Origin of the sequence: Aeromonas sp. QDB56 (assembly GCF_027705505.1) — a bacterium.
Lineage (GTDB): Bacteria > Pseudomonadota > Gammaproteobacteria > Enterobacterales > Aeromonadaceae > Aeromonas > Aeromonas caviae.
This window is the reverse complement of the sequence record NZ_JAPDBZ010000004.1, coordinates 1-56,824: the sequence shown is the minus strand read 5'-3', so window position 1 is coordinate 56,824 and position 56,824 is coordinate 1. Positions and strand designations below refer to the sequence as shown.

Annotated in this window: 52 protein-coding genes and 1 other RNA gene (1 of these 53 cut by a window edge); 35 read left to right on the top strand and 18 right to left on the bottom strand. The window is 61.0% G+C overall.

The window, feature by feature from the left end:
- On the bottom strand, positions 1-219 hold the beginning of the coding sequence (locus OKB81_RS01320) for an RsmB/NOP family class I SAM-dependent RNA methyltransferase (protein WP_010673956.1). It extends 993 nt beyond the left edge of the window; 219 of the gene's 1,212 nt are visible here — the first part of the coding sequence; its start codon is at positions 217-219; its stop codon lies off the left edge, out of view.
- 211 nt (positions 220-430) lie between these two features.
- Between OKB81_RS01320 and OKB81_RS01315 the strand changes: the two genes are divergently transcribed.
- From OKB81_RS01315 to OKB81_RS01300, 4 genes are all read left to right on the top strand, one after another.
- Positions 431-2,398 (top strand): reprolysin-like metallopeptidase, encoded by a 1,968-nt coding sequence (locus OKB81_RS01315; RefSeq protein ID WP_104452538.1) that lies wholly within the window; start codon positions 431-433, stop codon positions 2,396-2,398.
- Complete coding sequence (locus OKB81_RS01310) at positions 2,395-2,718, top strand: hypothetical protein (RefSeq protein ID WP_043154507.1); 324 nt, start codon at positions 2,395-2,397, stop codon at positions 2,716-2,718. The genes OKB81_RS01315 and OKB81_RS01310 overlap by 4 nt, the downstream gene beginning before the upstream one ends.
- Positions 2,719-2,875: 157 nt before the next feature.
- Positions 2,876-3,514 carry a pyridoxamine 5'-phosphate oxidase gene (gene pdxH / locus OKB81_RS01305; RefSeq protein WP_039039893.1) on the top strand — a complete coding sequence of 213 codons (639 nt, stop codon included), beginning with the start codon at positions 2,876-2,878 and terminating at the stop codon, positions 3,512-3,514.
- Positions 3,514-4,473 carry a LysR substrate-binding domain-containing protein gene (locus OKB81_RS01300; protein WP_104455544.1) on the top strand — a complete coding sequence of 320 codons (960 nt, stop codon included), beginning with the start codon at positions 3,514-3,516 and terminating at the stop codon, positions 4,471-4,473. The genes pdxH and OKB81_RS01300 overlap by 1 nt, the downstream gene beginning before the upstream one ends.
- Positions 4,474-4,800: 327 nt before the next feature.
- Here OKB81_RS01300 and OKB81_RS01295 read toward each other — a convergent pair whose 3' ends face one another.
- The 3 genes from OKB81_RS01295 to OKB81_RS01285 are packed head-to-tail and all read right to left on the bottom strand — an operon-like array spanning position 4,801 to position 7,246.
- A complete protein-coding gene (locus tag OKB81_RS01295) occupies positions 4,801-5,982 on the bottom strand; it encodes a M20 metallopeptidase family protein (protein ID WP_160838260.1) in 1,182 nt (393 codons plus the stop codon).
- Positions 5,982-6,431, bottom strand: coding sequence for a hypothetical protein (locus OKB81_RS01290; protein WP_042016367.1), 450 nt, complete (start codon positions 6,429-6,431; stop codon positions 5,982-5,984). The genes OKB81_RS01295 and OKB81_RS01290 overlap by 1 nt, the downstream gene beginning before the upstream one ends.
- Positions 6,428-7,246, bottom strand: a complete 819-nt coding sequence (locus tag OKB81_RS01285) for a DUF3100 domain-containing protein (protein ID WP_010673963.1) — start codon at positions 7,244-7,246, stop codon at positions 6,428-6,430. Before OKB81_RS01285 ends, OKB81_RS01290 begins: the two co-directional genes overlap by 4 nt.
- Positions 7,247-7,506: 260 nt before the next feature.
- On the opposite strand from OKB81_RS01285, the gene OKB81_RS01280 reads away from it, so the two are divergent.
- Both OKB81_RS01280 and OKB81_RS01275 read left to right on the top strand, forming a co-directional pair.
- Positions 7,507-8,697 carry a GNAT family N-acetyltransferase gene (locus tag OKB81_RS01280; RefSeq protein ID WP_113979094.1) on the top strand — a complete coding sequence of 397 codons (1,191 nt, stop codon included), beginning with the start codon at positions 7,507-7,509 and terminating at the stop codon, positions 8,695-8,697.
- A gap of 151 nt (positions 8,698-8,848) precedes the next feature.
- Positions 8,849-9,355, top strand: coding sequence for a GNAT family N-acetyltransferase (locus tag OKB81_RS01275; RefSeq protein WP_052815855.1), 507 nt, complete (start codon positions 8,849-8,851; stop codon positions 9,353-9,355).
- A gap of 72 nt (positions 9,356-9,427) precedes the next feature.
- Here the strand turns inward: OKB81_RS01275 and OKB81_RS01270 are convergent, their stop codons facing one another.
- Positions 9,428-9,928, bottom strand: a complete 501-nt coding sequence (locus OKB81_RS01270; RefSeq protein ID WP_010673967.1) for an SRPBCC family protein — start codon at positions 9,926-9,928, stop codon at positions 9,428-9,430.
- A gap of 182 nt (positions 9,929-10,110) precedes the next feature.
- On the opposite strand from OKB81_RS01270, the gene OKB81_RS01265 reads away from it, so the two are divergent.
- The gene (locus OKB81_RS01265; protein ID WP_270665188.1) at positions 10,111-10,551 is read left to right on the top strand and encodes a GNAT family N-acetyltransferase; all 441 of its coding nucleotides are present in this window, start codon (positions 10,111-10,113) and stop codon (positions 10,549-10,551) included.
- 133 nt (positions 10,552-10,684) lie between these two features.
- Here OKB81_RS01265 and eda read toward each other — a convergent pair whose 3' ends face one another.
- Both eda and OKB81_RS01255 read right to left on the bottom strand, forming a co-directional pair.
- Positions 10,685-11,209, bottom strand: coding sequence for a bifunctional 4-hydroxy-2-oxoglutarate aldolase/2-dehydro-3-deoxy-phosphogluconate aldolase (eda, locus tag OKB81_RS01260; RefSeq protein ID WP_234823660.1), 525 nt, complete (start codon positions 11,207-11,209; stop codon positions 10,685-10,687).
- Positions 11,210-11,287: 78 nt separating this feature from the next.
- Positions 11,288-11,599, bottom strand: coding sequence for a PfkB family carbohydrate kinase (locus OKB81_RS01255; protein ID WP_223932457.1), 312 nt, complete (start codon positions 11,597-11,599; stop codon positions 11,288-11,290).
- Here OKB81_RS01255 and OKB81_RS01250 point away from each other — a divergent pair.
- From OKB81_RS01250 to OKB81_RS01145, 22 genes are all read left to right on the top strand, one after another.
- Positions 11,513-11,869 carry an FCD domain-containing protein gene (locus tag OKB81_RS01250; RefSeq protein ID WP_234823661.1) on the top strand — a complete coding sequence of 119 codons (357 nt, stop codon included), beginning with the start codon at positions 11,513-11,515 and terminating at the stop codon, positions 11,867-11,869. The two genes, OKB81_RS01255 and OKB81_RS01250, sit on opposite strands and share 87 nt — an antisense overlap.
- Before the next feature lie 63 nt (positions 11,870-11,932).
- Positions 11,933-12,753, top strand: a protein-coding gene (locus OKB81_RS01245) for an IS5 family transposase (RefSeq protein WP_270665191.1) whose coding sequence is annotated in 2 segments (ribosomal slippage) — positions 11,933-12,275 and positions 12,275-12,753 — 822 coding nt in all. Because the reading frame shifts where the segments join, the coding sequence is not laid out codon by codon here.
- Positions 12,754-12,914: 161 nt separating this feature from the next.
- Positions 12,915-15,503 (top strand): portal protein, encoded by a 2,589-nt coding sequence (locus OKB81_RS01240; protein WP_270668502.1) that lies wholly within the window; start codon positions 12,915-12,917, stop codon positions 15,501-15,503.
- Positions 15,504-15,670: 167 nt separating this feature from the next.
- A complete protein-coding gene (locus OKB81_RS01235; protein WP_270665296.1) occupies positions 15,671-16,006 on the top strand; it encodes a Gp49 family protein in 336 nt (111 codons plus the stop codon).
- 131 nt (positions 16,007-16,137) lie between these two features.
- Positions 16,138-17,052: a hypothetical protein gene (locus OKB81_RS01230; RefSeq protein ID WP_113070503.1), complete on the top strand. Its 915-nt coding sequence runs from the start codon at positions 16,138-16,140 to the stop codon at positions 17,050-17,052.
- A 71-nt stretch (positions 17,053-17,123) separates the two neighbouring features.
- Entirely contained in the window at positions 17,124-18,341 is a 1,218-nt protein-coding gene (locus tag OKB81_RS01225; protein WP_270665295.1) for a phage capsid family protein, read from the top strand.
- Positions 18,342-18,409: 68 nt separating this feature from the next.
- Positions 18,410-18,799 carry a hypothetical protein gene (locus tag OKB81_RS01220; protein WP_270665293.1) on the top strand — a complete coding sequence of 130 codons (390 nt, stop codon included), beginning with the start codon at positions 18,410-18,412 and terminating at the stop codon, positions 18,797-18,799.
- Between the two features lie 66 nt (positions 18,800-18,865).
- Positions 18,866-19,303: a hypothetical protein gene (locus OKB81_RS01215; protein WP_270665292.1), complete on the top strand. Its 438-nt coding sequence runs from the start codon at positions 18,866-18,868 to the stop codon at positions 19,301-19,303.
- A 1-nt stretch (position 19,304) separates the two neighbouring features.
- Entirely contained in the window at positions 19,305-19,886 is a 582-nt protein-coding gene (locus OKB81_RS01210) for a hypothetical protein (protein WP_270665487.1), read from the top strand.
- A gap of 12 nt (positions 19,887-19,898) precedes the next feature.
- On the top strand, positions 19,899-20,576 hold the full coding sequence (locus OKB81_RS01205) for a phage adaptor protein (protein ID WP_180911609.1): 678 nt from the start codon (positions 19,899-19,901) through the stop codon (positions 20,574-20,576).
- 9 nt (positions 20,577-20,585) lie between these two features.
- Positions 20,586-22,151: a hypothetical protein gene (locus OKB81_RS01200; protein ID WP_270665417.1), complete on the top strand. Its 1,566-nt coding sequence runs from the start codon at positions 20,586-20,588 to the stop codon at positions 22,149-22,151.
- 60 nt (positions 22,152-22,211) lie between these two features.
- The gene (avd, locus tag OKB81_RS01195) at positions 22,212-22,586 is read left to right on the top strand and encodes a diversity-generating retroelement protein Avd (RefSeq protein WP_270665429.1); all 375 of its coding nucleotides are present in this window, start codon (positions 22,212-22,214) and stop codon (positions 22,584-22,586) included.
- 49 nt (positions 22,587-22,635) lie between these two features.
- On the top strand, positions 22,636-22,851 hold the full coding sequence (locus OKB81_RS01190; protein ID WP_270665430.1) for a hypothetical protein: 216 nt from the start codon (positions 22,636-22,638) through the stop codon (positions 22,849-22,851).
- Between the two features lie 149 nt (positions 22,852-23,000).
- Positions 23,001-24,662, top strand: coding sequence for a hypothetical protein (locus OKB81_RS01185; RefSeq protein WP_270671078.1), 1,662 nt, complete (start codon positions 23,001-23,003; stop codon positions 24,660-24,662).
- Positions 24,662-29,776 carry a phage tail tip fiber protein gene (locus OKB81_RS01180; RefSeq protein ID WP_270671077.1) on the top strand — a complete coding sequence of 1,705 codons (5,115 nt, stop codon included), beginning with the start codon at positions 24,662-24,664 and terminating at the stop codon, positions 29,774-29,776. The genes OKB81_RS01185 and OKB81_RS01180 overlap by 1 nt, the downstream gene beginning before the upstream one ends.
- On the top strand, positions 29,776-30,135 hold the full coding sequence (locus OKB81_RS01175; RefSeq protein WP_270665291.1) for a hypothetical protein: 360 nt from the start codon (positions 29,776-29,778) through the stop codon (positions 30,133-30,135). Before OKB81_RS01180 ends, OKB81_RS01175 begins: the two co-directional genes overlap by 1 nt.
- A gap of 8 nt (positions 30,136-30,143) precedes the next feature.
- Positions 30,144-30,821 carry a hypothetical protein gene (locus OKB81_RS01170; RefSeq protein WP_270668537.1) on the top strand — a complete coding sequence of 226 codons (678 nt, stop codon included), beginning with the start codon at positions 30,144-30,146 and terminating at the stop codon, positions 30,819-30,821.
- Positions 30,822-30,823: 2 nt separating this feature from the next.
- A complete protein-coding gene (locus tag OKB81_RS01165; RefSeq protein ID WP_270665484.1) occupies positions 30,824-31,204 on the top strand; it encodes a hypothetical protein in 381 nt (126 codons plus the stop codon).
- Positions 31,204-31,443 (top strand): hypothetical protein, encoded by a 240-nt coding sequence (locus OKB81_RS01160; protein ID WP_043163199.1) that lies wholly within the window; start codon positions 31,204-31,206, stop codon positions 31,441-31,443. The genes OKB81_RS01165 and OKB81_RS01160 overlap by 1 nt, the downstream gene beginning before the upstream one ends.
- Before the next feature lie 9 nt (positions 31,444-31,452).
- Complete coding sequence (locus tag OKB81_RS01155; protein ID WP_270671076.1) at positions 31,453-32,853, top strand: hypothetical protein; 1,401 nt, start codon at positions 31,453-31,455, stop codon at positions 32,851-32,853.
- Positions 32,854-32,905: 52 nt separating this feature from the next.
- Complete coding sequence (locus OKB81_RS01150; RefSeq protein WP_270805095.1) at positions 32,906-42,076, top strand: methyltransferase; 9,171 nt, start codon at positions 32,906-32,908, stop codon at positions 42,074-42,076.
- 156 nt (positions 42,077-42,232) lie between these two features.
- Positions 42,233-45,433 carry a PLxRFG domain-containing protein gene (locus OKB81_RS01145; RefSeq protein WP_270671074.1) on the top strand — a complete coding sequence of 1,067 codons (3,201 nt, stop codon included), beginning with the start codon at positions 42,233-42,235 and terminating at the stop codon, positions 45,431-45,433.
- Positions 45,434-45,477: 44 nt separating this feature from the next.
- Here OKB81_RS01145 and OKB81_RS01140 read toward each other — a convergent pair whose 3' ends face one another.
- Together OKB81_RS01140 and OKB81_RS01135 are read right to left on the bottom strand one after the other, a co-directional pair.
- Positions 45,478-45,876, bottom strand: a complete 399-nt coding sequence (locus OKB81_RS01140) for a type II toxin-antitoxin system death-on-curing family toxin (protein ID WP_182785848.1) — start codon at positions 45,874-45,876, stop codon at positions 45,478-45,480.
- Positions 45,876-46,055 carry a hypothetical protein gene (locus OKB81_RS01135; RefSeq protein ID WP_033137226.1) on the bottom strand — a complete coding sequence of 60 codons (180 nt, stop codon included), beginning with the start codon at positions 46,053-46,055 and terminating at the stop codon, positions 45,876-45,878. The genes OKB81_RS01140 and OKB81_RS01135 overlap by 1 nt, the downstream gene beginning before the upstream one ends.
- A 511-nt stretch (positions 46,056-46,566) precedes the next feature.
- Here OKB81_RS01135 and OKB81_RS01130 point away from each other — a divergent pair.
- On the top strand, positions 46,567-46,689 hold the full coding sequence (locus OKB81_RS01130) for a hypothetical protein (protein WP_270665076.1): 123 nt from the start codon (positions 46,567-46,569) through the stop codon (positions 46,687-46,689).
- A gap of 208 nt (positions 46,690-46,897) precedes the next feature.
- On the opposite strand, the gene ssrA is transcribed toward OKB81_RS01130, so the two are convergent.
- Together ssrA and smpB are read right to left on the bottom strand one after the other, a co-directional pair.
- Positions 46,898-47,257: a transfer-messenger RNA gene (gene ssrA, locus OKB81_RS01125) on the bottom strand.
- Between the two features lie 122 nt (positions 47,258-47,379).
- Positions 47,380-47,868 carry an SsrA-binding protein SmpB gene (smpB, locus tag OKB81_RS01120; RefSeq protein WP_010673973.1) on the bottom strand — a complete coding sequence of 163 codons (489 nt, stop codon included), beginning with the start codon at positions 47,866-47,868 and terminating at the stop codon, positions 47,380-47,382.
- 248 nt (positions 47,869-48,116) lie between these two features.
- On the opposite strand from smpB, the gene OKB81_RS01115 reads away from it, so the two are divergent.
- Both OKB81_RS01115 and OKB81_RS01110 read left to right on the top strand, forming a co-directional pair.
- Positions 48,117-48,551: an SRPBCC family protein gene (locus OKB81_RS01115; RefSeq protein WP_010673974.1), complete on the top strand. Its 435-nt coding sequence runs from the start codon at positions 48,117-48,119 to the stop codon at positions 48,549-48,551.
- On the top strand, positions 48,544-48,900 hold the full coding sequence (locus OKB81_RS01110; RefSeq protein ID WP_102948158.1) for an RnfH family protein: 357 nt from the start codon (positions 48,544-48,546) through the stop codon (positions 48,898-48,900). The genes OKB81_RS01115 and OKB81_RS01110 overlap by 8 nt, the downstream gene beginning before the upstream one ends.
- Positions 48,901-48,968: 68 nt before the next feature.
- Here OKB81_RS01110 and OKB81_RS01105 read toward each other — a convergent pair whose 3' ends face one another.
- From OKB81_RS01105 to OKB81_RS01095, 3 genes are all read right to left on the bottom strand, one after another.
- The gene (locus OKB81_RS01105; protein ID WP_160838878.1) at positions 48,969-49,604 is read right to left on the bottom strand and encodes an NAD-dependent epimerase/dehydratase family protein; all 636 of its coding nucleotides are present in this window, start codon (positions 49,602-49,604) and stop codon (positions 48,969-48,971) included.
- A gap of 100 nt (positions 49,605-49,704) precedes the next feature.
- Positions 49,705-50,043, bottom strand: coding sequence for an outer membrane protein assembly factor BamE (locus tag OKB81_RS01100; RefSeq protein WP_029314185.1), 339 nt, complete (start codon positions 50,041-50,043; stop codon positions 49,705-49,707).
- Positions 50,044-50,175: 132 nt separating this feature from the next.
- On the bottom strand, positions 50,176-51,273 hold the full coding sequence (locus tag OKB81_RS01095) for an iron-containing alcohol dehydrogenase (RefSeq protein ID WP_160838880.1): 1,098 nt from the start codon (positions 51,271-51,273) through the stop codon (positions 50,176-50,178).
- A gap of 392 nt (positions 51,274-51,665) precedes the next feature.
- On the opposite strand from OKB81_RS01095, the gene udp reads away from it, so the two are divergent.
- A complete protein-coding gene (udp, locus tag OKB81_RS01090) occupies positions 51,666-52,421 on the top strand; it encodes a uridine phosphorylase (RefSeq protein WP_010674037.1) in 756 nt (251 codons plus the stop codon).
- 107 nt (positions 52,422-52,528) lie between these two features.
- On the opposite strand, the gene OKB81_RS01085 is transcribed toward udp, so the two are convergent.
- Positions 52,529-53,260, bottom strand: coding sequence for an RluA family pseudouridine synthase (locus OKB81_RS01085; RefSeq protein ID WP_420359772.1), 732 nt, complete (start codon positions 53,258-53,260; stop codon positions 52,529-52,531).
- A gap of 194 nt (positions 53,261-53,454) precedes the next feature.
- Here OKB81_RS01085 and rihA point away from each other — a divergent pair, with 194 nt between their 5' ends.
- Both rihA and OKB81_RS01075 read left to right on the top strand, forming a co-directional pair.
- A complete protein-coding gene (gene rihA, locus OKB81_RS01080) occupies positions 53,455-54,390 on the top strand; it encodes a pyrimidine-specific ribonucleoside hydrolase RihA (RefSeq protein ID WP_109112420.1) in 936 nt (311 codons plus the stop codon).
- 29 nt (positions 54,391-54,419) lie between these two features.
- Positions 54,420-54,896, top strand: coding sequence for a hypothetical protein (locus OKB81_RS01075; RefSeq protein ID WP_045525252.1), 477 nt, complete (start codon positions 54,420-54,422; stop codon positions 54,894-54,896).
- Between the two features lie 96 nt (positions 54,897-54,992).
- On the opposite strand, the gene OKB81_RS01070 is transcribed toward OKB81_RS01075, so the two are convergent.
- The 3 genes from OKB81_RS01070 to OKB81_RS01060 all read right to left on the bottom strand — a co-directional run.
- Entirely contained in the window at positions 54,993-55,289 is a 297-nt protein-coding gene (locus tag OKB81_RS01070) for a winged helix-turn-helix domain-containing protein (protein WP_039039881.1), read from the bottom strand.
- Entirely contained in the window at positions 55,286-55,816 is a 531-nt protein-coding gene (locus tag OKB81_RS01065; RefSeq protein ID WP_010674042.1) for a DUF1523 family protein, read from the bottom strand. The genes OKB81_RS01070 and OKB81_RS01065 overlap by 4 nt, the downstream gene beginning before the upstream one ends.
- Positions 55,817-55,994: 178 nt before the next feature.
- Positions 55,995-56,824, bottom strand: an 830-nt coding sequence (locus tag OKB81_RS01060) for a methyl-accepting chemotaxis protein (RefSeq protein ID WP_270664369.1), incomplete at its 5' end; no start/stop codon positions are given.

Sequence of the window (56,824 nt, the reverse complement as noted above, 5' to 3'; positions counted from 1 at the left end):
CTGACGGACCTGGATGCCGGTGAGGAAGCAGTAGAGGCTGAGGCGGCGCAGCAGATCGCCGGTGACCAGGGCAATCCTTGCCTGTTCTTGCGGTTTGAGTTCGATGCCGGAGAAGTGACGTGCATAGGCGCGGTCGAGGGTAAGACCCTGACCCAGCACATCGTCAACGATGGCAACGACCAGATCCCCGAAACGGGGCAACAGTGGGGACTTGAGCATGAGATTAACCTTGGCCAAAGAAAGAGTGAACCGGCCCCGTCGAAGAGGGGTTCTGGAACGGACAAATCCGCGCCATGATAGGGGCTAGTCTGCATTGGTGCAACCTTCCCCATTCGGGGAATGTACAGAGGATGTTGCTGGACTAATCGGACCAGCGGGCAAATGATGCCGTGGCAGTTCAGGTGAATCCGTTTAAAAAGGAATTAAAAAGATGCAGTTGATGAAATATTCTCCGCTGGCGGTGCTGGTGGCGGGTCTGATGACGTCCGGCAACCTGATGGCCGGCGAGTGGCATACGGTCACGGCGCGGGCCACCGCCGCCGATGGGTACGAGGTGAGGGCCAGCCAGTATCGCATCGTCACCGTCTCTACCGATTACCTGGCTGCCCTGAAGGGGGGCGAGCGCCGCCTGACCTTGCCTCTGCCGGATGGCAAGGAGGTGACCTTCAGCCTGCAACCCTATGATCTGCTGCCGGCGGATCTAGCCGCCAAATATCCCGATATCCTGGCCTTCAAGGGGCACAACGAAGCTGCGCCTGGCGAGACCGGGCGCTTCGATCTCGGTCCCCAGGGATTCCACGCCATGTTCAGCCATGAAGGGAAGATGGTGTTCGTCGATCCCCTTCGCAATGGGGAAGGCTATGCCGTCTATTACCAGCAGGATGCCCACAGCCGGCTGGAAGAAGAGGCGGACAAGGTGATCGGGGGCGAGGCCAAAAAGCTGGCCCGTCAGGTGCTGGTGGATGGCAACGAGCGCAAGCGCTATGTCATCGCCATCTCGGCGGCGGGGGAGTATACCCAGTATCACGGCGGTACCGTGGAGGCGGGTCTTGGCGCCATCACCACCCTGCTCAACCGGGTCAACGAGGTCTACCAGCGTGATGTGGCGGCCGAATTCCAGCTGGCCAGCGGCAACGACACCATCATCTTCACCGACGTGGCGAACGATCCCTTCAACAATGATGACGGCGATATCGATGCCAACATGCAGGTGCAGGCCGATGCCCTGACCAAGGGGCTGGGGGCCTTCGACATCGGCCATGTGGTCAACACCGGTGGCGGCGGCCTGGCGGGGCTGGGCGTACTCTGCACCCCTGACAAATCGGCGGGGATGACGGGCTCCCCCGAGCCGGTGGGGGATGCCTTCTTCATCGACTACGTGGCCCACGAGATCGGTCACCAGTTCGGGGCAGACCACACCTTCAACGGCACCACAGGCAGTTGTGGCGGCGGCAACCGGGAGGCAAGCCAAGCCTGGGAGCCGGGCAGCGGCAGCTCCATCATGGCCTATGCGGGGATCTGCGGAGACGAAGATCTGCAGCCCCACAGCGAGCCCTATTTCCACAGCAAGTCCATCGAGCAGATGCGGGCCCACATGGCCACGGAGCCAAATTGCGGCACCCCGTTGGCGCTGGTCAACAATGCGCCCCAGGTGGCGGCAGGCAATGACTACGTCATCCCTGCGAACACCCCCTTCGTGCTCAAGGGGGCGGGGGCCGATCTTGACAGCGATCCGCTGAATTACACCTGGGAGCAGATCGATCTGGGGACGGAGTCGAGCAGCCCGGCCACCATGGTGGACGACGGCAGCCGTCCGCTGTTCCGTTTCGTGGCGCCGACCAGCGTGCCGGAGCGCACCCTGCCGAGTCTCACCTCCCTGCTCACCAACACCCTGGCAATAGGGGAGGCCTGGCCTGCCACCAACCGGGACCTGAACTTCCGCCTCACGGCGCGGGACGGCAAGGGCGGTGTCGCCAGCGATGACATGAAGATCCAGGTGGTCAACACCGGCAAGGCCTTTGCCCTGACCAGCCCGGTGGTGACCCCCCTGGGGGCGGGCAAGACGCAGACCATCAGTTGGGAAGTGGCCGGCACCAATGCCGCCCCCATCAACTGCAGCAAGGTGGATCTCTTCATGACCCGGGACGAGGGGGCAAACTGGACTTCCCTTGCCAGCGGCAAACCCAACTCGGGCTCGGCGAGCGTCACCATCCCGGCGGGCCAGGATGGCACTGCCCGTTTGAAGGTGGCGTGCAGCGACAACATCTTCTTCGCCATCAGTCCCCTCAAGCTCTCGGTCACCCAGCGCGGTGAAGAGGGGGGAAGCGGTGGCGGCGGTGCCCTCGGCTTCTGGACCCTGGCCCTAGCGTTGCTGGGCTGGCAGCGGAGGCGGGCATGAGACTGGCCGGGGTGCTGCTGCTCACCCTGCTCGGCGGTTGTCAGGCCGATGCAGACACCCTGGAGCAGGCGGTCAGCGCCAGCCTCGCCAGGCAGGATTACCGGCTGATCGTGCGGGCCGGGCGCGGCGAGGTGGCGCCCGGGATCGCGGCGGATCAGCAGGCGGCGGCCAAGGCCCGCTGCGGCGTGCGCTATCTCGACGGATTCGGGGATGTCATCAAGCCGGATCAGAAGGAGGCCCATGCTAGGCTGAGCGCCTATGCGGCGGACTACAACCGGCGCATGCTGGCCCATTGCCCGCCGATTGACGGCAAGCAGTAGGCTGACGGTCATCGGCATAAAGAGGGAGGCATGAGCCTCCCTCTCTTTTTGCTCCGCCATTTGGCCGCCCCGAGGCTTGTACCCATGGCGCGCTCGTCGCACAATGCCTGCACCCATCGCCGCACGGGCGGCAGAGAAAGAGAGAAGGAAAATCAAGATGATGGATGTGGCTGATCTGCGTCGCGAATACACCAGGGGTGGACTGCACCGGGCCGATCTGCCGGCCGAGCCCCTCACCCTGTTCGAGAAGTGGCTGGCCCAGGCGTGCGAGGCCAAACTGACCGATCCCACCGCCATGGTGGTGGGCACCGTGGATGCTGATGGTCAGCCCTGGCAGCGCACCGTGCTGCTCAAGCACTACGATGCCGAAGGCATGGTGTTCTACACCAACATGGGCAGCCGCAAGGCGCATCAGCTGGAGGGCAACCCCCGTATCAGCCTGCTCTTCCCCTGGCACACCCTGGACAGACAGGTACACGTGACCGGTCGGGTGGAGAAGATGAGCACCTTCGAGGTGATGAAGTATTTCCACAGCCGTCCCAAGGATAGCCAGATCGCCGCCTGGGTCTCCAAACAGTCGACCCGCATCTCGGCCCGTGGCGTGCTGGAGGCCAAGTTCCTCGAACTCAAGCAGAAGTTTGCCAATGGCGAGGTGCCGCTGCCGAGCTTCTGGGGTGGTTTCCGGGTGCGCATCGACACCGTCGAGTTCTGGCAGGGCGGGGAGCATCGTCTGCACGATCGCTTCTATTACACCCGCGAGGGGGACGGCTGGCACATCGAGCGCCTGGCGCCCTGATGAACATCGCCCGGCTCAAGAACTTCACCGAGATAGTGAAGAACAACTTCAACATCTCGGCGACGGCGGAGAAGCTCTATACCTCCCAGCCGACCCTCAGCAAGCAGATGAAGATGCTGGAAGAGGAGCTGGGGCTGGCGCTGTTTACCCGCAAGGGCAAGAACCTGGCGGGCCTGACCCCCATGGGGGAGCAGGTGATGGAGCTGGCCAGGGGAGTGGTGGCCCAGGTGGAGCAGATTGGTCAGCTTTCCCTCGGGGATCAGCTGGCCACCAGCGGGGTGCTGCGCATCGCCACCACCCACACCATGACCCGCTACAAGCTGCCGGCGGTCATTACCGAATTCTCCCGCCGCTACCCCGAGGTGAGCATCCAGCTGCATCAGGGAGCCCCTGCCCAACTGGCGCAGATGGCGCAAAACGGGGATGTGGAGATGGCCATCGCCACCGAGTCCATGCACCTGTTCGACGAGCTGGCGACCGTGCCCTGCTATCGCTGGGGGCGCAGCGTGGTGGTACCCCACGGCCATCCGCTGCTGGACTGCCAGCCGCTGGCCATGGCGGATCTGGCCCGGTATCCCCTCATCACCTATGTGTTCGGTTTCACCGGCCGCTCCAAGATGGACAAGGCGTTCGGACGCCATGGCCTCAGCCCCCGCATCGTGCTGACGGCCACCGACAGCGACATCATCAAGCACTATGTGCGCCTGGGGATGGGAGTCGGGGTGATCGCCACCTCGGCGTTCGACGAAGGGGACAGGGAGAGCCTGGTCTGCCTCAACATCGATCATCTGATCGCCTCGAGCGTGGCCCATGTGTGCCTGCGCAGGCACGCCCACCTGCGGGACTACATGTACGACTTCATCCACCTCTATGCCCCCCATGTGAGCCGGGAGACGGTGCAGCTGGCGCTGCTCAACCAGGGAACGCCCGCCCCGTCTGCGACCCTGCCCTGGCTCTGAAGGCCGTCAGGGGGAGTCAGATGTGCTGCATAGAGGCAAAAAAGAGAGGCAAATGGCCTCTCTTTTTTGTGATAAGTGGTGTCCTGCGCTGCCTTTTCCCGGTGATCCCTCTCTCCCGGCTATCGTGGTCACCATATTGACGGCGCTCCGGGTGCCGAGCCGCAGTTCGCCATCATCCAGCATGGCCTCGGGGTGCGGCAGTCCCCTTGCTGCTTAGGGGGTCGGGTCGCCAGATTGACGAAGGTCTGGGCACCGATCAGCAGGCAGTCATCATCCGGGTAGTAGGGGATTGACGTGGTGCTGGTAGTGGCAGATCCCCCTGGCCCGTCAGTCGACCCTGGTCGCCAGATTGACGAAGATCTGGGCTCCCACCAGCAGGCAGTCGTCGTCCAGGTAATAGGGGTTCGCGTGCAGGTAGTTGCAGATCCCCTTGGCCTGATTGCCGCTGCCGAGGAAGAACATGGCCCCCATGCGGCTTGGCGTGGCGTTGATCATGTAGCTGAAGTCCTCGCTGCCGGTCATGGGCTGGCCCTTTGCGTTGATCCCGTCGCTGGACAACACCTCCGAGACGGCTTGTTGCAGGCGCTCGCAGGCCTGGGGGTGGTTCTCCACTGCCGGGTAGCCGGCATGGACCATGGTGGTCTTGAAGCCGCGCAGCTCGCTCTGGGCGATGATGTCCCTGAAGCTGTTTTTCAGGATCTGGTCGGTTTCGGCGTCCATGGCGCGGATGGTGCCACGGGCCTGCACATGATCGGCGATGGCGTTGGGAATGGTGCCGCCGTTGATCATGCCGCAACCAAAGACCGCCGGGCTGAACGGGCTGGTGCGCTTGGCGACGATGTAGTCCATATCCTCGATGATCCGCACCGCCTCCCGGATGGCATCCAGCCCCTTGTGGGGGGTGGAGCCGTGGGCGGAGATGCCGTGCACATCGAGCGTCCAGGCAGACCCCCAGGAGGACATGACCCCCTGGTTGAACTTGATGGTGCCCGTCTCCATGGCGCCGTCGTTGTGCAGGGCATAGACCTCGTCCACCCCCTTCATGCAACCAAGCTCCACCATCTTTTCGGCACCGGGGACGCGCATGTCCTCTTCCGCCATCTGGAAGATGAAGCGGACGTTGTATCGCAGGCGATCGCGGTTGGCGGCCAGAAACCTGGCGGCGGTCAGAGCGATCGCCATGTGGGAGTCGTGGCCGCAGTTGTGGGCCATCCCCTCATGGGTGGATTTGAACGCCACCTCGCTCATGTCGTGCATCTCCAGGCCATCCATGTCGGCACGAAAGGCAATGGTGGGCAGGGCAGGGTCGACCGCCAGATCCCCGTGAAAACCGGTGAAGCCGGGATACAGGGTGATCCTGTAGCCGAACTCTTCCATCAACCCACGGCAGTAGGCAGAGGTCTTGAACTCGGCCCCGGAGTATTCCGGGATGCGGTGCAGGTGGTGGCGCACTTCGTAGCTGAAGTCGCGCAGGGCCAACAGGTCAGGTTCGATATGGTAGTGGTTCATCAGATGATCCCTTGAATGGAGAAACCGAGCTGGGCAACCAGGGAGGCGCCAAAGAAGCAGCAGGTGGAGACGATCATGAAGATGAGGATCACTTTCCACGACATCTTCTTGAGCTCCTCCAGCTGACCGCCCACCGAGAGGCCGGCGAAGGCCAGGAGCGGCACGCAGCAGGAGAGGAAGGAGATCTTGGCCACGGCATCGATGAAGAGGCCGCGCACCGGCGTCTCCGGCAGGCAGATGAGAATGCCGATGATGGTGGCATAGGCAAAGGCCGGCAGGGAGGAGGGCAGATAGCGCTTGGTCACCAGGGAGGCGAACACCACCAGGGACATGGCGACGAAGCTGTCCCCCATCTGCCACAGCGGCAGGCCCGAGGTCAGGGTCTGGGTGAACATGGCCAGCAGGATCGCCAGGAAGACGAAGCGCATATCCATCACGATGCTTTTCATGCTTTCTCTCCTTTGGCGGTCAGGGCATAGATTTTTTCAGCGAGCGGCAGACCCAGATAGGTGAGGGAGAGCGCCCCCAGGGCCGACGAGAGCAGATTCGAGGCGGCGGCGATGCTGAGCACCTGCTGGGCCATCGCCTCGTCGAGGCCGTTGATGAGGGCACCGGAGGCGGCGCTCAGCATGGAGCCGGATCCCACGCCGGAACCGGCGGCCAGGGCCAGGGGATGCAGCCCCGTGAGGGGGGCAATGCTGCCAAGCACGCTGAACCAGAGGGTGCCGATGACGGAGCCGCACAGGTAGATGGCGAGCACGCCGATGTACTCCTGGGAGCCGGTGCCGAACTTGCCCTGGATCACCGCGACCGAGGGTTCACGGCTGATGGAGGAGCAGGCCCCGATGGCGCGGCGGCCAAAGCCGAATTTCACCGCCAGTGGAATGGCGATGAGGATGGGCAGGAGGTTGCCTATCTCTTGCAGGAAGAGCGGTACGCCGACGCTCAGGATCATCTTGAGGTTGGGGATGATCATCCCCGCATACTGGGTCCCGAGGATCAGCAGGCTGAAACCCACCATCTTGCCGCAGAAGCCCTCTTCTCGCTCGGTGAAGAGCCTCTTCCAGCCGGGAATGCGATCCTTGACGGGCTTGGCGGAGACGATCATGCCGATGATGACGGCAAAGAGCATGGGCAGGATGGGGATGATGGCGATGCCGAGTCTGATCTCCTGCTTCCCGATGAGGGATTGGGCCACGAAGATCAGCAGGGCGGTCGCCAGGGTACTGACTACTACCGTTTTGAGTGGGCTGGTTGGCTGCATAGTGTGTTCTCTTGTTATCCGTTGTCCTTCATGGGCGTCTTTGGTCGCGCCATGATGGGGGCATGATAGGAAGCGAAGAGGGGAAGGAATGTGACCGCCATCAAGTCAGCCATATGGCATTTTTTCATGGGGTATGCCTTTAACCATGGTAAACATATGGTTTAACAACTCATTGGCAGCGGCTTATGCTGCCTCAGACAGGAGTGTGGTGCCGCCCGGGCACCCGGTGCCTGATACGGGGGGCGGATGTGGGGGAAGGAATGGATCTGTTGATCGAGGGGGCGCTCTGGCGCCCCTCCTGGCAAGCGGCGTTGCAGGCCTGGCAGCACCAGGGAAACCGCTGGTGGCTGCTGCTTGGCAAAGGGGAGGCGAGGGAGATGGCACCCTGGTCGGTCAGCCCGCCAGATGGCATTCTCCTTGCCCGCGACCTGCTTGCCGCCTGGCTGGGGGAGGCCGCCTCCCCGCTGATGGCGACACAGCCGGACCGGCAGATCCTGATCGCTGCCTCCGGCTCCCTGCTGACCCTGGCCAGAGAGAGCGGCCTGCTCACCCTGGGGCCCGCGGGGGCGGATCACCGCCTCGGTGCCGATGACGACCTCGGGGTTGCCCTGCAACGCCTGCTTGCCCGCCGCCTGATGACCCCGGTGCTGCGCGAGCCTGGCGGGCAGGACGCGCTGGTGCTGCGCCCCCTGCTGCCCGGCGATGAGAGCGCCATCCTGCGTTATTGTTCGGATGCGGCGCTCGCCCGCTATACCCTCAACGTCCCCCACCCCTATTCGCCGGAGGCGGCGCGGGACTGGCTTGCCCTGAGCGGGCGCAAGGCTGCTCTCGGGCTGGGATGCACCTGGGCCCTGACTCTGCCCCAGGGGCGTGAAGACGAGCCCGCTCCCCTGGTCGGCACCCTCTCCCTGCACTGGCACGGGGAGCTGGCATGGTGGGTCGGCGTGCCCTGGCAGAACAGGGGGCTGGCCACCCGGGCCGCGAGCCTGGTCAGGGCGTTTGCCTTCGAGCAGTGGCACCTGCCTGCCCTCACCGCCCGCCACATGCCGGGCAACCTCGCCTCAGGCCGGGTGATGGAAAAGACTGGCATGCACCATGACGGGCGTCGGCCAGATCCGGCCGATGGCGCCCTCGTGCTCGATCACTGGCGGCTGGATCGCCCGGCGCGCCTGACGGATGCACGCAAAGAGGTGCTGGCCCCCTGGCTGGATGACGAGGAGGTGGTCGTGGCCATACTGCACGGTGAGGGGGTGGCGCTCTTCATGGTGGGGGAGGTGACAAAGGACGAGCAGACACTCAGCGGGCTGACGGTGCGGCGCTATCCCCAGGCCATGCTGGCGCCAGAGGCGCCCGGGGTGCAGGCCCATGGGGGTGGCGCCCTCCTCAAGGAGTGCGGGGATCTGGGCCTCGCCTATCTGCGGCGATTGCGACAGCCTGACGACGGACGCTGATGGCTTGCGCAAGGGCGGTCATCGCGAAGCCTGGTGCGGGTTTGTCAGGCGTTTTCCTGAGTCCGTCCTCCCATTTTCAGACAAAGGCAGTGAAGTGGCGCCCCACTTCTGTGGAATAATGGCCGCCCTGCTGTACGAGGAGTAACGCTGTATGTTGAGAACCGAGCGTCCCGGCGACATGCTGCCAGTCTATGAGCTGGTGAGTGCCGCCTTTGGTCGTCCCGACGAGGCCGAACTGGTCAACCGCCTGCGAGAATGTGGGGCCGCCGTGGTCACCATGGTCGAGGAGGAAGAGTACGAGTTCATGGGGCACCTGATGCTGAGCCCGATCACCATTGAGGGACAGGAAGGGCCCTGGCTGGGACTGGCACCCGTGGCCGTGCATCCCGACTGGCAGGGGCAGGGCATTGGCTCGGATCTGGTGCGGGAAGGGCTGGACACGGCACTGGAGATGGACTGGAAGGCGGTGGTGGTGCTCGGGGATCCTGCCTACTACGCCCGTTTCGGCTTTCGGCCTGCCAGCGACTTCGGCCTGCACTGCATCTACGAGGTGTCGACGGAGTGTTTCATGGCGATGGAGTTGCAACCCGGCGGGCTCGACGGGGTAAGGGGCGAGGTGCTCTATCACCCCCTGTTCGATGAAGAGCCGGTGGAGTGACCGCCTGCCTATCCACGAAAAAGGACCCTGAGCGGGTCCTTTTTCGTGCCATGTCCATCGCTTGAATGGACGTCACTGGGCCAGGGATTTCAGCTGCTGCTTGCCCGGCGGGTTGTTCCAGTCGATGGGACCGTGGGTGAAACGGTACTGAAGCCTTGGCAGACTCAGTTCCAGCCACTCCTCCCGGAAGTAGGCATAACCCTGGTCCCAATCCGGATCCTGCGCCCAGCCGGTCTGCAGGAAGTGGAGCCGGGTGCCCTGGCCCTCCGGCACGAAGCGCAGGCTGACCTGGGTCTTCTGCTGACGAATGTGGGGAAACTGGGGAGGGAAATTCCAGCTGAAGCTGAGCAGATCATGGGGCATGACCGCCATCACCCGGCACCCTTCGCTGCCACGCTCGCCGAGGGGAGCATCGGGTCTGAAATAGATCTCGAACGGTCCGTTGGGTTCCGGGACCATGAGGCACTCCGGCGCCAGAAAACTGCGCAGCCCGCTCTCCGTGGTCCAGGCCCGCCAGACATCGTCAATGTGGGCGGGTACCAGAATACTGCCTTCAATTTGCTTGTTATCCATAAATCAGTGAACCTCAAACCAGTCATGGACGGGACCTCGGCAGTATAGCCCCTGAGGCGATAAAATAGGCAGCCCTGTGTCACACGGTTACGTATTCAAGAGGGTCCACATTGCCGATTTGACAGCACGGCGGGATCCATCGAGAGTGGGAAGCGACAAGCACGCAACGCAAGGATGGTGTCATGATCAGAATGATGACGGAAGCTGACGAGCCCATGCTGGCGCAGCTCTTCCTCAAGGGAAGGCGCCAGGCCTTCCATTGGGTTGATCCCGCCCTGTTCCGGCTCGAGGATTTTGCCGAGCAGACCCGGGGCGAGGAGATCTGGGTGGCGGAGAAAGGGGGCAGCCCGTGCGGATTCGTCTCCATCTGGGGGGCCGAGATCTTCGTGCATCATCTCTACGTGGTGGCGGACTGGCACGGGCAGGGCATGGGGCGGGCCTTGCTTGCCGCCGGCTTGGCCGGATACCCCTCCCCGGCCTCCCTCAAGGTGGCCATGCGCAACACCACGGCGATGGCTTTCTATCATCGCCTGGGCTGGGAGAACACCGAAGAGACGGGTCATTGCGACATCACGGGCCCCTGGCGCAGGCTGGTGTTGACGCCCGATGCCGCAGGGGAATAAGCCGCTGGCAGACTGCGGCAACCGCACCGCACATTGATCTCCAGCCCTGGCAGGGCATAAAAAAGCCACTTCGCGGGAAGTGGCTCTTCAACACATCCGGGGGAGGGCAGACCTTCCCTCGCTCAACCGATGATCACAGGGCCGCCACGGCCTCTCTTACCAGGGCGGCCAGCTCTTCCCACCTGCCCTCGTCGATGAGCTTGGCCAGCACCATCCAGGTGCCGCCGCAGGCGATCACGGCATTCAGCCCCAGATACTCTTTCAGATTGGCCGGCGTCACGCCGCCGGTGGGCATGAAGCGCACCGGATAGACGGCGCCCAGGGCCTTGAGCATGGCGGTGCCGCCTGACTGCTCTGCCGGGAAGAACTTGAGGTGGCGCAGCCCCATCTCCATGGCTTGCTCCACCAGGCTGGGGTTGTTGACCCCGGGGATGATGGTGACGTCCTTGACCAGGCAGTACTGCACCGTGGTCGGGTTGAAGCCGGGGCTGACGATGAAGTCGGCGCCCGCCGCAACGGCCGCATCCACCTGCTCGCGGTTGAGCACGGTGCCGGCCCCGATCAGCAGATCCGGGTAGGCCGCGCGCATCTGGCGGATGGCCTCTGCGGCGGCGGGGGTGCGGAAGGTCACCTCGGCGGCGGGCAGGCCATTTTCCACCAGCACCCGGGCGAGGGGGACGGCCTGGGCAGCATCTTTCAGCGCGATGACGGGGGGGCTTCGAGGCGGGCGATGAGATCAGACATGGTGCGTTTCCTTGAGTGATGGCATGTGGGAGGGGGGAATGATGGCCCCCGGATACTGGATGACGGCCGCCGCCAGGCTGTGGCCTGCCCGGGCGGCGTCGGCGACGTCGGCCCCTTGCAGGCGTGCGGCGAGATAACCGGCGCTGAAGGAGTCGCCCGCCGCCGTGGTGTCGATCACCTGTTCGGGGGACAACCGCAGGGCGGCGATTTCGATCCGCTGCGCTGCCGTGACCACCAGGCAAGGCTCAGAGCCGCGCTTGACGACGATCTCGCCCACCCCGAAGCCCTGGCTCCCTGGCTGCATTGCGAGCGCAACCCCTACTGGCGCAAGCTCCACGAGCATATCGACGACAAGGCCATCTCCAGCTGGTGCGACGATCACGACCAGATCCTCAAGGCCCTGATGCGCAAGGATCCGCAGGCGGCCAAGCTGGCCATGTGGCAGCACCTGGAGAACACCAGGCAGATGCTCTTCCAGGCCACCATCTTCGATGACGAAATGGAGGATGACCGCTACCTCTTCTCCGAAAATCCCGTCGTTCATTTGACCCAGCCTTCCACTGCCAACGGCTAAGCTGTGTTCTTAAAGTGATGAAGATATAATCTCACATCTTCTCAACAGCTTAAGATCCATTCCGTGTCCCGCCGTTATCAGCTGACTGATGCACAATGGGGGCTTATCGAGCCCCAGTTTCCTTCTCGAAGCCTGATCGGGCGCCCTACCCGTGAACCGCGCCAAGTGCTCGATGGCATTCTCTGGATACTCCACACCGGAGCTCCTTGGCGAGACCTTCCAGAACGTTTCGGACCATGGAATTCGGTCTACAACACCTTCCGGCGTTGGCAGGATGCAGGCCGGATTGATGCCATTCTGGAAGCGCTGCAACTCAAGCTCAATGAAGAAGGGCTCATCGATTTCGACCTGTGGTGCCTGGACGGCTCCAATGTCAGAGCATCCAAAGATGCTGCCGGTGCACGTAAAAAAACACCTCAATGAATCAAGCCCTTGGCCGTTCGCGGGGAGGTTTCGGCAGCAAAATTCACTTGGTCACGGACGGTCATGGCTTACCACTGAGCTTCTGCCTGTCACCGGGGCAATCAGCAGAAATCAGCTATGCAACAAGCGCGTTGGCCATGGCGAGGATACCAACGTCATCAGGTCGCTACCGAACACGGCCAGCGCATCTTGCCGCAGACAAGGCCTATAGCAGCAAAGCCTTTCGAGCCGAGCTACGGCGGAGAAGGATAAAAGCGGTCATTCCGCAACGCAGCGACCAGCAACGCCGCCATAAGGGGCGTCCATTGGTACTGGACAAGGTGCATTACCGCAGGCGCAATGTCGTGGAGCGGTGCTTCGGTTGGTTGAAGAAGTTTCGCCGGTTTTCAACGAGATATGAAAAGCTAGGGAAGGTGCGAATAAGTCATATGGCACGAGAGCATTTACTGGTAACCCATTGATATTAAATGACTAAAATTTTCATTTTTTGTTCGTGGGATACTTGTTCGCACTTTCCCCAGCTCATGAGCTACATGATTGCCCAAGAGATGCGTGCCCGGATGCCGGCCCGCATCGTCAAACCTGAATCCTTCCGCAAACCCAAGCACTGGATGGCCAACTGATGATCAACGCCCAACCCAAGGCCCCTGAAAAAGGCGGCCTCGATACCCCGCGCCTGCTCAAACTGATGAGCGATATCAACGGCCAGCCGGACTGGCGAAGCCTTGCCAATCGAGCTTGCGCTTACTACGACAACGACCAACTGCCACCTGCGGTAAAAAAGGCACTCGATGAACGCGGGCAGCCCATCACGATCCACAACCTCATCGCCCCGACTATCGACGGCGTGCTGGGGATGGAGGCCAAGAGCCGCACCGATCTGATGGTGATCGCCGATGACCACGACGACGAGCTGGAGCAGCTGGCGGAGGCCGTCAACGCTGAATATGCCGATATGTGCCGCCTGGGTGGACTGGACCGCGCCCGAGGCGAGGCGTATGGCGGCCAGATAAAGACCGGTGTGGGCTGGGTTGAGGTATGCCGCCGCGATGACCCGTTCGGCCCGCGCTACAAGTTCAGCAACGTCCACCGAGACGAGGTTTATTGGGACTGGCACAGCAGGGAGCCGGACCTAAGCGACTGCCGCTGGTTGATGCGCCGCCGCTGGGTCGATCTGGATGAGGCCAAGACCATGTTCCCGAGCAAGGCACAGGCGCTGCAGTGGGGCGTCAACGACTGGGAGGGGATGGTAAGCCTGACCGCCATCGAGGGGATGGATCCCAACCTAGTCAGTGCCTATGACGAGTGGAGTCAGTTCAGCGGCAAGGAGATAGAGTGGTGCAGCCGGGAGCGGGACCGGGTGCTGCTGCAAGTGGTCTACTACCGCACCTACACCATGCGTCAGGTGCTGAAGCTCGACTCAGGCCGGGCGTTGGAATACGACAAGACCAATCAACTGCATCTCGCTGCTGTGGCCATGGGGCGCGCCAAGCTGGAACGCTGCCCGGTGGCCGTGATCCGGGAATCCTGGTTCGTCGGCCCTCATCATCTGGTTGATCGACCCTGCTCTGCTCCCCACAACATGTACCCGCTGGTGCCGTTCTGGGGGTATCGCAAAGACCGCACCGGCGAACCCTATGGGCTGATTGCTCGAGCCATGCCGGCGCAGGACGAGGTGAACCTGCGGCGTATCAAGCTCACCTTCCTGCTGCAGGCCAAGCGCGTCATCATGGACAAGGACGCCACCAACATGAGCCGGGATCAGGTGCTGGAGCAAGTCGAGCGCCCCGATGGCTATATCGAGCTCAACCCTGACCGAGCCAACAAGACCAGCGTGAGCGATGCCTTCAAGGTAGAGCAGGACTTCAACGTGGCGGCCCAGCAGTTTCAGGTGATGCAGGACTCGGTGAAGCTGATCCAAGACACCATGGGGGTTTATGCCGCCTTCCTGGGCCAGGGCTCCACCGGACAATCTGGTGTGGCCATCAGCAACCTGGTGGAGCAGGGGGCAACCACGCTTTCCGAGATCAACGACAACTACCGGATGGGCTGCCAGCAAGTGGGGCAGTTGGCACTGGCATACCTGCTGGAAGACATGGCCAGCAAGCGCAACTACAAGGTGACAGTGAACCGGGATGACCCCCGCCGCCGCAAGGCCGTGGTGGTCAATGTGGAGCAGGAGGATGGCAAGCTCACCAATGATGTGACCCGGCTGCGGGCCCATATCGCACTGGCGCCGATCCAGCAGACTGCCGCCTACAAGCAACAACTGGCCGAGCGGATGACCCAGGCCATGTCCCAACTTCCGCCAGAGGCTGCAGGTGCCTGCTTTGACCTGCTGGTCGAGCTGATGGATGTACCGCGCAAGGCAGAGTTCGTGGAGCGGATCCGCAATGCCCTGAACATCCCGAAAGACCCGGACGAGATGAGCGACGAGGAACGCGCAGCCGCCGAGCAGCAAGCCCAGCAGGCCCAGATGCAGCAGGAGCTGGCCATGCGCGAGATGCAGGCCAAGCTGGCAGAGTTGGAAGGCAAGGCCGCCAAGTGGCAGGCAGAGGCCCAGCGCATCGCCAAGCTGACCGACTCTATCCGGTTCGAGGATGCCCTCAAGCAGGCCCAGACAGGCAAGACATTGCAGGAGATGGAGCAGTTGGCAGCAGAGAACGACCGACTCAAGCTCGAGTACGCGCAGATGCAGCAGCAAATCGTCCAGCACATCGAGGCACAGCTCGACAGCATCCAGTTGCCAAGTGGTCGCCGAGGCTTCTCTGATGGCGGTGATGTGATTGGACCAGGAACAAAAACGTCAGACAGTATTCCCGCAAATCTTTCGAATGGGGAAGTGGTGATAAACGCAGATGCCGCTGACATTGCTGGGCGTGAAAATCTGGCACAACTTAACAAGAGTGGGCTTGCTCGCCGAAAATCATACGGGAAGCGAGCCGATGGGACAGAAAAGGGGTCTGGATACTTCGGTGAGATTAAGCTGCCAGATGGCAATATTGCTACAGAGTATTCAGTTGGGGTGAATCTTGGGGGGAAGGAACTTGAAATACCAACCCTAGTTCCAACCCTATCCAAGGAAGAGATGTCACTGATGACGAATGACATCATTCCAAACGGCAAACAGGTGCCAAGACAAATCCTCCAGAAGGCTGTTGAACACGCAACAAAGCGGATGTCCATCGGACAGTCTCCGTTCGCCGATTAAATTTGATAGCAAGACTATTTCAGTGAGCGACTAACGCTATCAATGGGTTGTTGATTTATCAAACAGCCAGCGTTAGGATTTACCCATCATGGCCCAGTCTCTCGAGATTGGGCCTTTTTCATTTCCAGACCCGGCCATTGTGCCGGGTTTTTTATTTGGAACGGGCCATGACCGACCAGCAACACCTTGATGCCGAGATGGAACGAGATATTCAGGCGCTCGAACTGACCGCCCCGCGCGTTACCCCTGAACAGATCGATGCGCTGATGCGTGGCGTTCGCTATGAGGTTCAGGTTGTTCCCGGTACCACAACCACGCTGGCTACCGCCATTGCTGCCAACGGCTTCACCCTGGCCATCGGCATGACCACCTGTGCGGACCCGGCCAACTTCAACGCCGAGTTTGGCGCCAAGTACGCCATCAAGGATGCCGAAGCCAAGGCCCGCCAAGAGCTGTGGAAGCTGGAAGGCTGGCGGCTCAAGTGCCATTTAGCGAATCTTTAGCGATAGACGGCAACCCTTGCCCGCGTTGTGCGGGCTTTTTTATGCCCAGCCCCAGCCGGGGAGCGCTTTTACCGAGAGCCTTCCCCCGCTTGGGCAGCGATACCACCCACTGAAAACCCACGAGGACAACCATGGATAAGAACATCGACAACCTGACCGGCACTGAGAGCCTGGACGAACTGGAAGCCATGCTGGAAGCGATCGAGCGTGAGCCCGATGGCGAGCTGGATGATGGCACTGGCACCGAGCAAACGGACGTACAACCCGCGCCGTCGGCGGGCGAGGTGGCAGCCGGTAACGAACAGGGCAGTACCGAGCAGGGCGGTGAAGGGGTCGCGGAGCCTGAGAAGGTGATCCTGGCCAAGAGCGGTCAACACACCATCCCGTATGAAGTGCTGGAGCAGGCACGCAATGAAGCCAAGCAACTGCGTGAGCAGCTCGCTCAGTCGCAGCAGGCCCAAGCCGAACGGGACAAGCTGGCCGCCGTGTTAGAGCAGAACGGCATTGAGCTGGACACCAGCGATCCCGATAGCATCGATGTCGCTGCTATTGAGGAACTGGCCCAGGACTACCCCGACCTTGGCAAGCCGCTGGCGGCCATCGCCCGCAAGTTGCAGAAGTTGGAGCAGCCCGCCCAACCCGCTATCAACCCGGTACAGGCCGCACTGCAGGCGGTACCTGATCTGGTGAGCTGGCGGGAAAAGGACCAGGACCGTTTCGACTTCGCCATCATCGTCGATGAAAAGCTCCAGGCTGATCCCGCGTGGCAAGGCAAGTCGCTGGATGAGCGATTCGCAGAGGCGGCGCGCCGCACCAAGCTGGCCTTTGGTGATGAGGTTATTCCTCCCACCAAGGCACCCGGCAAGGAGGCGGATAAGCCTGCCGATTTCATCCCGTCCAGCCCTTCGGCACTCGGCCAGACCCATCATGCCGCCCCCACTGGAGTGGAGCGCTTTGGCGCCATGTCTCAGACCGAGCTTATCGGCGAGATGGGCGCCATGACGGACGCCCAAATGGAGGCGCTGCTGGAGCAGGCCGGGTACTAACCCACCACCCATTTCAATAAGCCAACCCCGACCACTGTGTCGGGGTTTTTGTTTTCATGTAGGAGAGGACCATGACCCAAGTCACCTCGGCGCAAGCCAACAAGATTTTGCAGGCCGCACTGTTTACGGCGGCCAACCGTTCTCACTCGCTGGTGAACATGCTGACCGAAGAGGCCCCCAAGGGTGCCAAGGTCAACGGCGGCAAACAGACCAGCGCCGGCGCACCAGTGGTGCGCATCACCGACCTGGCCAAGGTTGCGGGCGACACCGTTGATATGCAGCTGTTCCATCAGCTCTCTGGCCGCCCGACCATGGGTGACAAGAAGCTGGATGGGCGCCTCGAGTCCCTGTCCTTCGCTGACTTCGGTCTTAAGGTCAATCAGACCCGTCACGGCGTTGATGCTGGCGGCAAAATGAGCCAGTCCCGCACCAAGCACGACCTGATCAAGACCGCCCGCGTGCTGCTGGGTGATGGCTACTACGGTCGCCTGGTTGATCAGCGCGGCTTTGCCCAGCTGGCAGGTGCCCGAGGCGACTACTCCGCGACCGATATCATTCTGCCGCTGGCGGATGACCCGGAATTTGCCGACATCATGATCAACCCGCTGACTGCGCCAACCTACGAGCGCCACTTCTTCGGTGGTGATGCGACCAGCTTCGAAGGCATCGACGCGGCTGACCGCTTCAATCTGGGTTGCGTGGACAACATGTCGCTGTTCCTGTCCGAGATGGCCAACCCCATCCAGCCGATCCGCATGGTCTCCGACCCGTCCGGTGGCGAGCCGCTTTACGTGCTCTATGTCACCCCGCGCCAGTGGCACGACTTCTACACCTCAACCTCCGGCAAGGACTGGCAGGCGATGCTGTCGGCCTCAATTGAGCGCAGCAAGGGATGGAACCACCCCATCTTCCGCGGTGAAGGTGCGATGTGGCGCGGCATCCTGGTCAAGCCCTACAAGGGCATGCCGATCCGCTTCAACCAGGGCAGCGCCGTCAAGGTGTGCGCAGCCAACTCAGCAACCGGTGCGGAAGTGGACAAGGTTGCTGGTACCACCATCGACCGCGCCGTGCTGCTGGGCGGTCAGGCGCTGGCCAACGCCTTCGGCTCTGGCGAGCAGGGCGGCTCCTTCGGCATGCACGAAGAGAAAACCGACCACGGCAACAGCACAGAGATCTCCATCAGCTGGGTATCCGGCCTGCAGAAGATCCGCTTCAAGCAGCGCAACGGCAACATTCAGGACCATGGCTGCATGGTGTTGGATACCGCCGTCAGCGCCGTCGGCCGCTAAGCCACCCACCCGCGCGAGGGGGTTGATGCCCCCTCCTGTTTAAATCTGACCAGACAAGGAGCCATATCATGGCCAAAACTACCCTGCTCGCCCGAGCGTACCGCTGGTTTGTCGGTTCGTTCGGCAACCTCTCTATCTCTCCGACCCTGGTGGCCAAGCTGGCGGCAGTGCCCTCCGGCGACGTCATTGCCTTTGGTGACAAGGTGGAGCCCAACCTGAAAGTGGTGGGTGTGACGATGTTCAGCACTGCGCTGGGCGCGAGTACCACGCTGACCGTCAAGATTGGCGATACCACCATCATCAACGCCGAGAGTACGGTGGGGACGGTATCCAAGTATTTCCCGGTGGACGATCTGATGACGCTGCCCGACCAGGAGATCACCCTCACCGTCGGCGGCGGCGCTGCGACGGGCACCGTCAAGCTCAAGCTGCATTACGAGGTAGTCGGCAACCTGTAAGGCTGCCGATCACTGTCCGCCCGGCCCTGTGCCGGGCTTTTTCGTTTCTAAATAGGAGTCATCGCCATGAGCGACAAGATTGCCGTGGTTTACATCGGCGACAAGCCGAGCAAGAAAGACACGGTCACCGGCAGCCGCCTGGTCTTCCCGCGCCATACCGCAGTGGATGTGGAGAGTCACATCGCCATGCAACTGCTGGAGTTCCCGAGCGTCTGGATCCGCCATGAGGCACTGGCTGGCGAACTGGAGCGGCAGGAGGTCACTGCCCAGGCTGCTGCCGACGAGCAGGCGCGCCTCGCCGCTGAAGCTGCACGCCTGGCCGAAGAGCAGAGCATGGTGGTCGGTGAGCGTGACCTGGCCAAGATGACCTCTGCCCAACTGGCCACCTTGGTGGAGGGGGAAGACCTGGATATCGAGCCGCAGGGCCCGCAGGAGAAAGTGCCCGATTACCGGGTGCGCGTGCGTGACGCCCTGAAGGCCAAGCTGGCAGAGCAGGGGGAATAGCATGCAGATGGTGTCGCGTGAGCAGTTCCTGCCCACTGTCAGGCTGCACATCACCGGCCCGCTCGAAGTCATGCTGGGTGAGGCCGTCACAGAGGCGGCCATCACGTTCTGCCGGGAGTCGGCCTTGCTGACCCTTGACCGACTACTGCCAAGCGCGTCAGCCGGCAGCCTGGTGGAGGTCTGCAACATCAGCGGGATGACATCGTGCAATGTGCTGCACCTGACCGGAGAAGGGGGCGCGCCATTTGTCAGCGGGCAAGACTTCTTCGCCATGTCGGCCAATGAGCTGAGCATCCTGACTGATCTCAGCGATGCGCGGATCTGGTATGTGGCTGCCCCGGTCAAGAACGCCACCGAGCTCCCAGCCCAGCTCTACCACGATCACGCCGATGCCATTGCCCATGGCGTCGCAGCCTTGCTCTATGCCCAGCCAGACCGCCCTTGGTCTGACCCTAAGCGGGCAGGATACCACCGGACTGAGTTTGTCGAAGGTTGGCGTCGCGCTGGCCGGTTCCGCAAAGAGCACAGCGCCCCGACCCAAGTCGAATTCCACAACCCGCCCCGCAAACACACTTTTTTCTAAAGGACTCCACACATGGCAACCGTTACCGTTGACTCGATCTTGAAGCGGGTAAATACCCTGCTCAACGATCGCACCTGGGTTCGTTGGCCCAAGCAGGAGCTGCTGGACTACTACAACGATGCTGCCAAAGCGATCGTGTTGATGCGTCCTGACGCCCACACCAAGAACGTGCAGTTCAACTGCGCAGCCGGCACCAAGCAGAGCCTGCCTGCAGATGCCCTGCGGCTGATCGAGGTGCTGCGCAATGCCGACGGCAAAGTGATCCGCTTCGTACCGCGCCGCGCCCTCGATGACAGTTACCCGGACTGGCATGCCGGCAAGGATGGCACCAGTGTGGCGGCCTACACCTACGACGACCGCGATCCCAAGAACTTCTATCTCTACCCAGGCCCCGCCGCCGCGGTGAAAGTGGATGTGATCTACTCCGTGGCGCCGCAATCCAAGGTGCTGACGGATGTGGAGAATGCTGGCACGCCGGCACTGGCCGATCTGGATGACATTTACATCAACCCGCTGATCGACTTCATCATGTACCGGGCCTTCTCGAAGGACTCCGAATACAGCGCCAACTCCAATCGGGCGATCGGCCACTACAACGCCTACCTGCAGCAACTGGGTGAAAAGACCCAGGTTGATACTAACTTGGAGCAGCGCAAGTCCGAAGGCTTCTCCCGCGTGACCGGGCAGTAAGGGGGCAGCATGGCTGGAGTGTGGAAGCGTGACGGCACGGTGGCCGTCACCAATGGTAACAAGAAGGTGACCGGTACCGGGACCACCTTCGCAGACACCAAGAACGGGGTGGCCAAGGGCCACCTTTTTTGCATCACCAGTGGTACCTCGGTGGATTTCTACGAGGTGGACTACGTGGTGTCCAACACGGAGCTGTATCTGGTGCAGGCCTACCGTGGCGTTACTGCCACGGGCAAAGCCTACGAGATCATCACGACTTTCTCGGATTCCGTCCCTGAGTTCGCCCGCCGACTGACCGCCACACTGAGTGCCTATCAGCAGCAGAGCGATGCTTTTCAGGCGCTGCTGACGAGCACTGCCACCACTGTTGAGGTGACTGCACCGGATGGAACCAAGCAAACACTGATCCCGTGGAAGCGTGTGACCAGTGAAGGGGAGGGCCAGGCGGCCCGCGCCAAGGTCGAGGCAGATCGATCCAAGGCCGAAGCGGATCGCGCCGCTGCGGCCGCCAATGCCACGGCCGAAGCCGGGACCGGCTCGCTGATGCGCGTGGGCGGCCCCGCAATCCTTGACTCGGAGCGTTACTCTCTGGAGCGGGCAACCGGCGGCAGCCAGACCATCATTCGCGACAGCGCTGGCAACGCCAATGCTATGTTCGTGCTGCCGCGCTTCAGCTACGCCGACCTGGGCATGACTGCCGATATGGGCACTGGCGATGTGACGGCGTTCGATTTTGGCAGCGGCAGCATCAAGAGCGAGATATTCATCGGCGCCTATCTTGCGTCCGGCTCCGGCGCTGTCAGCGCGCCGCGGCAAGACCCGCGAGCATCACTAGATCATACCGCAGCCCGCGCCGCTTGTGCAGCGAAGGGGGCGGGGTGGCACTTGATGACCGCTCACGAGTGGGCGGCCATTGCACTCTGGTGCATGGCCAACGGCTACGAGCCAATCGGAAACACCAACTGGGGGCGCAGTCATGCCAAGACGTGGATTGTTGGCGACCGGGCCGACAACCGGGCACCTGGCGATGGCGCCGGTACGGGGCGGACGCAAACGGGCTCGATGGGCGCGGAGGCGACACATAACCGCACGCCCATCGGCATAGCGGACCTGGTAGGCAACGTCTGGGAGTGGCAGGACGGGCTGCTGCTGCAAGACGGCCGCTTCAAGCTGTCTGCCTTTAACGCCCAGGCAGAGGCCGCCTGGGCCTTTACCGATGCCTACCTCGATGCCTCATCCCCCACGGGGGGTAGCCCAATCCTCTCCAATGCCATCACCAATCGGCTCGGCGCCATCGGCGATAATGCCAACGCGGGCAACTCCGCAACCAGCGACTGGCGGGTCATGGCCAAGGCGGGGGGCTATGTGTCCAATCAGGCGCTCAGGCGCCTGCTTATCGAGCCGGCCACTATCCTGCCACAGGGGCGGCTCTATATGCGCAACTTCGGCGAGCGACTCCCGTTTCGTGGCGGCTATTGGAACGGCGGGGCCGGCGCTGGCCTGGCTGCGCTCTATCTGAGCCATTCCCGCGCGCACGCGAACACGGACATTGGGTTTCGCCCCGCCTTTGCCTGAGCCTTGCGCCTTGGGTTTTGTTGGCGCCACGGTAGTGGCGCTTAATCGGTTGAGGATGCCATGGATAAACAACCGCTCGTTATCGAGCAGCGGATCCGCGACATGATGCAGTATGGGCACATCGCCCTGCGCCAGTTTCCGAAGTCAGAGAAGCATGTGTTGGCGGCCGAGATCAGGACCAGCATGTTGACGCTATTGCGCCTCGTCATTACGGCGGCGAAGCGCTATCACAAGAAGACCACGCTCACCGATCTCGATGTCGAACTGGCGGTGTTGCAAAATCAGATCAGGCTGGCCAAAGACCTGACCTATCTACCCATCAACAAATATCAGCACTGGAGCGGTCTCAATCTCGAGACCGTCAGGGTGATCGGCGGCTGCGATGCAGTCTGTTTAACATTTCGAGCGGGGCAAATAGATGAGCTACTTATATGACGGAGAAACGCATGACAACTACGATCCCGCCTTTATGGCGGAGCTGGGAATGAGTGAGGAGGTCATAGACTCCGTGCTCGCCCAGCACAACTATGAGCTGACAGAGGGGCAACTGGCGCGCCGCCAGCGCGCCTACGTGGCGGAGTCCGACCCCCTTTTCTTGGAGTGGCAATACGACAAGACAGCAGCGGCCGAGCAGGCATGGCGCGACAAGGTGGCGGAGATCAAGCTGCGCTACCCGGTGGCCCGTGGGGCGGAAGAGTGATCGTCCGTCTCGAGCCCATCACGGCGAGCGTGGTCGCCGTGATGGGCTGGGCATGGAATACCGCCACGGCCGCGCCCCTGCGCCGAGGTGCTGCAGCCAGCCAAGTGAGCCTTGCCTCCTGGCGCTGTCAGCGTTAGGATTTACCCATCATGGCCCTGCTCTCCCGAGCGGGGCTTTTTCGTTTCTGCCTCTCTGAGATCCCCATGCCTGTACTCGATATCGTCACCATGCGAGGGACTATGCCGCGCGTGGAGCCCCATCTTTTGTCTGATGAGGTCGCGGTGATTGCTCGCGACTGCCATTTTGACCATGGCGTCATCTCGCCTCTTGAGGATGACTCCAGCACAGGTATGGAATTGCCCACCGTACCTATCACCCTTTTTCGCTATGGCCAGCACTGGTTTGCCTGGAACAAGGCGGTGGAGGCCATTCGCTCCCCGATTGCCCAAGACCAGTATGGCCGGGTTTACTACACGGATGGTGAGTATCCCAAGGTGACCCATGCCCAGATAGCCACAGGCGGCAGCAACAGGCCGACGGCATGGTATCGACTAGGTATTCCAGCCCCAGGTGTTCCGGTCGGGGTTGGCACCATCACCCCACCTGTTGGTGGTGTGGATGATGACCTGACAGATGACGAAACCCGCTTCTACGTGGATACCTTCGTTACTGCGATGGGTGAGGAGGGGCCCCCGGGCCCTGTCAGCGGAAAGGTGAATATCGGGATCCCCGGGTCATCCGTCACCTTGATGCTGAGCCCACCGACAACCCAGAACAGTAACATCACCAAGCGCCGGATATATCGGTCGGTGTCAGGTGGCGGCCTTGCCGATTACCTGTTGGTCGCCGAGCTGCCCATTGCCCAAGCATCGTTTGTCGATATCCGGGAGGATGGGGAGCTGGGCGCTGTGCTGGAGACCTACGACTACACCATGCCGCCGGATGGCATGCGTGGCTTGTGTCAAATGGCGAATGGCATGTGTGCGGGGTTTGCTGGCAACTCCCTCTACCTGTGCGAGCCTTACCTTCCCTACGCCTGGCCGGAGAAGTACCGGCTGACCACTGAGCACGACATTGTGGCGATCGCTGCCATCGATACCACCTTGGTGATCGGGACCAAGGGATACCCCTATCTTGCCCAGGGTGTGAGCCCGGCATCGGTGACCACCCAGAAGCTGAGCCAACTGCCGCAGTCCTGTGTCAGTGGTCGCTCGATGGTGGCTATGGATGGCGTCGTGCTCTATGCCTCCCCGGACGGGCTGGTCGGCATCGGCGCCAACGGTGGGCAGGTGGTGACCGAGCAGGTCATCACCAGCAAGCAGTGGCGCGCCATGAAGCCCGAGACCATGCGGGCATGGCACCACGAGGGAAAATATGTGGCCATGACCGACACCCACGCATTCATCTTTGACCCGAAAAGTGGCGACTTGCGTGAGCTGATGAACCGGTGGGAGGCGGCTGTATCCGATATGGAGAGCGATTCACTCTACATTGCCAAGGGGCGCAGCTTGCAGGTATGGCGGGGCGGGAGCGCTAGCAATGGCCAATTCATCTGGCGGTCGAAGCTCTTCATGGTGCCAGAGGGAACGTCTTTCAATTGCTGCCGGGTGTTGGCTCAGGATGTTGGCTTGGTCGGGATCAAGTTGTTCGTTGACGGGGAGCAGGTGATGGAGCTGTCCCCTGGCAACCTGGTGCCCGGGGCGTTCAGGTTGCCCCCTGTGCGTGGCCGGTTCTGGCAGATAGAGGTCTTCGGTACCTCGGTGGTGAGCCGCATCACTCTGGCGAGCAGCATGGCGGAGATGGTGATCTGATGGCCAAGAAACCCGCATATCGCGCCGGCCGTGACCAGGCCGCAACAGCCGAGAACGTGGAGCTGCTCACCGGTCAGCGTGGCGATCGCCTCGATAAAGCCGTGACCTTCAGGGAGCTGTCAGCCCTGGGGTTGTCCACGCTGCGCCCCGGTGCGGGTGGCGTGTACGTCCCCGGCAAGAACCCGGACCTTTTCCCTGCGGGCCAGATGGAGTTTCCCCACGCCCCGGTCAACGTGATCGCCAATGGCGCGTTTCACACGGTCTTGGTGGAGTGGGATCCGCCGCGGTACCGGGGGCATGCTCACGCCGAGATCTGGCGAGCTGAGAGTGACAACCAAGCCGAGGCCACCCTGGTGGGGACCTCTTCGGCCAATCTCTTCTCTGACGCCATTGGCAAGGGCGCCAAATTTTACTACTGGGTGCGCTTTGTCAACGGCAAGGATGACAGGGGGCCCTTCCAGGGTGTGCAGGGAGTTGAGGCTGAAACCAGCCGGGAAGTGCAGGACATTCTCGACGAACTGCAGGGGAAAATAGAGGAGAGCCACCTGGCCCAGACGCTGCTTGGGCCAATAGAGCAAGTCCCCCAACTCCAGCTCGACATTGCGATCCTGAAGCCTAAGGTTGATGAAATCGAGGTCATGCGCCCCAAGGTCAATGAGATCGATCTCATTCTCCACAAGGTGGATGAGATCGAGGTCATTCTCCCCAAGATTGATGAAATCGAGGTGATTCGCCCCAAGGTTGCCGCCATCGAGGACAAGATCCCCGGCATCGAGCAGGAGCTGGCCGGGCTGGATGAGCGCCAGAAGGTAGCGCAAGAGCTGCTGGATGATGCCCAGCAGCAGCTTGGGATGTCGAGCATTGAGCTTGGTCTGGTGCAGGACCGCCTCAATGCCAAGCTGGACAAGTACAAAGGCGACCTTGACTCGTTCCGGGATGCCGTATTTGTCATCGACCCAGAAAACGGCAGCATGACCATGGATGCGGTCAATGCGGTGCGGGAGGAGATGCGGACTTCTATCACTGAAGTCCATCTGGGGCTCGATGCCGTCGCCGGCCAGATCGACAGCAAGGCCGACAATGTAACCGTGGATAGCCAGGGCTCGCGTCTCACTGAAGCGGAGCAGCGCATTAATGGTCTGGATGCCAGTCTGAGTCAAACGGTCACCAAGGGGGAGTTCACTGACGAACAACAGCGAGTCACCCAGATTGGGCAGGAGCTAAACGCAACAAAAGGGGAGTTGACCCAGAAGGCCGCCCAGCAAGAGGTGGATGAGCATGGCCAGAGGCTGGCCAACGCAGAAAGCAAGCTGACGGTGCATGCTGAAGCTCTATCCACCCAGGCCCAGCGCATCGATGGCCTACAGGCGACCGTCAGCAGTAGCAGCGAAGAACTGGATGCCAGGATCACTGAGTTGGCTCGAGTGACAGCTGACGCCGATGGCGTCGCCGCCCAGCGCATCGATGGCCTGCAGGCCACTATCAGCAGCAGTGATGAAGAGCTGAACGCCAAGATCACCGAGCTGGCGCGCGTGACAGCTGACGCCGATGGCGTTGCCGCCCAGCGAGTCAGCGGACTGGAGGTGAGGGCCAGCGAGGCGGAGGGCAAGATCCTAGCGCTGGAGGAGGTTATCGAGTCGGAGGGCGGGATCACTGCTGGGCGGTTTGATGAAATTCAGGTCGAGATTGAACTGGCAAAGGATAAGGCGGAGGGGGCTGCCGATGTCGGCCAGGCTGCCATTGATGCCGCGCTGGCCGGTGATGAGCGGGATAGGGAAAATCGCAGCGCATTTGGCACCATTCGCACCCAGCAGCAGGTGATCGTGGATGAGCAGTCTGCTCAAGCCAAGCGCATCACCGATATGAACGTCAAATTTGAGGGGAGGGATGCTAACACCCAGGCACGGATCAGCGGCGTGGAGGAAGTTATTGCCAACGCCGGTAGCGCGCTGGCCCAGCGCATCGACGACCTGAGCGCCTCGACAGACACAGCCCTTGATGAGACGACCGCCACCATCAAGGCACTGGAGAAAGTATCGAGCGACGCTGACGCTGCGCTTGCACTGAGCCAGGATCAGATGCGCGTCGAGATGACCGAGGCTGATAACTCGCTGAGTGCGGATATCGCCAGTGAGTCTGAGGCCAGGCTCACCGCCGATGAGGCCATTTCGAGGCGAATTGTCGAAGTGGAGGCGCAGTTCAGCAGCGACCTCGAGGATACGAATGCGAGGCTTGCGACGGAGGAGCTGACCCGGGCGAGCCAGGGGGAAGCGCTCGCCCAGCAGATCAGCACTGTAGATGCTGCTTTCAAGGCCGCGGATACAGAGCTGTCTGCCTCCCTCGCTGAGTCGAGCAAGGCCCTGGCAGATGCCAAGCAGGCACTGGGGGAGCGTATCAGCACCATCGATGTGACGGTCGAGGAGAACGCGGCCAGCATCACCGAGCTGCAGCGAGTCGTGGTGAGCAATGAGGAGTCGCTGAGCCAACGCCAGGACAAACTGGAGTCAGAGGTAGATATCGGCGCCGCCAGCCTGGTCGAAGGCGCCCTAGCCGGAGATGAGCGTGACCGGGAGAACCGGAAAGCTCGCGGCGTCATTCTCCAGCAGCAGAGCACGCTGGCGAATCAGCAGGAGGCGCAGGCCAGGACAGTTGAGCAACTGACCGCAGAGTTTGATGCCGAAACGGCAGATCTGAAGGCGCAGATCACCAATGAGCAGTTGGTTAGGGCGACGGCTGATGAGGCGCTGTCACAGCGGATCAGTGTTGTTGATGCCGAGTTCAAGGCGGCCAATGCGGATACCAATGCCGTTATCAGCGCACTTGAACAATCGAACGCATCGGCAAACGAAGCACTGTCTCTTCGCCAGAATCAACTGGCTGCCGCACTTTCTGATGCTACTGCTGAGCTTGTCGCAAACATCACTAGCGAGGAGTCGGCCCGGGTCACCGCTGATGAGGCGATATCGAAACGGGTAAGCGAGGTGGAAGCCCATTTTGGCGGCGAGCTTGAGGTGTCCAACGCAAGGATTGCGGCCGAGGAGCTGGCTCGGGCAACAAAAGATGAGGCGCTTGCCCAACAGATTAGCACTGTAGATGCTGCGTTCAAGGCCGCCGATGCGGCGCTGTCTGCCTCCCTCTCCGAGTCGAGCAAGGCCCTGGCAGATGCAGACCGAGCGCTTGGTGAACGGATCAGCACCCTTGATGTGACGGTCGGAGAGAACTCGGCCAGCATCACCGAGCTCCGGCAGGCCGTGGTGAGCAATGAGGAGTCGCTCAGCCAACGCCAAGACAAGATGGAGTCGGAGATCGGTATAGGTGCCATCAGCCAGGTTGAAGGTGCCCTGACCGGGGATGAACGCGACCGGGAGAACCGAAAGGCTCGCGGTGTCATTCTCCAGCAGCAGAGCACGCTGGCGAATCAACAGGAGGCGCAAGCCAGGACTGTTGAGCAACTGACCGCTGAGTTTGATGCTGAGAATGCGGAGATCAGGGCGCAGATCACCAATGAGCAGTTGGTTCGATCAACGGCAGATGAAGCCCTGGCACAGAAGACATCTGTGCTTGAGGCGCAAATCGAAGGGGTGAATCAATCCCTCTCCGCCAGTATTGCCGAGGTGAGCAGGGTCAGCGCTGATGCTGATGCCGCCATGACCGAGAAGCTGAATCAGCAACAGTCCACAATGCAAACGGCGGATGCTGAGCTTTCTAGTCGCATCAATGAAGAGGCAACCACCCGGGCTGATGCCGTCGAGTCGCTGGCCAGTCAGATCCAACAGGTAACGGCAAGCTATCAGCAGGGGGATCAGGCGCTCACCAGCCAAATCACAGCCGAGACGGCCGCCCGTGCCGATGCGATGCAAGCCCTCGGAAGTCAGATTAATACAGTGTCTGCCGTTGCGGGCAGCAAGAATAAAACGTTCTTTCAAGCAACGGCCCCCGGGTCTGGGATGGGGACTGGCGACCTGTGGTTTGATACTGCCAGCAATAACCGGCCATACCGTTACAGCGGTACTGCCTGGATAGCCACCGACGACCCCCGGATTGCTGCCAATGCGGCCTCCATTCAGACCCAGAGCCAGGCGATTGCCAACTTGCAAAATGGGGCCCAGGCAATGTGGACGGCGAAAGCCAGCGCGGGCCAGATCACCGCCGGGATCGGCCTGGTTGCCAAGTCGGACGGCACCAGCCAGGTCATGGTGTCAGCCAGTCAGTTTTTTGTGTTCAACCCGAACAGCCCAAGCACCACCGCACCACTGTTTGCCATCGACAACGGCCAGGCTGTCATTGCGGAGGCCATCATCCGCAAGGCCACCATCCAGATCCTGACCTCAGAGAAGCTCACCGCCGATTATGTGAAGGCTGGTGTCAGCATAAGCTCGCCGTTGATCAGCGGCGGTCAGATCGATATGGGCAACGCCTTTATGGCTGGCGGCGCCGCTGGGTTCGGGAAGGGAGGGCCATATGGTGGGTGGGGGTGGAGCTGGCACACGATAATTTATGCCGATGGCGGTATCTACACCGATCGACTTTACGCATCAAATGGGTCATTCACTGGAACAGTCAACGCCAATGCAGGCACATTCCACAATGTCACCATCGAAGAAACCTGCGATGTGAAAGGCACTGTCTATGCCAACAAGATTGTTGGGGATGTGCTGAGCGCTAAGGTTGTCAGTGCGAACTCAACAGACAGCGCAGGGAGTGGTCATGTAGTGGCATCGGCGTCCGTAAAAGGTTCGAGGACTCATGCCGCAAACTTGTATTGTCTTGGGGTGACAGTTGAGGTGTATGCGTCGGGTGGTTACCAGTCAGGGGGTAATGACCAGGATGTGCCGGCGACCATATCAGGTCGTCTTGTCCTGAAAAACACAGCTGGAAGCATCATTGCGACAGCCCCATTCAAGGCAAGCTCTGGGAGCAGAAGCTCGATGGACGCAATTAGCCAATCGATAACGATCCAAGGTGGGTTTAACGCAGGCACTGGTGCGGCCTCCATCTCCGTTGCGGTCATTATTGATTCTCAGTCTGCATCATACGGCGGCAGTGCCGGGGTCAGGGTTCAGGCTCAAAGCGTAGCCTTCTGCCTCCTCCCAACAGGGAGCCAATTCGACTGATGAGAGCTGTCATTCACCGAATAGGCAAGTCGGTTGGCGAGCCAGCCCTTCCGATGAAAATAGCCAGCGCCTGCCGTCAAAAGCAGGCGTTTTTGTTCTTGCGTGGTGATGACGGGTTTGTGCTCAAGCCGCTGGCCGAAGATGGCGTGATCGGCGTCCTGGTTTGGGTGGGGTGGGGGGATGGTGGGGCACCTGAGCGGCACCTGCCGGAAGTGAAGCGCCTGGCACGCCTGATAGGCGCACGCTGGTTGCGCTTCCACTCGGTGCGCAAGGGGTGGCTCAAGGTCGCACCAAGAATGGGATGGGTACGTCAGCCGGATGATGCTGATGGGCTCTATGTGTTTCAGATCAACTTGTGAGGTGAGCGATGGGCAAGGGTGGCTCGAACGAAATTCAGGAGACCGAGGCCCAGAAGGCCGCGGCCAGTGTGGCCATGGAGCAGTGGGGTCTCTACAAGAACGACCTGCAGAAGTACGAGGACATCTTCATGGAGAAGGTGGATGACCTCAACAGCGAGGGGGAGTTCGACAAACTGGCTGGCACGGCAGCGCTTGGCACTGCTCAATCCTTTGGTGAGGCGCGCGCCGGGCTGGCTGACTCCATGGCTGCCAGTGGAGTAGATCCAACCAGCGGCAGGTACCAGGAGGCGATGGAAGGACTGGCAACGGACCAAGCCCTGAGTCAGACCGATACCACTAACCGCGCACAGTCCAGCCAGCAGGACAAGCATGTTGCTGGGCTCAAGGATGTGGTGAGCATTGGCGCAGGGCAGAAGGCTGAATCGCTGGCTGGTATTGGCGATGTGGCCACGACCAGCCTGCGCAAGTCGGTGAATGATGCGCAGATCTCGTTCCAGAATCGACAGGCCACGGCCGGCATGGTGGGTACTGTGCTGGGGGCTGGGGCGTCGTATGGGCTGGCCAGCCTGAAAGCGCCGACGGTTACCAGCAACAGTGATGTTGCATCACATCTCGATAGCACCAAGACGCTCGCTGATAACCGCGTCTATAACCCCAACGCAAAAACGTATTTGGGAGGTAGGTAACCATGGGTTACGCCGCAGACACTTACGCCAAAATCACCCGAGAGCAGTACCAGGACTGGAAGACTCGTTTCTACCCCAAGCAGAAGGAGCTGATGGAGCTGGCCACCAATGGTCAGTTGTTACGGGATCAGCTTGGCCGGGTGGACGAGAACAACACCAACGCTCTGCGCTCCGCCCAGCAGGCCACGGCCAACCGCAATGCGCGAATGGGGCTGAGCACCAGTAGCAATGCCAACGATAACAGCCAAGGGCTGCGCATGGCGCTGATGACGGCCGGGACCGAGAACGGGTTGCGTGAGCAAGAGCAATCCCGCCAGATGGGTATTCTGACCGGTGCTGATGCTGGGCTGCGTGAAGCAATCAAAACAGGGGGTAAGGCCTGATGGGATACGGGATTCTGGATATTGGTGCCCAGACGCGCCAGCAGGGCATGGCTGGCCTACGAGATGCAGCCAATCGGGAAGGAGAGATGGAGGCAGCCAACAAGGGCCTCAAATCTGCTCGTAAGGCCCAAACCATGAGCGCCGTCGGGACTGGCGCAGCAGTTGGCACGATGGTGATGCCTGGCATCGGTACTGCGATTGGTGCGGGCGTAGGTTTTCTGGCAGACAGCTTGTTTTAAGGAGGCATGATGAGCGTATCGGGATTGGCGGAAGGTTTTCTGGCTGGCTTCAACACCATGGACCGTTATCAACGTGGCCAGAAAGAAGATGAGCGGATGGATAAGGCCATGAGCCTGCGTGATGCCATGTGGCAGAACGAGCAGGAGCGGCAGAAAGTGGCAGATGAGCGCTACCAGAGCGAGCTGGCGTACCGCGAGGGGCGCGATAAGCTGGCGGATGCCAGGTATGACAAGCAGGTCACCCTCACCGAGCGGCAGATGAAGGCGTCAGAGGCGCGAGCCGGTGCTGCTGAGCGGCGAGCGGCGGCACAGGAAGCTCGGCAGCAGCAGGAGTATGAGTGGCAAAAGACACTGCGGGACAAGCAGCTTTTCCAGCAGGAGAACCTGCCGATTATCCAGTCCGGCTGGCAGGCGGTGGCCGAGGGCAAAGACCCTGGCCAGCAGTTCTGGAACGTGGTGCGGGATCCGCGGGCTGGCTCCTTTAACCCGGAGCGCTACCTGCAGCAGGATTATGCCGAGGCGGGCAAGACTTTTGTCACCTACGCGGGCAACCTGGTGCGCCAGGCGCAAGATGGCAAACTTGACCCGACCACTCCCGAGGGGCATGCCGCCGTCAACAACCCTGACTTCATCAAGGCGGCCGGCACCCTCTACCAGGATGAAGTCAGTAAAGGGGTCGGCGACATTGACCCTGAGAGCGGCAAGACCATCACCGGCAAGCAGCTGAACAACATCATGATCACCCCGGACGGGCGTGGCGTAGTGTTGGGGGTGGAGGTCACCTATGACGATGGCAGTAAGGCCGTTCGTCCGGTCACCAATAACCGCACCTCGGCGCCTGACGATCAACCCAAGGTGATCCCCATCAACGACTTCCTGAAGCCAGCCTACCAGCGGGCGGCCCTGGCCAAGCACATGATCGGTAACGCCGACCAGCTGCGCGCATCGCTTGGCCTGACGGCAGGCCCGGATCAGGCGGGATACAAGAAGGCTGTTGCTGACCTTGAGAAGCAGCACGGCCAGAACCGCGCCCGGATCTCCTCCAGCAATGCGGAGGATAAAGACCTGCAGCTCGATGCGCTGGATGCCCAGCTTGAACAGAGCAAGGCGGCGCTGGCTGACACCTACGGCCTGACCACAAAAACGGATGAGCCAAAGCAGGAGGCGCCACTCAAGGCGTGGACCGGGGGCGATCCCGAGCGCCTTCAGTTCGTCAAGGAGGCCAACCAGCACGGTAAGCTGAGCGGTCTGCTGGATAACCCCACCAGGATGAACACCGCCTTTGAGATGTGGCGCCAGCAGGCAGCCAAGCAGAGGCAGGCTGAGCAGGCGGCTGTCACAGCCAATCGACTGCGAGACACCGAGGCCAACGCCTATCAGGCAATGAGCCTAGCCCAGGCCCGCCGATAGTTGCCTTTCACCCACCCCAGCGTTAGCATCTCTCCATCGTCGATCAGTCTGCATGCTGATCGCCCCATCTCAAAAGCCCCAAACGGTTCGCCGCTCGGGGCTTTTCTTTTGCTCGAAATCCGAGGACACCATGGACAAACCTGGACTGCGTGACGCCCTGCCACAGCCGCAACAATCTGACACCCGCAATGACCCTTTCTGGGGCAACCTGGATAGCAGCCTGTCTGCTGCCGCGGCTGCACCGCCCCAATCAGCCCAGCCGACTGCCAAGCGCGACCTTGATGTCGGTCTGGGTGATGTGGCGCGCGGGGTGGGTGCGGGCGCATTGGAGCTGGTCGGCGGCATTGGCGAGCTGGCAAGACAGGCCAGCAACTTCGGCAAGGAGAACGCTGGCAAGCAGGGTGGGGATTATCTGGAGCAGGCCCGGGCCAATATGGCCAACAAGCTGAGCCCTGTGCTGGATGCGGTTGCAGGCGCAGGTGACCTGGCCCAAGGGGGAGCTGAGTCGCTGACCGAGGGAATGAGCGCGGATGCCAAGGAGGCACTGGGGCGCCGGCTGGTAGATGAAACACCGGAAGGACGTTTGACCCTGGGGGATGGTGCAGGGGATATCGATGTCTGGGCCATGAAAATGGCGCAGGGGGTTGGCTCCATGCTGCCGACCCTGGCGGCGGGCGGCGTCACAGGATTGGCAGCCAAAGTCTCTATTGGCCGTGCGGTCACCGCATCCATGATCAAGCGTGGCGCGACCCAGGAGGTAGCCGAAGCGGTCGCCGCCAAGGCAGTATCCAAAATTGCCACCGGCGCCTCTGTGACCACCGGGGTGACCGGATCGGTGGGCAGTGCCGGGGTGAACGCCCGCGACACTGTGCTGGGAATGAGCTTTGACGAGCTGGCGGGCAGCGACACCTTCCGCCAGGCGTTCACTCGCATCGACCAGGATCAACAGACCGCCCATCTCTCTGATGAGGAAAAGCTGGGGCTGGCCCGTGAGGAAACGGCCAACTTGGCCAGCCGAGCCACTATGAGCGACGCCAAGGTGTGGGGAGCTGCCGCCATGGGTTCCATGATGGGCGACGCCATGCTGTTCAAGATGCTGGCTGGCAAGGCGGCCACCGGTGGAGTGCTGAAAGGTGCTGCCAAGGGGGCGGCAGGTGAGGGTATCAGCGAAACCCTGGAGGAGGGGGTGCAGCAATACGCCGTCAACGAATCCCTCAACGAGGTGGCCGCCGCTGATATCGACCCGATGAAGGGGGTCATGTCGAGCGCGATCGAGGGCGGCTTGATAGGGATGGGGGCAGGTGGTGCGGTAGGTGCTGTCGGTGGGGCGCGAGGCGGTAAGCATGCCAGCCAGGAAGATGGCGTTGGGACCGATCCGGTTGCAGAGCCTTCCGCGCCGGTGACGGAGGGCGCTGCTGGTCCGGCAGTGGATCCGAACTTTGCTTCTGTTCCACTGGAAGAAGGCGAGCAGGCGCCCTCCGCCTCGCAGGCCGAGGGGGAGCTGAATCCGCTCGGCCCCAGCGCAAGCCAGTTTGACGAGCTGCGTGATGTTCCCGCCTATCTGCGTCAAGACGATACCGCCGATCGCTACAAGGGGATGGCGGCTGATAGCGAGGTGCAGCGCGCCTTGGCGGGTGAGTTCGGCCAGACCGTGCAGGAGCTGGTTGCCTCCCAGATGAAGGCTGGCGATCAGGGCAAGAGCCTTTATGAGCGAGCTCAGGCTGGCGAGCTCGGGCTTGACCCGTTCGCAGGCAACAAGAGCGCCCAGCAGGTAGCCATGGAGAACCAGCGCCTAGCCCTGCCGCTCAAGGATGTGATCTTTGCGGGCGATGCCAATGCTAAACCCAAGGGGGAGGCAGTGGCCGCACCTGGGGATCACGATGACCAACAGGCTGGCCCCGGCCCGCAATTCCGAGGTGGTGAGCGTACCCGCTGGCAGAGCGGGCAGGAGGGGGATGTGTTGCCGCCAGAGGCATCTTCCACCAAGCCCGCTGGCGAGCTGCCGGGCGCGGTGATTGAGGGTGAGGCCCGCGAGGTGGGTAACGAGTTGCCGCACCGCAATGTGGTCTATGGCAATGACTTGCGCGCCGAGCAGCAACGGGCCGCCGATCTGGCCCGCCGTGAGCGCGAGCTGAACAACCAGCCCCTGCAGATCGGTCAGTCAGAGACCATCTTTGCCGGGGGCACACCGGGCGCTGACCCGCGCAATAGCGCCTATACCCCGCCCAGGCTGTCACGGGATCAGGTCGATACCAGCATGGGCGAGCAGTCCACCCGCGATCCGCGCAGCCCGGTGGCGCAGTCCATCGAGCAGGCAGGCAGCGCCACCGATTCGGTATTTGGCCCGCTCAAGTCGTTGCGCATCACCCGCAAAGGCAAGCCGTTCGCAACAGAGAAAGAGGCTGCCATGGCCAGCCGCAAGGGCCAGGAGATGCCGGTGCCGCTCAATGGCGGCGGCTTCGGGGTGGCCGAGATCGCCGAAGTCGAGCAGGTGAAGGCGGCTGCAACCACGCAATCAAGCGCCCCACAACTCGACGACATCAGTGTCACCAACCCGAATCAACCATCTGATCAGCCAGCTGCAAGCGTAAGCGCTGAAACAGTTCCGGCGCCGTCTGCCACCGCTGGCGAGGCCAGCCAACTAGCACCAGCCATCGATACCGGATACCGCGAGGTGATCCCCGTCAAGCAACCCAAGACAGAGGTGAGCAATGAGCCAGTTACCCCAGTACCTGCAATCAGCAGTGAAGGACAACGCGATCAGCCTGGCGCAGGCGAACCGGCTGCAGCAGGCGCTGGACCAGCCGTTGCCGGACTCACCGACCGAGCTGGATCCGGAGATCGGGCAGATCTCGCTGCGCCTGCACCTGTACCTGACGGACAGCAGCAAGATGACCCAACACTGACAGCCCCGGCCACAGATGCCGGGGCTGCTGTTTCTGGCCGTATTGGCGAGGAAGAGCTGCGAGATCGCGACCTGCTAAAAGAGCATGGCGGGCGCTGGAAGTATCGTTCTGCAGTAGGCGCAGGCTGGTTTACTGCCAACACCAAGGAGGCCGCCATTGAGCGTGCCGAGGAGGCATACCGCAAGGCAGTATCCAAAGGAGAGCCAGTGCCCACCAGGGATGAGCGGTTCGCACAATCTGAAACAATGCGTCAGGGCCAAGGTGTTAACCCGCCACCCCCCCGCACCTTGGACACCGATGGGCGCGCCAGCGACGGCAAGCCGATCAATGGCGGCGATACCTTTGCAACGTCGTCAGGCAGAACGACCACGCCGTATCCAAAGCAGAAAGGTGAAAAGTACGCATCACAATGGCTTATCAATAACGCCACCGAAGAGGCCAGGGCGCGCGGGGATAATTTTAACGCCCCCATATTTTCAGCCACCACGACAATGAAGAATGGCTCTCTTACCACGGCTGACCGGGATGGGATGCTGTCTTACCTGTTTGGCCAGCAGCCAGCCGTATTGCCGCCAATCACACGGCCACTGACCGCGCCAGCCAGCGCACCGGCTGACGGTTCTATGGTGTCGCGCATTACCCGCGCCATGGTGGACAAGTTGGGGGCGCTTGATGGGGCCACCGATGAACATATCGACCTCAAGGTCGGCAAGTTGCTCAACACCATGGATAAGACTGATGTGCTGGCCAGCTTCCCGGAATATCAAAACCGCCATGAGGACATTCCCACCTATCAGCGCTTTAAGTCCGCGTCCGACAAGATCACCAAAGAGTGGCTGATTGACGCTGCCAAGGCAAGACGTGATGGCACCGAGGCAGAGCCGGAGCCAACGGTCCAAGAGTCCAGCGAAGCGAGCCGCTATGACGGCACACCCAAGGGGCGCAAGGCATACGCCAAGCGGTTGCGCCTTGAGGCGGGGGCCAGCGAGATTGACCGCAACGAGCTGGATCGCGCCTACAGCCAGCAAAAGACCACTGCCAAAGCCAACACCGACGCACTGGATCGCGCCATTGATGCGCTGGAGCGCGGGGTTCGTCGCAGTGAGGGGTTGGAGGTGGTAGATGGTTATAAATTGTCATCCGACCATGTGCGCAAGATGAACAGTGAAGTCGCCGCCGATAACAGCATCGAGGCGCGCCGCTTCCGGTCGATGGTCGATAAATTCCTGTCTGGTAACATGTCGGCGGAAGATACAGGGGTGTTTGTGGCGGATTATGTGACGCTGAAATCCCGCCAGATGGCAGCCAACAAGCTGGCAAAGCCGTGGATAAAAGACCCGATTGAAACAATGATTGCAGCCTATTCACGGGTGAACAAAGAGCACAAAGAGAAGTGGCTGAAAAAGCGCCGCGAGGTGTACCGCTCTACCCTGGCCAAGGATGCCGAGTTTAAGGAAGGGGAGTTCTTGAGCTGGCACCAGACCATGCTGGCCAGTTACAAGGGCGCTTACGATGTGGATTACCTGATCCCCTCAGAAGAGGCGGAGTTCACCGCCCACACTGAGCGCTTGAGCAAGATAACCACCCAAGCCAAGGATGCCGTGATCGACTGGCGGCAAGCGACTCTGCATGATTACCTTAACGGCACCAATACCCTGTTTCGTGGCGAGATGGACTTTGCCGAGTTCAAGGCGATGGCGGAGGGGCTGCTTGCCAATGGCAAGGCGGTACTGGCCGAGCTGAACGGCATGAAGAAAGCCGATGTGCTGGACACCATGGGCTATTGGGGATCGGCGCGCTACAAGAACGAGAAGAAAGCGGAGGTCGTACAAGCCGCTTACGATCAGTTGTTGGGCAACCTGCGCTGGGCCGCCAACGGCGACAGCAACAGCATGAGCGAGGTGGTGTCGCTTGGCAGCAAGGCGCCACGCCTGACCATCGATCAGAAGGTGGCTGACGCGCTGGCGGGTCTGACCGCCGAGCGGTATCAGCAGTTTGTCAACAAGCGGCGTGCGGACATGGCCAAGCGCGATGCCGAGTTGGCCGTCACCAAGGAGGCACTGCGCGACCCGCAGACCATTGAGCAGTTCAAGACCTTCCTGAAATACCGCTCGCTGGACAAGCTGACCCCTGAGCAACGCGCCCGCTATGAGGATTTGATCGCCGCCAACAATCTGGACAAGCGCGATCAGGCCCGCGAGGTGAAGGCTGCCACCGCCGTTACCCCGACCGCCAGTGGCGACATTATCAAAACCAAGCACACCAAGAGCGGTGAGGATCTCTATGTCGTGCAAATGGGCGACCGGGTTGACCGCGACACCTATAACCAGATCAACGCGCACGCCAAAAAGTTGGGGGGGTGGTATTCCTCTTACAAGGTCGGCGGCGCCGTGCCGGGCTTTCAGTTCAAGGATGAGGCCAAGGCCACCGAGTTTCGCGGTTGGTTGACCGGTCAGGGGGCAGCCAGTGCCGCCCCGTCTGCCGAGGCCACCCCCACCGAGGTGACTGAGCCTGCCCAGGCCGACAGCAAGAGCAAGCAGGTCGAGGCGCTGCGTGCTCGTGCCAATACCCTGCGTGACAAGGCCACCGCCGCACTCAATGCCGAGCGCAAGGAGAACACCAACAAGCGCATGACCGAGGCCGCCAACGCCCGCGCCAATGCTGAAAGTGAGTTGCACTTTGCCGGGTTGCTTGATGCCATTGCCGATGGGATTGAGTCTGGCGAGGTGACTTACCTGCGCAACCTGGCTAACGGCACCCAGTTGACCGAGCTAAACCACGCGCTAAGCCGCAGCTTGTGGAATTTGCCGCCAGCCCGCCGCGAGGCGCTGACCAGTCAGGGGATGATTGAGCGCACCGAGGATGGCCGGGAACGTTGGTCTGCCAAGGCCACCCCGGAGATGATGGCAGAAGGGGCGCAAATGCCCGGCATGGATTACTTCGCCAGCAACCTCAAAGATGTGGCAACCAAGATGCAAGGGGCAAGCGGCTTCAAGCAGGCCGGGGCCAAGATCATGGCGCTGGTCAAGGCTGCGGCAAACAGGGATAACAAGACCACAACCCTGAGCGATCCGGAGCTGATTGCCAAGCTCAAGGCGTATGTCACTGGTAGTGATGACTACAGCACCAGCACCATCAAGAATCAGATCGCCGGGTATGGTCGCCTGGAGCGCATGGGCATTACCAATCACACCGAACTGCGCGCCGCCCTGCGTGAGCTGGCCCGCCTGCAAGCCGGGTTGAAAAAGCAGGCCGTGCCGCGCTACCCCTTGGCCGAGAAGATGGTCGCGCTCAAGCGCAAGCTGGTCGGTAACCGTAATGCCTTTATCGACTTCTTCCCGACCCCTGAAAGTCACGCCGCCGATCTGGTGGCGCTGGCCGGGATTGAGCCGGGCATGACGGTGCTGGAGCCGTCCGCCGGACATGGCATGTTGGCCGAGGCGGCGCGCGCTGCCGGGGCCAAGGTCGATGCGGTGGAGCTGGCTGGCGACCTGCGCGAGATATTGCAGGCGAAAGGGTTTGGTCTGGTGGGTAGCGACTTTATGGCCACCACCCCGGCCCAGTCTTATGACGCCGTGGTGATGAACCCGCCATTCTCCAATGACATGGATATTGACCATGTGCGCCATGCTTATGACCACCTCAAGCCGGGCGGGCGATTGGTGGCCATTGTGTCCGCCACCGCCGGGGATCGCCAAAACAACAAGAACAAAGCCTTCCGTGAGTGGTTTGACGGGCTGGGTGGCAGTGAGCAGGCGATGCCGGAGGGGTCATTCAAGGCGTCGCTCAACCCCACCGATGTGCGCACCAAGATATTTGTCATCGACAAGCCCGCCAATGAGGCCAAGCCGCTGCCGTCGCCAGAGGGCAAGCGGGTGACGGTGGCAACCCCCAAGGGGCAGAGCGTCGAGGTGCAATACCGGGTGATGGAGGCTGCCGATCTGGTGGCTTCCCACGACTTTGAGGGCAATATCAACCACGACTACCCGCAGCAATTGCAGCCGCGTGACCGTAGCAAGCAGACCTATCGGGTACAGGTGGGGCAGATTGCTGCCGCGCCGGATGGGGCGCGCCTGGCGGCCAGCCCGGAGTCAGACCGGGGCGCACCGATTGTGCGTGATGGGATTGTCGAGAGTGGGAACGGGCGCACCATTGGCTTGAAGCAAGCCTATCAGCGCGGCGATGCTGGCGCGTATCGCGCCTACCTGCTGGCCAATGCCACCGAGTTCGGTCTTGATGCTGCCGCGATTGAGGCAATGAGCGCACCGGTACTGGTCCGCGAGCGGTTGACGGAGATGGACGATCAGCAACTGCGTGACTTTGTGGTGGATTCCAACACTGACGCCAAGATGGCCAACAGCGCCACCGAGGATGCGCGCGCCGATGCGGGCAAGCTGACCACTCAGATGCTGAACATGCTCAACATTCCCGATGGCGGCGACGTGCTGGCCGCACAGAATCACCGCTTCTTGCAAGCCTTCTTGCGGGCGATTGGTGAAAATCAGAGCAACAGCTATGTCAATCAGTCTGGCGGCTGGAATGCCGAGTACGGCAAGCGGGTGAAGGCGGCCATCTTTGCCTATGGCTATGACAACCAGCGCTTGCTGGATGCGGTCACCGGTGAAACCGATGAGGTGGGTCGCAATATGATCGCGGCGCTGCTCAACAATGCGGTGGCCATGGCGCAGTTGCGTCAGCACTCGCCGGATCGCGCCAAGTCGCTGGCCAATTATCTGGCCGAAGCGGTGGAAAGTGTGGTCCACAACAAGCGCAGTGGTCAGTCATTGCAAGAGCTGGCGGCACAGGGTGATATGCTGGGCGGCGGGCCAAGCACTGAGAGCGCCCTGTTGGCACAAGCCATGGCCAGCAATGCCCGCAGCGCCAAAGCCATGACCGAGATGATCGGTGATATTCTGGCTATGATGAACAAGACACCAAGCAATGATATGTTTGGTGAGGCTGTTACCCCCATCACCGCAGAGGAAGCTATCCGTGAAACACTCAGAGCCATCGACGCCTACAACCAACAACGAAACCAAACCCCGCGACCCAGCGGCGATCTTTTTGGACTCGCCGCAGCACGGAATGACCACGGAACAACGCCAGGCGTTTCGGGACATCGTGATGGCGGCGCAACTGAAAGCGCAGCAGACCAAGGATTAAAAGCGCCCAAGTGGGCCAAAGAGCCGGAAGATCGGCACACCGTCGCGGGCATCAGCTTCAAGGTGCCCGTGTTTGATCAAGAGCTGCAAAAAACCTTCAATGAAGCCGTTCACCGTGGCGAGGGCCGCAACTTCGCCCAAGAGATCCAGACCGTCGCCAATCGGCTGGCGCTGGATCTGGAAGCGGACGGGCTGTTAGCCACCCCCGATCAGCGCGTACTGGCCAGTCAGTTGATAGAAGCCTGGGTAGAGCGCGAGGTCGATAACGCCAAGAAGACCATGGCGTATGGCATTGCCAACCCCAGTTGGATGGTGACGGGCACCAGTGGCAACCCGTTCGGCAAGCGCCGCCAGAAAAGCAACCTTGAGCTTGAGAATGAGCGGCAGGCCGACCACGAGAAGGCGCAAGAGGCCGCCGTCAAACGGATGCGCGCCGCCCTCAAAGAGCTGCAATCACCCGAGGCACAGCGGGCCGAAGCCTTCAAACTGGCATGGCGCGATGCGCGTGCCATTCTGCGTGATTTGAGCAGCTACCTCACTCAGGGCAAGACCGCCCTGTTAGCCGAGTTGCGCAAAAGCGGTGCGCCCAAGTTGGCCAAGTTGTTAGGCACCATGGCCGAGTCTGACCCGGCACGCTATCGCAGTGAATTGCGCTCTCAAGATCAGCGCTTTAAAGAGGCTGGTATGCCTGGCCTGATCGAGTTGATCGGCGCGCGCACCAATGCGGGCAAGATTATCAGCGATGCCATTAATGGACGGATCCGTTTCTCCAAACAGGCCATGGCGCAGGGCGAGAAACCAGCCAAGCACCTGACCCGCAAAGAGGCGGAGCTGGTAACAAAGGAGTGGTTCAAGCAGTACCGGGGCGCCAGTGGCATTGATGTGCAGATCCACGCCACCCAGGCAGAGCTGGAGAAGGCGCTGGGGCTGGCGGCACAAGATGGCCTGATCCGCCGCGCCGCCTTTGATGATGACAGCGGAACCCTGCATGTGGCCGCGGATACCATCGCCAATCCCAAGCGGATGCGCGAGATCCTGCGCCATGAGGTGCTGGCCCACTATGGCCTGGCCAACGTCCTGGGTGACGGGGAATATACCAAGGGAAAGTGCGAACAAGTATCCCACGAACAAAAAATGAAAATTTTAGTCATTTAATATCAATGGGTTACCAGTAAATGCTCTCGTGCCATATGACTTATTCGCACCTTCCTTAGCGGAGTGGAGAGACCGACCATAAACCATGATGGGCAGCCAATCCACCAAACCGAGGAGGGGCTTCGCAACTTCTGGCGTTGGTTTGGGAATAGCCTGATGCGAGATGGTGCGGGCAATCCAGTTGTTGTTTATCACGCAACAGAATCAGATATTACTGCGTTTAATACGCGTGATGCGGTCGAGAATCAATCGTTCTATTATGGTGAAGATAATGGTAGAGAAAAAGACGCCGGGGGATTTTTCTTTACCCCCGACAAGACACTCGCCAACGATTACGCCGAAAATCGACCTAATGCCAACATCATTCCCGTCTACCTGAAATTGAATAATCCAGTCTATCTGGACGAGATGAGCCTCGAAGAGCAAGGTAATTATCTGCGCGAGGCCAGAGCGAATGGGCATGATGGTGCCATCATTGGTGATGGCCTCGAATACGTAGTTTTTACCCCTGAGCAAATTAAATCTGCCATCGGAAACAATGGCGAATATTCCAAGTCCAACCCGGATGTCCGCTTTAGCCAAACCAATACCGCAGCCGACGACTCTAAAACTCTTGAGCAATCCATCAAGCAAAAGGCGGTCTACCAAGCCGGAGCTGCTCTTAGCTCAGTAAAAAACTGGCTCAAGCAGGGGCGACCGTTGATGCTTGGGACCTTGACCGACCTGCAGATTGACCAAGTTTACCGAGATATCACGGGCGGGGCTGTATCCCAGTATCAGCGCTTGCGCACCCAGATGGAGGCTGATCGCAACGACATTCTGCTGGATGCAGAAACCCGGATAGACCCTCTGTGGGATGCACTTGGCAAGCAGGAAAAGGCTGATCTTTCCAACCTGATGCACGATGCCACCATGTCACGGCTGCACCCGGACAAGCCCCTTGACGAGAACAGCTACTACCTGGAGGCCAAACAGAAGGTAGAACGAGCCAAGAAACCGGAGACCAAAGCAGCCTATGAAGCAGAGCTTCACATCATCGAGCGCAATCACTCCGAGCTGGCCCGCCAGTATCAAGCCTTGACCCCCAAGGCCAAGGCGCTGTACGCCACCATGGAGCAAACCTATAACCAGCAGTGGGAGACCTTGCGCGAGGCCATCGAGCAACGGCTGGTCGATCTGTTGGGTGAGAACAAGGGGCGCGCCATGGCGGCAACCATGCGCCTGAAAATGGAAAGCGCACTCAAACACGGGCCTTACTTCCCGCTGACCCGCTTCGGTGACTATGTGGTGAAGGCGCGCAAGGGCGACGAGTATGTGCGTGAACACTTCGAGCGGCGCATTGATGCCGAGCAGGCGGTGAAGCAGTACCAGCGCGACGGCTATAACGCCCTGATGACGGTCAAGGAAGAGGGCAACGGCGATAGCGCCAACGCGCACCAGCTGGGCATGGAGTTGCTGGACTTTCTGGAAGAGGCCGAAGGGGTGAGCAAGGATCAGCTGCAAGACACCATCTGGCAAGCCATGCTCAAGATGATGCCGGATGCCTCTTATGCCAAACATGCCATTCACCGGCGCCGGGTCAAGGGGGCCAGTCGTGACGCCCACCGTGCGTACATGAGCAGCGTGTATCACTTTGCCCGCCACGTCTCCAAGATCCGCTATGGTCACAAGATGCAAGGGGAGCTGGATAAGCTGAGCGAGCAGGTCCTGGCTGGTGTCACAGGTGAACCAAGCAGCATCAAGCCTGAAGACCTGGAGATAGCTCAGCAGGTGCTTAACGAGATGAACAAGCGCCATGACATGAACATGAACCCGACCGGCAAGGCGTGGGCGGGTCATGTCGGTAATGCGGGCTTCCTCTATTACATCGGGCCGTCGCTGGCCTCTGCCGTGGTCAACATGACGCAAAACTTTACCGTGATGCTGCCGCAGCTGGGGGCTAAGTATGGCTTTGCCAAGTCGGCCTCTGCCATGACGGCGGCCATGGGGGATTACATCAAACATGGCAAGTTCAAGGCGGGCACCACCGAGGCGTGGCAATCGCTGACCCGCTCCACCACTTTGAAGGCCGATGAGCTGGCGCTGCTCAAAGAGCTGTACCGTGCCGGGGTGCTCGACCTGACCCAGGCGCACAGCGTTGCCGCCAAGGCGGACACCGATCAGCAGGACGCCAAGGTGATGAGCAAGCATTGGCGAAAGGCGATGCGCTGGGCGGGCGCCACCTTCCACAATGCCGAGGTGTTGAACCGGGAGGTAGCCGCGCTGGCAGCCTATCGCTTGCTCAAGGAGGCCGAGCCGACCCTGAGCGCCGAGCAGTATGCCGAGAAGGTGACCGAGATGGTGTATGACGGCCACGGCAACTACGCCGCCAGTAACCGCCCGCGCTATATGCGCAACGACGTGGTGAAGGTGATGACCCAGTTCAAAATCTACAGCCAGATGATGACCTATGTGATCTATTCCAACGCCATCAAGGCGGCCAAGGGAGATAAGCAGGCCGCCAAGACGCTGGGCGGGATCATGGCGGCGCACTGGGTCATGGCCGGGGTGATGGGCTTGCCCGTGCCGATCACTTGGGTGGCCTATGCGCTGGCGGCGGCTGCCGATGATGACGATGACCGTAGCGGGGAGGCGTCATTCCGCTTGGGGCTGACTGAGGCACTGGGGCCGCGCGCCGGGGAGTTGCTGGCCAAGGGGCCGCTCGATTCGCTCACTAACCTGAGCATTGCCGGGCGAACCGGCCTCAATGACTTGTGGTGGCGCAGTCCCAAAGAGGGGACCGAGGGCGACGATCTGGCATGGCACGCTGTTCAGCAACTGCTGGGCCCGGTTGCCGGGATTGGCATAAACCTGGCGCGGGGCGCGGGGCAGATGACGGATGGCCACATTCAGCGCGGACTGGAAACCATGTTGCCCAAGTCGATTCGCGACGTTGCCAAGTCCTATCGCCAAGCGACAGAAGGGGAGCAGACCATTAAAGGCGACATCATCATGGATGATGTTTCGACCTGGAACGTCGCCATGCAGGGGCTGGGTTTCGGTAGCGCCCAAATGGCCAAGAATTACGACGCCCGCGAATACATCAAAGGCAAGGAGAAACGCATCGCGGATAAGCGCTCCCAGTTGCTGACCGACTATTACATGGCCCGCAAAAGTGGTGAGATGGACGAGGTGCAAGAGGTACTGGAGCGCATCAAAATGTTCAATTCCATCCACCACCCTCGCGAGCGCATCACCGGCAAGAGCTTGGCGTTGTCGTTTAAGTCAAAGCTTCGCAGCAACGAGCGCACTCAGGGCGGGGTATACCTCAATCGAAACCGGGAGTACCTGAGAGAGGAGGGGCGCTTCGCCGATTGATGGGGAAGGGCGGCCGTCGCTGCGGCCGCCTGATAGAAAGGGCATCAGGAGGTTTTTTGCTCTTCCAACCAAAGCGCGTAAAGGATATCGGCAAACCACTCTTCTGGCAGCTCGCCAAGCACAAGGTCAACCATAGCGTCCGCCAGCTTCTCGTTATCTCTTTCAATCTCGAAGTCGTTGAGGGAGAGATACTCAAGGCAGACCGCAAGTCCGGTGCGCTTATTGGCATCGGAAAAGGCGTGAGCGGTACCGATGGCCATTGCGTACTTTGCGGCGATGAGAAACACATCATTTAGCCCGTTGTAGGCGATGGCGTTGTCGATGCGGCCAAGCGCCCCCTCCAATAACGCTATGCTGGCAGGCCCCTGGTGACCAGGCGACGCACCTAGGATGTAGTGGTTAATCTCCAGCACCCGAGCGGGAGGAAACTGGATGATATCCATTACATATCAGCCAAACGGGTGAATGTCTTTTCGTGGGTCTTCAGTGTCAGCTTGGTCTCAGACTTGATGATCTGGCGGCCCTCTTCACCGTTCAGGCACAGGTTCTTTTCAGCCTTGATTTGTGGCCGATTCTGCACTTGTGGCAATCCATATTTGTTGCTGACGGTGTTGTCTTTCATGCTGTGGCTACCTCTTGATGTCGCATGGTGAGACTTTACCATAAATGGTAAAGCGACAACCTGTGGGATGTCCAATTCCGTTGCGCGGCCCTGGCTTGCCCCGGACCACAGAGGGTAAGCTGGCCCACTGACCAGTGAGACCCCCGACCATGTGGATACTGTTTGCTCTGATAATGATGGTGGTGGCGCTGAAAGCGTTCAGTTTCAGCTTTACGCTGGCCCTGATCCCCTTTGCTGCCGGGTGTTGGTGTTTCAGTAAGTCCAGTCGCGATGACCTGGACACCTTCATGGCGTTCAGTTTCTTCGCTGTCTTGATAGGGTTTGCGTTGAACTTTCTCATTAGTATCTGGTGATATTTGGGCAGGGATTTAGAGAAAGGCACGACACTGATGGGGCTAGGGCCCCATTTTTAATACCCAAATCAGTCCGAAAATGATAAATTCAAGAAGTTTACTGTATGTGCATACAGTGTTTCACAGTCGAGAGACTGGGAGAGCAAGGGGGAAATCGGATGGAATCACTACTAAGCGAACTGGAAGAGTTTGTTGAGACGCTGGACCTGGCGCCTGAGGAGGAGAGAAAGATCGCGAGCATTCTGGAAAAACTACGCGATGAAGCCACCGTGTCAGCGTGATGCGGAAGGATTCGGATTGGCCCGCCACTGTGCGGGCTTTTCTATGCCTGGAGGGTAGAAAAGAAAAAAGCCTGCATTTCTGCAGGCTTTCTTGTTCTTGGATCACCATTGGATCATTTTGATTCCAGTTTTGGGCCAGTCACTGTCGCTATGTTTTTGCTAAGTGGCTGTTTTTTCTGGGTTTGTCCTGTCGGTGTCCTAGTTAAATTGGTGGAGCTGGGGGGATTTGAACCCCCGTCCAAAATTACTACATCCTCGGTACTACATGCTTAGTCACTCTTTACATTCGCCAACACGCTGCGGAGAGACACGCCACGCATTGACTAGCTCGATTGGTTTTAATGCTTCCGCCCCGAGCAGGACTTCCACACGATCCTGTGAAGGATGACCTTCCATTTCCCTAGGACACAGGCAAGCTAGGGGAGAAGGGCTCAGCGCAGGTTATTAAGCTGCGAGTGCGTAGTTTTCGTCGTTTGCGACTATTTTTTTGCGGTTTATTAACGAGGCCTACCGCACCTCGGCATGCACCTTGGGTTTCGTGAATCTTGTCGAATCCAGAATCAGCCCCAAGTTGTCAAAAGGGATTGTACGCAAAAATCCTGTCATGGCAAGGCGTTGATGGCAATCGACCGGCCTTGGCCGGTCGATTGCTGGTTTATTGGTCGCCGCATGGGGGCCGGCGGCGCACAATCAACCGCGGTGCTTGTTCTTCATGATGCGGGCCTTCTCACGGTCCCATTCCCGTGCTTTGGTGTCTTCCCGCTTGTCGTGCTCTTTCTTGCCTTTCACCAGGCCGATCTCGACCTTGACCCAGCACGCTTTCCAGTAGAGGGCCAGCGGCACTATGGTGTAGCCCTGACGAGCGGTCAGGCTCTCGAGCTTGTCGAGTTCACGGCGACTGAGCAGCAATTTGCGGGTGCGGGTCGGATCGCATACCACGTGGCTGGAGGCGGCGTTCAGCGGCAGGAAGCTGGAGCCGAACAGGAAGGCTTCCCCCTGCATGAAGATGACATAGGCTTCGCTGATGTTGGCCTTGCCCGCCCGCAGGGACTTCACTTCCCACCCTTGCAGGGACAGACCGGCTTCCACGCGCTCTTCGATGAAGTACTCGTGACGGGCGGTTCTGTTGAGTGCAATGGTGCTGGACCCGGCTTTGTTTTTACTGTTCTTTTTGCTCATGACGGGGGCCTTAGGCAATGTTTAGGAAGGCGCATTATACGTGGGTGGCGGCGGCTGTAAAACGCACAGCGCTCCGAGTGGCGGCTTTGTGAGCAGTTCGATGACGATTTTGAGGGAAGGGCGGGGCGAGAGCAGGCCACACTGGCCGGAAAGTGTGCGATTGCCCTGCTTGGTGACCCGCGAACAGTTTCGGCGGTGATTTTGGCTGACAAGGTGATAAAATCGGGCCGATTGGATGAGGAAAACCCATGCCCCGTATTACTCGCAGTGCCCTGGTGATGTTCAGCGCGGAACAGATGTTCCGGCTGGTCAATGATGTTGATGCCTATCCTGAGTTCCTGCCCGGCTGTGTCGGCAGCCGTGTTCATGAGTCAGGTGAAGACTACATGATGGCCTCGGTCGATGTGGCCAAGGCAGGTATCGCCAAGACCTTTACCACGCGCAACCAGCTCGATGCCAATCGCACCATCAAGATGGAGCTGGTGGAGGGGCCTTTCAGCAAGCTGGCGGGATGGTGGACCTTCACGCCCCTGGACGTGGATGCCTGCAAGGTGGAGTTTGATCTCGACTTCGAGTTCACCTCCAAGCTCATTGAGCTGGCCTTTGGCCAGATCTTCCGCGAGCTGGTGAGCTCCATGGTGCTCGCCTTCTCCAATCGTGCCAAGGTGGTTTACGGTGTCTGAGCTCCTCAATATCGAAGTGGCCTATGCCCTGCCCGAGCGGCAGACGGTGCTGTGCATCCGGGTCGCGCCCGAGACCAGCGTGCTGGCGGCCATCGAACAGTCCGGCATCCTGCAAAAGCACCCGGAGATCGACCTGTCGGTCAACAAGTTCGGTATTTACAGCCGTCCGGTCAAGGGCGCAGAGCCGGTGCAGGAGGGGGATCGCATCGAGATCTACCGCCCTCTCATCGCCGACCCCAAGGAGATGCGCAAGAAGCGTGCGGAAAAAGCCAAGGAAGAGGGGCGTGCCGATGTGGTCACCGGCGGGCGGCCCGATGTGCACCGCAAGCGAGACGATGCCGGCACCTGACGGGTGATGGGTTGTGACAAGGGGGCGCCGTGGCGCCCCTTTGTGATCGTCTCGCCCGACACGGGGCATCACAGTGTGAGCAGGCGCTCGTTTTCCACCGTCTCTATCCCGCTCTCCTTGATGGCAAGGCGCGCCATGGCGTGCGCCACCTGGCTGGCCTCGATGGCACGCCAGCGGCGCAGCGACCCGCGCAGCAGGGGCTTTACCAGCGGATAGATGGCCTGGATGATCTGCTCCGAACGGCGCGCAGGTTCGCGATGGCCGAGCAGCATGGCCGGGCGCAGGATGACGAGCCGCTGCCACTCCTGGGCCAGCAGGGCCTGCTCCATCTCGCCCTTGGTGCGGGGATAGAGAGCAGGGGAACCCGGGTTGGCGCCCAGACTGGAGACCACCAGCAGGCGGCGGCAGCCGTGGCGACGGGCGAGCGCGGCAAAGGCCAGCACATAGTCGAGATCGACCCGGCGAAAGGCCTCGGCCGAGCCGGCATCCTTGCGGGTGGTGCCAAGGCAGCAGAAGGCAATGTCCACAGGGGAGGGCAGCGTCAATCTGTCCAGCGCGTCGAACGAGGTGGGCAGCCAGGTGCGTCCCGGAGCGGGGTCGCCCGGTTTGCGGCAGAGCAGGAGGAGGTTGTGCTCCGTCCCCAGCTCGCGCAGCAAGGCTTTGCCAATCAGACCGGTGGCGCCGGCAATCAGGAATCGACTCATGATGATCTCCTCGGGGCAATGAGGCATCCAGAGTGTGGCCCGGCGACATCACCGGGGCCAGAGAGAACAAAACCGGCAGAAGCCGGTTTTGTGATGTCATCTAGAGCGGTGTGGTGAAGGCGGCAGGGAGAGGGAAATCACCGGTCACGGTGGCCAGTCTGTCACCCACGAAGTTGAGGGTCAGCTCCTTGCGCTCCTTGTCGCCCCGACCGGGCTGGAACTCATAGAGGTAGTACCAGGTGTTGGGGTCAAAGCTGTCGCGCAACATGGGAGAACCCAGCACGAACTCGACCTGTTCGCGGGTCATGCCCTGGCGCAGCTTGTCGACCTGCTTTTGTTCCACATAGTTGCCCTGGGGAATATCGATGCGATAGACCAGGCTGCAACCGGACAGGGTGAGGGCGGTCAGGGCCGCGGCAATCAGGTGTTTCATCCGCATATCGGGTTCAGATCATCCATACAGTCTTTTTAGCTCGGCAAATCATACCCACTCCCCGTGCGGAAGTAAAAAGCCATTGATCCATCAGCCAATAAAAAGGGCCGCGTGGCGGCCCTGGCAGATCTTGCCCCCTTACATGGCGGCGCGGAAGATGGCGACGATCTCCGCGTGAGTCGCCTGCCTGGGGTTGGTGAGACCACAGGCATCCTTGAGCGCATTGGTGGCCAGCACGTCTAGGTCGTCGGCCCTGACCCCGAGCTGCTCCAGACCGGTGGGGATCTTGACGTCGCTAGCCAGTTGCCGGATGGCATCAATGGCTGCCGCCGCACCCTGCTCATCGCTCATGGCACTCACATCCACCCCCATATGACGGGCCACATCCTTGAACCGACCGGCGCACACCCGGGCGTTATAGGCCTGGACATGGGGCAGCAGCACCGCATTGCACACCCCGTGGGGCAGGTCGTAGAAGCCGCCGAGCTGGTGAGCCATGGCGTGCACATAGCCCAGGCTTGCGTTGTTGAAGGCCATGCCGGCCAGGAACTGGGCATAGGCCATCTGCTCGCGGGCATGGAGATCCTCCCCCTGATGCACGGCGGTGCGAAGGTGTTCGGCAATCAGTGCGATGGCCATCACGGCGCTGGCATCGGTGACCGGGGTGGCGGCGGTGAGGCCGGCGGGCTTGGCCAGCATCAGTTCCGGGTCGTTGACCGACATCAGCGGCGTGACGTGTTTGTCGATGATGGCCATTTTCACCTGACGGGATTCGTCGGTAATGATGCAAAAACGGGTCATCTCGGAGGCGGTACCGGCCGTGGTATTGATGGCGATGAGCGGCAACTGCGGCTTGTCGGAGCGATCCACCCCCTCGTAATCCTTGATGCTGCCCCCATTGGCGGCCACCAGGGCGATGCCCTTGGCACAGTCGTGGGGTGAGCCGCCGCCGAGCGAAATGACGCAGTCACAGCCGTGGGCCCGGATCATCGCAAGACCCGCCTCGACGTTGGCCACGGTGGGATTGGGTCTGGTCTCGTCGAACACCACGGCACCTATGCCGTGCTCGGCCAGGAGGGCGGCAAGCCGGCCCACCACGCCAATCTGGCCCAGGATCTTGTCGGTGACGATGAGCGCCTTGCGATAGCCATGTCCCTGGATATCCGCTGCCGCTTCCTGCAGGCAGCCCGCCCCCATCAGGTTGATTGCGGGAATGTAGAACTTGAATGTCGCCATGATGGACTCCGTATGATTAGCCATTAAGTGGTATGCGGGCGCCAACATAACAGCGTCGGAGGGGATGAGAAGGGGTCAATGGTATCTCGTTTGCAACTTTGTGGACTCGATCGCGCTCTTTAAATGGACGGTCGCTCAAGGCTTGACAAGGGATGGGAGTGCAAAAGGAACGTAAAAACGTTTTTCAAGAAATTCATCATCTTAGCAAACGTTTCGCGCCATTTTTGTCAGCTTTGAAGCGCAGAAGTGTGAGGCGCATCAAGGAATTGGAAAGCGCTTTCGACCATAGTTGGCGCCTCCCCGGATGAGGGGACACCGGCTTGAAAGTACCGTAAAGAATCACCTTAACTGCACTCGGCTGCCATGCGGCGGGGCGCAACCAGGAGTCCACTATGTCTGATGTATTTCACTTGGGTTTGAAAAAAGCGGATCTGCAAGGCGCCACCCTGGCGATCGTCCCCGGTGACCCCGAGCGCGTGAAGCGCATCGCAGAACTGTTGGACAACCCGGTGCACCTGGCCAGCCATCGTGAATTCACCACCTGGCGCGGCGAGATGGACGGCAAGGCCGTGATCATCTGCTCCACCGGTATCGGTGGCCCGTCCACCTCCATCGCGGTGGAAGAGCTGGCCCAGCTGGGTATCCGTACCTTCCTGCGCATCGGCACCACCGGCGCCATCCAGCCGCACCTGAACGTGGGCGACGTGATCGTCACCACCGGCTCCGTGCGCCTCGACGGTGCCAGCCTGCACTTCGCGCCGATGGAGTTCCCGGCAGTGGCCGACTTTGACTGCACCACCGCCCTGGTGAACACCGCCAAGGAGCTGGGCTCCAAGCTGCATGTGGGCGTCACTGCTTCTTCTGACACCTTCTACCCGGGTCAGGAGCGTTACGACACCGTATCCGGTCGCGTGGTACAACGTTTCCAGGGTTCCATGAAAGAGTGGCAAGCCATGGGCGTGCTGAACTACGAGATGGAGTCCGCGACCCTGCTGACCATGTGTACCAGCCAGGGCCTGCGTGCGGGCATGGTGGCCGGTGTCATCGTGAACCGTACCCAGCAGGAAATCCCGAACGCCGAAACCATGGCGAAAACCGAATCTGATGCCATCAAGATCGTGCTGGGCGCCGCTCGCAAGCTGATCTGATAGCACCACACCGAGTGGGGGGTGGGGGCCGTTGCGAAAGCGCGGCCCCTATCTTTATCCGCCGTTTGCCCCTTTTGCCTTCCTGGCCCTGCTTTCCCCCTTCTTCGTTACCCCTGTTGCACCGTCATGGCCGCCAGTGCCTGCGCAAAGGGTGCCTCACAGCGGATCTGTACCGCTTCGCCGCTCACCGGGTGCACAAAACCGAGTTCACTGGCGTGCAGCATCAGTCTGGGGGCTCGTTCGCAGCCTGGCGGGAGCAGGCCGCCATAGAGATCGCATCCCAGGATGGGATGGCCCAGCCACTGGCTGTGGATGCGCAGCTGGTGGGTGCGCCCGGTTTCCGGTACCAGCCTGACCCGGGTCAATGGCACCGGCTGGCCTGCCCCCTCCAGGGTGAGCCGCTCCATCACCCGATAGCGTGAGCGGGCGGGTTTGCCGCTGGCGGCGCAGATGCTCATCAGCGGGAACAGCGCCGGATCCTTGGCGATGGATGCGTCGATGACGCCCTCATCCACCGCCAGATGGCCGCAGAGCAGTGCCTCGTAAGCCTTGCTCACGGTGCGCTGGCTGAACTGGTGGCAGAGCAGGGCGTTGATGCTCTTGTTTTTGGCCACCACCATGACGCCCGAGGTGCCAAAGTCGAGGCGGTGCACCAGGGTGCAGCCGGGGTAATCCTGTACCAGCCGGTAGTGGACCGAATCGAGGTTCTGCGGGTTCTTGCCCGAGAGGCTCAGCAGGCCGCTCGGCTTGTTGATAAGCAGCAGATGCGCATCCTCAAACAGGATCTCGATGGTGGCGGCGCAGGGCGGGGCGATGAAGATGTCGACGATGACGGACATGGGGCAGCCGGACGATGAAGGGGGAGGGATCATACCCGAACGATGGCGGCGCGGCGAATCTGGGTGTCCGCTCCCAAGGCCTGTCGCCAAGTACTTGATCTCGTTGGTTGAGGCGTTTTGTGACTCCCTCCTGAGTTCATCTGGCCATCTCTTGCTAAGGTATGGCTCCCTGTCATGTTGTAAGGAGTCTGTCCATGGCGTTGCCCGTTATTCTCGATTGCGATCCCGGCCACGATGATGCCATCGCCCTCATTCTGGCGCTGGCGAGCCCCGAGCTGAAGGTGCTGGCGGTCACCACCAGCGCGGGCAACCAGACCCCGGACAAGACCCTCAACAATGCCCTGCGCATCCTGACCCTGCTCGGCCGCGACGACATCCCGGTGGCGGCGGGGGCTGCCAAGCCTCTGGCCCGTGAGCTCATTATCGCCGACAACGTCCATGGCGAATCGGGGCTGGACGGCCCAGAACTGCCGGAGCCCGCCTTTGCTCCCCGGGCGATGAGCGCCCTTGAACTGATGGCAAGATGTCTGCGCGAGAGCCCGGAGCCGGTCACCCTGGTGCCGACCGGGCCGCTCACCAACATTGCCCTCTTGCTGGCGGCCCACCCCGAGCTCAAGCAGAAGATCGCCCGCATCGTGCTGATGGGGGGCGCCGCCGGTGCGGGCAACTGGACCCCCGCGGCGGAATTCAATATTTATGTGGATCCCGAAGCGGCCGATATGGTCTTCAAGTCGGGGCTGCCCATCACCATGTGCGGGCTGGACGTGACCCACGAGGCCCAGGTGATGGACGAGGATATCGAGCGGGTACGCGCCATTCCCAACCCGGTGGCGCAGTGCGTGGCACAGCTGCTCGACTTTTTCATGATCTATCATCGGGATCCCAAGTGGGGATTTGCTGGCGCGCCGCTCCATGACCCCTGTACCATCGCCTGGCTGCTGGCGCCCTCCCTGTTTCACGGGGTGGAGTGCCGGGTCGATATCGAAACCGGCGGGACCCATACCCTGGGGATGACGGTGGTGGATCGCTACGACCTGACCGGCAAACCGGCCAATGCCCTGGTGCTGCTGGGGCTCGACAGGGTAGGTTTCATCGAGTTGCTGGTGCAGCGACTGCGCTCATTTGGTTGAAATCCTGGACATCGGATAAGGGGTTGGGAATGTGGAAAGGGACGTTGGCGCTGCTGACATGCATGCAACTGACGGGTTGCGCGACCCCGTTCGAGAAGATGTGGCAGGGGCTGGCGACCTGCGAGCTGGACACCCTTCATCTCGACATCGAGACCGGGCGCCCGGCCAATCCGCAGCTCGCCATGTATACCCCTGACAAGGTGAGCGAGGGCTTTGCCTGGTACAAGGTCCATCAGGAGTTGCACGGCCTGCCCATCGTCGGCTTCCTGGTGCCAGCCTCCACCTTCGAGGTACATGCCCTCTTCGTGGATACCCCCATCGCCAATGCCCGCAGGCTGACCCACAACGCCTATGGCAGCGAATTTTCCGACGAGAGGCTGCATGACGAGGGGATGGCCCCCCTGTTGCTGCGCGACCCCAACAATCCCAAGCGCTCCATCATCGACTGCACCCGGGGTGAGTCGGCGGAGCCGCTGCCGGAAGCGTCTTTCGGCGAAGGGGAGTGAGTCCGGGGGAGGGCAACGGGATATCAGGCCAGACAAGAAAGGGGCCAGCCGCAAGGCTGGCCCCTTCTCTATGGGAGCAGACCCGGGTCCGGGGTGTCAGGGATACCCCAGGGTCTGCCTGATGACGGGAAGCTGCGCAGCAATCCAGGCCGGATTGATGGGCCCCCAGTCGCTGATGCGGTAGTGCCCCTGCAGATGGCGAGCCCCCTCGGTCTGCTCGAAGGCGCACTGGATGTCGAGCTCAGCCAGGGCGCTGAGGGTGTCCTGGGCGGTGCGGCGCGGCATGCCGGTCGCCTCCATGATGGCGGGCACGGTGTCCGTGCCCTGACTGATGAGGTGAGCCACGTAGAGCCGGCGATAGAAGCTGGTGCGGGTCTTGCTCGGCTCGCTCATATCTCGTCCTCGAGGCGATCGAAGTAGCGCCAGGTGGCGATGGCCGCCTTGCCCATCACCAGGGCCCAGACACCGAACCAGAACCAGCGGAAGAAGCTCCAGGTGGAGGCATCGGGCTCGGTGCTCGCGATCTTGGTGACGTTGGGGAACATGGAGAACATGTTCACGCGCCAGCCGTAGGAGGTGATGATGGCCAGGCGTTTTTCGAACTCCATGGACTTGGCCTTGGCCTGGACGTCGGCGGCGTTGAACTTGAAGTAGAAGGGCCAGCCCCATTCGGTGTCTTCATTGCGAAACACCCGGATCTTCTCGCCGGGGCGTTCGGTGTAGATGTAATAGACGTCGGTGGTGGGGCCGTCAGCCGGGTTCTTCTGGCTGATGGGGCCATCCTTGTCGGTGCGCTTCACCTCCACCCCGGTGATGGTGGCGATGGTGTGCTCCGGCAGATAGAAATCGAGCCAGAGTGCGGAGAGCAGGGCGATGAGGCCGAGCATGATAAAAGCGGGTTTCTTGAACTTCAGGCTCATGATGATCTCTCGATGAGGGGGAGTGACGTGCCTCTACCATACCCACATTTGTGCATGCAGCCCAGCCCCCAATGACACCTTGATGGCAAAAACCCGTTTTAAACAGGAGGCGTGAAGGGGGAGGGGCAAGTGCGGGGCCAGCGCCGGGCCCCACGGTATCGAAGAGATCCTCGCAGTATCAGAGCTGGAACTGGGCGAGCTGCCTGCGCTGCTGCTCGGCGAGCTGTGACAGTTCGTGACTGGCGGCGGCACTCTGGCTGATGCCGGCGGCGTTCTGGTTCACGATCTCGTGGATGTTGGTGAGGTTGCGGCTGATGTCGGCGGTGACGCAGGATTGTTGTTCTGCCGCGGTCGCCACCTGGGCGTTGGCACCGTTGATCTGGTTGACCGCGTCCGTGATGCCCCCCAGCAAGGCCTGTACCTCGGCGGAGAGCTGCCGGTTGTGGCCGAGGATCTCCAGGGTCTGCTGCACGCCGCTGTTGGCGGAGAGGGACTGGCTCTGCAACTGCTCGATGATGGCCTGGATCTCCTTGGTGGAGTCCTGGGTACGGGCAGCCAGCAGGCGCACTTCGTCGGCCACCACCGCAAAGCCGCGGCCGCTTTCACCGGCGCGGGCCGCCTCGATGGCGGCGTTGAGGGCCAGCAGGTTGGTCTGCTCCGAAATGCTCTGAATGACTTCGATCACCTTGCCGATCTGCTCGGACTGGGACTTGAGCCTGGCCACCACAGTCGCGGCGTTCTCCAGACTGCCCGCCATGCGGCCGTTGGCCTCGATGCTTTCGGCAAACAGGGCCAGCCCCTGCTCGACCCGACTGTTGGCATCCCGGGCCAGCTCGTCGGCCAGGGCGGCGTTGTGGTTGACGTTGTCGGCGGTGCTGGCCAGCTCGGTGACGGCGGAGGCCACCTGTTCGGTCTCACCCCGCTGCTGCTGCAGGGCGGGAGCACACTTTGTTGATATTTTAACCAAAGAATAACTGAGCCCGATAGTCGTCATTCCAGCCGGCTCTT

Excerpts from the sequence above, each read along its gene's own strand:
- OKB81_RS01105 (WP_160838878.1), bottom strand. The coding sequence starts at position 49,604 with ATGAGTCGATTCCTGATTGCCGGCGCCACCGGTCTGATTGGCAAAGCC.
- OKB81_RS01150 (WP_270805095.1), top strand. The coding sequence starts at position 32,906 with ATGCTGATCGCCCCATCTCAAAAGCCCCAAACGGTTCGCCGCTCGGGG.
- OKB81_RS01275 (WP_052815855.1), top strand. The coding sequence starts at position 8,849 with ATGTTGAGAACCGAGCGTCCCGGCGACATGCTGCCAGTCTATGAGCTG.
- OKB81_RS01225 (WP_270665295.1), top strand. The coding sequence starts at position 17,124 with ATGACCCAAGTCACCTCGGCGCAAGCCAACAAGATTTTGCAGGCCGCA.
- OKB81_RS01185 (WP_270671078.1), top strand. The coding sequence starts at position 23,001 with ATGGCCCTGCTCTCCCGAGCGGGGCTTTTTCGTTTCTGCCTCTCTGAG.
- OKB81_RS01190 (WP_270665430.1), top strand. The coding sequence starts at position 22,636 with ATGAGTGAGGAGGTCATAGACTCCGTGCTCGCCCAGCACAACTATGAG.
- OKB81_RS01115 (WP_010673974.1), top strand. The coding sequence starts at position 48,117 with ATGCCCCGTATTACTCGCAGTGCCCTGGTGATGTTCAGCGCGGAACAG.
- OKB81_RS01220 (WP_270665293.1), top strand. The coding sequence starts at position 18,410 with ATGGCCAAAACTACCCTGCTCGCCCGAGCGTACCGCTGGTTTGTCGGT.
- OKB81_RS01315 (WP_104452538.1), top strand. The coding sequence starts at position 431 with ATGCAGTTGATGAAATATTCTCCGCTGGCGGTGCTGGTGGCGGGTCTG.
- OKB81_RS01265 (WP_270665188.1), top strand. The coding sequence starts at position 10,111 with ATGATCAGAATGATGACGGAAGCTGACGAGCCCATGCTGGCGCAGCTC.
- avd (WP_270665429.1), top strand. The coding sequence starts at position 22,212 with ATGGATAAACAACCGCTCGTTATCGAGCAGCGGATCCGCGACATGATG.
- OKB81_RS01235 (WP_270665296.1), top strand. The coding sequence starts at position 15,671 with ATGACCGACCAGCAACACCTTGATGCCGAGATGGAACGAGATATTCAG.
- OKB81_RS01210 (WP_270665487.1), top strand. The coding sequence starts at position 19,305 with ATGCAGATGGTGTCGCGTGAGCAGTTCCTGCCCACTGTCAGGCTGCAC.
- OKB81_RS01280 (WP_113979094.1), top strand. The coding sequence starts at position 7,507 with ATGGATCTGTTGATCGAGGGGGCGCTCTGGCGCCCCTCCTGGCAAGCG.
- OKB81_RS01215 (WP_270665292.1), top strand. The coding sequence starts at position 18,866 with ATGAGCGACAAGATTGCCGTGGTTTACATCGGCGACAAGCCGAGCAAG.
- OKB81_RS01130 (WP_270665076.1), top strand. The coding sequence starts at position 46,567 with ATGGAATCACTACTAAGCGAACTGGAAGAGTTTGTTGAGACGCTGGAC.
- OKB81_RS01240 (WP_270668502.1), top strand. The coding sequence starts at position 12,915 with ATGATCAACGCCCAACCCAAGGCCCCTGAAAAAGGCGGCCTCGATACC.
- OKB81_RS01300 (WP_104455544.1), top strand. The coding sequence starts at position 3,514 with ATGAACATCGCCCGGCTCAAGAACTTCACCGAGATAGTGAAGAACAAC.
- udp (WP_010674037.1), top strand. The coding sequence starts at position 51,666 with ATGTCTGATGTATTTCACTTGGGTTTGAAAAAAGCGGATCTGCAAGGC.
- OKB81_RS01295 (WP_160838260.1), bottom strand. The coding sequence starts at position 5,982 with ATGAACCACTACCATATCGAACCTGACCTGTTGGCCCTGCGCGACTTC.
- OKB81_RS01145 (WP_270671074.1), top strand. The coding sequence starts at position 42,233 with ATGCGAGATGGTGCGGGCAATCCAGTTGTTGTTTATCACGCAACAGAA.
- OKB81_RS01310 (WP_043154507.1), top strand. The coding sequence starts at position 2,395 with ATGAGACTGGCCGGGGTGCTGCTGCTCACCCTGCTCGGCGGTTGTCAG.
- OKB81_RS01180 (WP_270671077.1), top strand. The coding sequence starts at position 24,662 with ATGGCCAAGAAACCCGCATATCGCGCCGGCCGTGACCAGGCCGCAACA.
- OKB81_RS01270 (WP_010673967.1), bottom strand. The coding sequence starts at position 9,928 with ATGGATAACAAGCAAATTGAAGGCAGTATTCTGGTACCCGCCCACATT.
- OKB81_RS01290 (WP_042016367.1), bottom strand. The coding sequence starts at position 6,431 with ATGAAAAGCATCGTGATGGATATGCGCTTCGTCTTCCTGGCGATCCTG.
- pdxH (WP_039039893.1), top strand. The coding sequence starts at position 2,876 with ATGATGGATGTGGCTGATCTGCGTCGCGAATACACCAGGGGTGGACTG.
- OKB81_RS01230 (WP_113070503.1), top strand. The coding sequence starts at position 16,138 with ATGGATAAGAACATCGACAACCTGACCGGCACTGAGAGCCTGGACGAA.
- OKB81_RS01285 (WP_010673963.1), bottom strand. The coding sequence starts at position 7,246 with ATGCAGCCAACCAGCCCACTCAAAACGGTAGTAGTCAGTACCCTGGCG.
- OKB81_RS01140 (WP_182785848.1), bottom strand. The coding sequence starts at position 45,876 with ATGGATATCATCCAGTTTCCTCCCGCTCGGGTGCTGGAGATTAACCAC.
- smpB (WP_010673973.1), bottom strand. The coding sequence starts at position 47,868 with ATGAGCAAAAAGAACAGTAAAAACAAAGCCGGGTCCAGCACCATTGCA.
- OKB81_RS01255 (WP_223932457.1), bottom strand. The coding sequence starts at position 11,599 with ATGCAGCCAGGGAGCCAGGGCTTCGGGGTGGGCGAGATCGTCGTCAAG.
- OKB81_RS01085 (WP_420359772.1), bottom strand. The coding sequence starts at position 53,260 with ATGTCCGTCATCGTCGACATCTTCATCGCCCCGCCCTGCGCCGCCACC.
- OKB81_RS01165 (WP_270665484.1), top strand. The coding sequence starts at position 30,824 with ATGGGTTACGCCGCAGACACTTACGCCAAAATCACCCGAGAGCAGTAC.
- OKB81_RS01070 (WP_039039881.1), bottom strand. The coding sequence starts at position 55,289 with ATGAGCGAGCCGAGCAAGACCCGCACCAGCTTCTATCGCCGGCTCTAC.
- OKB81_RS01200 (WP_270665417.1), top strand. The coding sequence starts at position 20,586 with ATGGCTGGAGTGTGGAAGCGTGACGGCACGGTGGCCGTCACCAATGGT.
- OKB81_RS01175 (WP_270665291.1), top strand. The coding sequence starts at position 29,776 with ATGAGAGCTGTCATTCACCGAATAGGCAAGTCGGTTGGCGAGCCAGCC.
- OKB81_RS01205 (WP_180911609.1), top strand. The coding sequence starts at position 19,899 with ATGGCAACCGTTACCGTTGACTCGATCTTGAAGCGGGTAAATACCCTG.
- OKB81_RS01135 (WP_033137226.1), bottom strand. The coding sequence starts at position 46,055 with ATGAAAGACAACACCGTCAGCAACAAATATGGATTGCCACAAGTGCAG.
- OKB81_RS01160 (WP_043163199.1), top strand. The coding sequence starts at position 31,204 with ATGGGATACGGGATTCTGGATATTGGTGCCCAGACGCGCCAGCAGGGC.
- OKB81_RS01155 (WP_270671076.1), top strand. The coding sequence starts at position 31,453 with ATGAGCGTATCGGGATTGGCGGAAGGTTTTCTGGCTGGCTTCAACACC.
- rihA (WP_109112420.1), top strand. The coding sequence starts at position 53,455 with ATGGCGTTGCCCGTTATTCTCGATTGCGATCCCGGCCACGATGATGCC.
- OKB81_RS01075 (WP_045525252.1), top strand. The coding sequence starts at position 54,420 with ATGTGGAAAGGGACGTTGGCGCTGCTGACATGCATGCAACTGACGGGT.
- OKB81_RS01065 (WP_010674042.1), bottom strand. The coding sequence starts at position 55,816 with ATGAGCCTGAAGTTCAAGAAACCCGCTTTTATCATGCTCGGCCTCATC.
- OKB81_RS01095 (WP_160838880.1), bottom strand. The coding sequence starts at position 51,273 with ATGGCGACATTCAAGTTCTACATTCCCGCAATCAACCTGATGGGGGCG.
- OKB81_RS01100 (WP_029314185.1), bottom strand. The coding sequence starts at position 50,043 with ATGCGGATGAAACACCTGATTGCCGCGGCCCTGACCGCCCTCACCCTG.
- OKB81_RS01170 (WP_270668537.1), top strand. The coding sequence starts at position 30,144 with ATGGGCAAGGGTGGCTCGAACGAAATTCAGGAGACCGAGGCCCAGAAG.